This window comes from Paenibacillus sp. MMS18-CY102 (assembly GCF_009789195.1).
GTDB lineage: Bacteria > Bacillota > Bacilli > Paenibacillales > Paenibacillaceae > Paenibacillus_T.
In genome coordinates, this window is record NZ_WSTC01000026.1 from 1 (window position 1) to 57,671 (window position 57,671).

Annotated in this window: 57 protein-coding genes (1 of these 57 running past the window's edge); 16 read left to right on the plus strand and 41 right to left on the minus strand. The window is 52.2% G+C overall.

All coding sequences use genetic code 11. The features are described from left to right. Positions 1-691: 691 nt before the first annotated feature. Positions 692-2,131, minus strand: a complete 1,440-nt coding sequence (locus GON22_RS18385; RefSeq protein WP_160397574.1) for a S41 family peptidase — start codon at positions 2,129-2,131, stop codon at positions 692-694. Further along, positions 2,128-3,129 carry a Gfo/Idh/MocA family protein gene (locus tag GON22_RS18390; protein WP_202113310.1) on the minus strand — a complete coding sequence of 334 codons (1,002 nt, stop codon included), beginning with the start codon at positions 3,127-3,129 and terminating at the stop codon, positions 2,128-2,130. Before GON22_RS18390 ends, GON22_RS18385 begins: the two co-directional genes overlap by 4 nt. A gap of 194 nt (positions 3,130-3,323) precedes the next feature. Between GON22_RS18390 and GON22_RS18395 the strand changes: the two genes are divergently transcribed. Further along, positions 3,324-4,166, plus strand: a complete 843-nt coding sequence (locus tag GON22_RS18395; protein ID WP_160397576.1) for a Cof-type HAD-IIB family hydrolase — start codon at positions 3,324-3,326, stop codon at positions 4,164-4,166. A 47-nt stretch (positions 4,167-4,213) separates the two neighbouring features. Here GON22_RS18395 and GON22_RS18400 read toward each other — a convergent pair whose 3' ends face one another. The 10 genes from GON22_RS18400 to GON22_RS18445 form a co-directional block, all read right to left on the minus strand. After that, positions 4,214-6,667 carry a helicase C-terminal domain-containing protein gene (locus GON22_RS18400; RefSeq protein ID WP_160397577.1) on the minus strand — a complete coding sequence of 818 codons (2,454 nt, stop codon included), beginning with the start codon at positions 6,665-6,667 and terminating at the stop codon, positions 4,214-4,216. Between the two features lie 89 nt (positions 6,668-6,756). After that, the gene (locus tag GON22_RS18405) at positions 6,757-6,984 is read right to left on the minus strand and encodes a DUF2642 domain-containing protein (RefSeq protein ID WP_160397578.1); all 228 of its coding nucleotides are present in this window, start codon (positions 6,982-6,984) and stop codon (positions 6,757-6,759) included. Positions 6,985-7,014: 30 nt separating this feature from the next. Further along, complete coding sequence (locus GON22_RS18410; RefSeq protein WP_160397579.1) at positions 7,015-7,221, minus strand: hypothetical protein; 207 nt, start codon at positions 7,219-7,221, stop codon at positions 7,015-7,017. Between the two features lie 30 nt (positions 7,222-7,251). Beyond that, a complete protein-coding gene (locus tag GON22_RS18415; RefSeq protein ID WP_202113311.1) occupies positions 7,252-7,959 on the minus strand; it encodes a hypothetical protein in 708 nt (235 codons plus the stop codon). Between the two features lie 147 nt (positions 7,960-8,106). After that, a complete protein-coding gene (locus tag GON22_RS18420) occupies positions 8,107-9,189 on the minus strand; it encodes a sulfate ABC transporter substrate-binding protein (protein WP_160397581.1) in 1,083 nt (360 codons plus the stop codon). A 30-nt stretch (positions 9,190-9,219) separates the two neighbouring features. Continuing rightward, on the minus strand, positions 9,220-10,284 hold the full coding sequence (locus GON22_RS18425) for a sulfate/molybdate ABC transporter ATP-binding protein (protein WP_160397582.1): 1,065 nt from the start codon (positions 10,282-10,284) through the stop codon (positions 9,220-9,222). 3 nt (positions 10,285-10,287) lie between these two features. Next, on the minus strand, positions 10,288-11,085 hold the full coding sequence (locus tag GON22_RS18430; RefSeq protein ID WP_160397583.1) for a sulfate ABC transporter permease subunit: 798 nt from the start codon (positions 11,083-11,085) through the stop codon (positions 10,288-10,290). Next, the gene (gene cysT, locus GON22_RS18435) at positions 11,085-11,897 is read right to left on the minus strand and encodes a sulfate ABC transporter permease subunit CysT (protein WP_160397584.1); all 813 of its coding nucleotides are present in this window, start codon (positions 11,895-11,897) and stop codon (positions 11,085-11,087) included. The genes GON22_RS18430 and cysT overlap by 1 nt, the downstream gene beginning before the upstream one ends. A gap of 282 nt (positions 11,898-12,179) precedes the next feature. Further along, complete coding sequence (locus tag GON22_RS18440; RefSeq protein ID WP_160397585.1) at positions 12,180-12,812, minus strand: YigZ family protein; 633 nt, start codon at positions 12,810-12,812, stop codon at positions 12,180-12,182. Further along, a complete protein-coding gene (locus GON22_RS18445) occupies positions 12,812-14,161 on the minus strand; it encodes a glucose-6-phosphate isomerase (RefSeq protein WP_160397586.1) in 1,350 nt (449 codons plus the stop codon). The genes GON22_RS18440 and GON22_RS18445 overlap by 1 nt, the downstream gene beginning before the upstream one ends. A gap of 65 nt (positions 14,162-14,226) precedes the next feature. On the opposite strand from GON22_RS18445, the gene GON22_RS18450 reads away from it, so the two are divergent. After that, the gene (locus GON22_RS18450; protein ID WP_160397587.1) at positions 14,227-15,117 is read left to right on the plus strand and encodes an NAD(P)-dependent oxidoreductase; all 891 of its coding nucleotides are present in this window, start codon (positions 14,227-14,229) and stop codon (positions 15,115-15,117) included. A 73-nt stretch (positions 15,118-15,190) separates the two neighbouring features. Here the strand turns inward: GON22_RS18450 and ppnP are convergent, their stop codons facing one another. Both ppnP and tkt read right to left on the minus strand, forming a co-directional pair. Further along, positions 15,191-15,508, minus strand: coding sequence for a pyrimidine/purine nucleoside phosphorylase (gene ppnP, locus GON22_RS18455; protein ID WP_160397588.1), 318 nt, complete (start codon positions 15,506-15,508; stop codon positions 15,191-15,193). Between the two features lie 122 nt (positions 15,509-15,630). After that, a complete protein-coding gene (tkt, locus tag GON22_RS18460; RefSeq protein WP_160397589.1) occupies positions 15,631-17,649 on the minus strand; it encodes a transketolase in 2,019 nt (672 codons plus the stop codon). Positions 17,650-17,967: 318 nt separating this feature from the next. Here tkt and bioA point away from each other — a divergent pair, with 318 nt between their 5' ends. From bioA to GON22_RS18485, 5 genes are read left to right on the plus strand one after another with little or no spacing between them, the layout of a single operon-like run. Continuing rightward, positions 17,968-19,347: an adenosylmethionine--8-amino-7-oxononanoate transaminase gene (gene bioA, locus GON22_RS18465; protein ID WP_160397590.1), complete on the plus strand. Its 1,380-nt coding sequence runs from the start codon at positions 17,968-17,970 to the stop codon at positions 19,345-19,347. Continuing rightward, on the plus strand, positions 19,344-20,129 hold the full coding sequence (gene bioD / locus GON22_RS18470; RefSeq protein WP_202113312.1) for a dethiobiotin synthase: 786 nt from the start codon (positions 19,344-19,346) through the stop codon (positions 20,127-20,129). The genes bioA and bioD overlap by 4 nt, the downstream gene beginning before the upstream one ends. Beyond that, positions 20,126-21,316 carry an 8-amino-7-oxononanoate synthase gene (bioF, locus tag GON22_RS18475; protein WP_202113313.1) on the plus strand — a complete coding sequence of 397 codons (1,191 nt, stop codon included), beginning with the start codon at positions 20,126-20,128 and terminating at the stop codon, positions 21,314-21,316. Before bioD ends, bioF begins: the two co-directional genes overlap by 4 nt. Next, positions 21,309-22,064 carry an alpha/beta fold hydrolase gene (locus GON22_RS18480; RefSeq protein ID WP_160397591.1) on the plus strand — a complete coding sequence of 252 codons (756 nt, stop codon included), beginning with the start codon at positions 21,309-21,311 and terminating at the stop codon, positions 22,062-22,064. Before bioF ends, GON22_RS18480 begins: the two co-directional genes overlap by 8 nt. After that, positions 22,051-23,043 carry a methyltransferase domain-containing protein gene (locus GON22_RS18485; RefSeq protein WP_160397592.1) on the plus strand — a complete coding sequence of 331 codons (993 nt, stop codon included), beginning with the start codon at positions 22,051-22,053 and terminating at the stop codon, positions 23,041-23,043. Before GON22_RS18480 ends, GON22_RS18485 begins: the two co-directional genes overlap by 14 nt. Positions 23,044-23,088: 45 nt before the next feature. Here the strand turns inward: GON22_RS18485 and purU are convergent, their stop codons facing one another. Together purU and GON22_RS18495 are read right to left on the minus strand one after the other, a co-directional pair. Continuing rightward, positions 23,089-23,988, minus strand: a complete 900-nt coding sequence (gene purU, locus GON22_RS18490) for a formyltetrahydrofolate deformylase (RefSeq protein ID WP_160397593.1) — start codon at positions 23,986-23,988, stop codon at positions 23,089-23,091. 35 nt (positions 23,989-24,023) lie between these two features. Then, positions 24,024-25,151, minus strand: a complete 1,128-nt coding sequence (locus tag GON22_RS18495; RefSeq protein WP_160397594.1) for a deoxyribonuclease IV — start codon at positions 25,149-25,151, stop codon at positions 24,024-24,026. A 619-nt stretch (positions 25,152-25,770) separates the two neighbouring features. Here GON22_RS18495 and GON22_RS18500 point away from each other — a divergent pair. From GON22_RS18500 to GON22_RS18510, 3 genes are all read left to right on the plus strand, one after another. Then, positions 25,771-26,205, plus strand: coding sequence for a DUF2621 domain-containing protein (locus GON22_RS18500; protein ID WP_160397595.1), 435 nt, complete (start codon positions 25,771-25,773; stop codon positions 26,203-26,205). A 62-nt stretch (positions 26,206-26,267) separates the two neighbouring features. Then, positions 26,268-26,846: a hypothetical protein gene (locus GON22_RS18505; protein ID WP_160397596.1), complete on the plus strand. Its 579-nt coding sequence runs from the start codon at positions 26,268-26,270 to the stop codon at positions 26,844-26,846. Positions 26,847-26,892: 46 nt separating this feature from the next. Continuing rightward, positions 26,893-27,789, plus strand: coding sequence for a TIGR01777 family oxidoreductase (locus GON22_RS18510; RefSeq protein WP_160397597.1), 897 nt, complete (start codon positions 26,893-26,895; stop codon positions 27,787-27,789). A gap of 31 nt (positions 27,790-27,820) precedes the next feature. On the opposite strand, the gene GON22_RS18515 is transcribed toward GON22_RS18510, so the two are convergent. From GON22_RS18515 to GON22_RS18585, 15 genes are all read right to left on the minus strand, one after another. Further along, a complete protein-coding gene (locus tag GON22_RS18515) occupies positions 27,821-29,572 on the minus strand; it encodes a DUF6382 domain-containing protein (RefSeq protein ID WP_160397598.1) in 1,752 nt (583 codons plus the stop codon). Between the two features lie 32 nt (positions 29,573-29,604). Further along, complete coding sequence (locus GON22_RS18520) at positions 29,605-30,102, minus strand: A24 family peptidase (protein ID WP_160397599.1); 498 nt, start codon at positions 30,100-30,102, stop codon at positions 29,605-29,607. A gap of 35 nt (positions 30,103-30,137) precedes the next feature. Next, positions 30,138-31,208, minus strand: a complete 1,071-nt coding sequence (locus tag GON22_RS18525; RefSeq protein ID WP_160397600.1) for a hypothetical protein — start codon at positions 31,206-31,208, stop codon at positions 30,138-30,140. Then, a complete protein-coding gene (locus GON22_RS18530) occupies positions 31,165-33,519 on the minus strand; it encodes a hypothetical protein (protein ID WP_160397601.1) in 2,355 nt (784 codons plus the stop codon). The genes GON22_RS18525 and GON22_RS18530 overlap by 44 nt, the downstream gene beginning before the upstream one ends. A 19-nt stretch (positions 33,520-33,538) precedes the next feature. Continuing rightward, complete coding sequence (locus tag GON22_RS18535) at positions 33,539-34,261, minus strand: hypothetical protein (protein ID WP_160397602.1); 723 nt, start codon at positions 34,259-34,261, stop codon at positions 33,539-33,541. Then, positions 34,230-34,439, minus strand: a complete 210-nt coding sequence (locus GON22_RS18540) for a Flp1 family type IVb pilin (protein WP_442954389.1) — start codon at positions 34,437-34,439, stop codon at positions 34,230-34,232. The genes GON22_RS18535 and GON22_RS18540 overlap by 32 nt, the downstream gene beginning before the upstream one ends. 37 nt (positions 34,440-34,476) lie before the next feature. Continuing rightward, complete coding sequence (locus tag GON22_RS18545) at positions 34,477-35,415, minus strand: type II secretion system F family protein (protein WP_160397603.1); 939 nt, start codon at positions 35,413-35,415, stop codon at positions 34,477-34,479. Positions 35,416-35,442: 27 nt separating this feature from the next. Then, complete coding sequence (locus tag GON22_RS18550; RefSeq protein ID WP_160397604.1) at positions 35,443-36,270, minus strand: type II secretion system F family protein; 828 nt, start codon at positions 36,268-36,270, stop codon at positions 35,443-35,445. Next, complete coding sequence (locus GON22_RS18555) at positions 36,254-37,459, minus strand: CpaF family protein (RefSeq protein ID WP_160397637.1); 1,206 nt, start codon at positions 37,457-37,459, stop codon at positions 36,254-36,256. The genes GON22_RS18550 and GON22_RS18555 overlap by 17 nt, the downstream gene beginning before the upstream one ends. 50 nt (positions 37,460-37,509) lie before the next feature. Further along, on the minus strand, positions 37,510-38,709 hold the full coding sequence (locus tag GON22_RS18560) for a hypothetical protein (protein ID WP_160397605.1): 1,200 nt from the start codon (positions 38,707-38,709) through the stop codon (positions 37,510-37,512). A 546-nt stretch (positions 38,710-39,255) separates the two neighbouring features. Beyond that, entirely contained in the window at positions 39,256-39,657 is a 402-nt protein-coding gene (gene ndk, locus GON22_RS18565; RefSeq protein ID WP_160397638.1) for a nucleoside-diphosphate kinase, read from the minus strand. A gap of 67 nt (positions 39,658-39,724) precedes the next feature. After that, positions 39,725-40,687, minus strand: coding sequence for a class II fructose-bisphosphatase (gene glpX, locus GON22_RS18570; protein ID WP_160397606.1), 963 nt, complete (start codon positions 40,685-40,687; stop codon positions 39,725-39,727). A 36-nt stretch (positions 40,688-40,723) separates the two neighbouring features. Beyond that, positions 40,724-41,548: a pyruvate, water dikinase regulatory protein gene (locus GON22_RS18575; protein WP_160397607.1), complete on the minus strand. Its 825-nt coding sequence runs from the start codon at positions 41,546-41,548 to the stop codon at positions 40,724-40,726. A gap of 16 nt (positions 41,549-41,564) precedes the next feature. Further along, positions 41,565-42,176, minus strand: coding sequence for a helix-turn-helix transcriptional regulator (locus GON22_RS18580; protein WP_160397608.1), 612 nt, complete (start codon positions 42,174-42,176; stop codon positions 41,565-41,567). Between the two features lie 278 nt (positions 42,177-42,454). Next, positions 42,455-44,281: a M3 family oligoendopeptidase gene (locus GON22_RS18585; protein ID WP_160397609.1), complete on the minus strand. Its 1,827-nt coding sequence runs from the start codon at positions 44,279-44,281 to the stop codon at positions 42,455-42,457. A 191-nt stretch (positions 44,282-44,472) separates the two neighbouring features. Here GON22_RS18585 and GON22_RS18590 point away from each other — a divergent pair, with 191 nt between their 5' ends. Both GON22_RS18590 and GON22_RS18595 read left to right on the plus strand, forming a co-directional pair. Continuing rightward, positions 44,473-44,646, plus strand: coding sequence for a YycC family protein (locus GON22_RS18590; RefSeq protein ID WP_160397610.1), 174 nt, complete (start codon positions 44,473-44,475; stop codon positions 44,644-44,646). After that, a complete protein-coding gene (locus GON22_RS18595; RefSeq protein WP_160397611.1) occupies positions 44,643-44,876 on the plus strand; it encodes a hypothetical protein in 234 nt (77 codons plus the stop codon). Before GON22_RS18590 ends, GON22_RS18595 begins: the two co-directional genes overlap by 4 nt. A gap of 104 nt (positions 44,877-44,980) precedes the next feature. Here the strand turns inward: GON22_RS18595 and GON22_RS18600 are convergent, their stop codons facing one another. Both GON22_RS18600 and GON22_RS18605 read right to left on the minus strand, forming a co-directional pair. Next, positions 44,981-45,661 (minus strand): DUF2225 domain-containing protein, encoded by a 681-nt coding sequence (locus tag GON22_RS18600; protein WP_160397612.1) that lies wholly within the window; start codon positions 45,659-45,661, stop codon positions 44,981-44,983. Between the two features lie 52 nt (positions 45,662-45,713). Beyond that, positions 45,714-46,097 (minus strand): globin domain-containing protein, encoded by a 384-nt coding sequence (locus GON22_RS18605; RefSeq protein WP_202113314.1) that lies wholly within the window; start codon positions 46,095-46,097, stop codon positions 45,714-45,716. Between the two features lie 523 nt (positions 46,098-46,620). Between GON22_RS18605 and ylbJ the strand changes: the two genes are divergently transcribed. Next, a complete protein-coding gene (gene ylbJ, locus GON22_RS18610; protein ID WP_160397614.1) occupies positions 46,621-47,679 on the plus strand; it encodes a sporulation integral membrane protein YlbJ in 1,059 nt (352 codons plus the stop codon). A 124-nt stretch (positions 47,680-47,803) separates the two neighbouring features. Beyond that, a complete protein-coding gene (locus GON22_RS18615) occupies positions 47,804-48,601 on the plus strand; it encodes an NAD kinase (RefSeq protein WP_160397615.1) in 798 nt (265 codons plus the stop codon). 93 nt (positions 48,602-48,694) lie between these two features. On the opposite strand, the gene GON22_RS26605 is transcribed toward GON22_RS18615, so the two are convergent. Next, entirely contained in the window at positions 48,695-49,783 is a 1,089-nt protein-coding gene (locus tag GON22_RS26605) for a YutD-like domain-containing protein (protein WP_336604332.1), read from the minus strand. A 24-nt stretch (positions 49,784-49,807) separates the two neighbouring features. Next, positions 49,808-50,689 carry a lipoyl synthase gene (lipA, locus tag GON22_RS18625; protein WP_160397616.1) on the minus strand — a complete coding sequence of 294 codons (882 nt, stop codon included), beginning with the start codon at positions 50,687-50,689 and terminating at the stop codon, positions 49,808-49,810. 98 nt (positions 50,690-50,787) lie between these two features. Between lipA and GON22_RS18630 the strand changes: the two genes are divergently transcribed. After that, positions 50,788-51,966: a M23 family metallopeptidase gene (locus GON22_RS18630; protein WP_237179237.1), complete on the plus strand. Its 1,179-nt coding sequence runs from the start codon at positions 50,788-50,790 to the stop codon at positions 51,964-51,966. Between the two features lie 69 nt (positions 51,967-52,035). On the opposite strand, the gene GON22_RS18635 is transcribed toward GON22_RS18630, so the two are convergent. Together GON22_RS18635 and yunB are read right to left on the minus strand one after the other, a co-directional pair. Next, entirely contained in the window at positions 52,036-52,842 is an 807-nt protein-coding gene (locus tag GON22_RS18635) for an aminoglycoside phosphotransferase family protein (RefSeq protein ID WP_336604334.1), read from the minus strand. 122 nt (positions 52,843-52,964) lie between these two features. Further along, complete coding sequence (gene yunB, locus GON22_RS18640) at positions 52,965-54,011, minus strand: sporulation protein YunB (RefSeq protein ID WP_160397617.1); 1,047 nt, start codon at positions 54,009-54,011, stop codon at positions 52,965-52,967. Positions 54,012-54,224: 213 nt separating this feature from the next. On the opposite strand from yunB, the gene GON22_RS18645 reads away from it, so the two are divergent. After that, positions 54,225-54,782 (plus strand): guanylate kinase, encoded by a 558-nt coding sequence (locus GON22_RS18645; protein WP_160397618.1) that lies wholly within the window; start codon positions 54,225-54,227, stop codon positions 54,780-54,782. Positions 54,783-54,892: 110 nt separating this feature from the next. On the opposite strand, the gene GON22_RS25770 is transcribed toward GON22_RS18645, so the two are convergent. The 4 genes from GON22_RS25770 to GON22_RS18660 all read right to left on the minus strand — a co-directional run. Beyond that, the gene (locus tag GON22_RS25770; protein WP_202113315.1) at positions 54,893-55,063 is read right to left on the minus strand and encodes a hypothetical protein; all 171 of its coding nucleotides are present in this window, start codon (positions 55,061-55,063) and stop codon (positions 54,893-54,895) included. 67 nt (positions 55,064-55,130) lie between these two features. Then, positions 55,131-55,838, minus strand: coding sequence for an AAA family ATPase (locus GON22_RS18650; RefSeq protein WP_160397619.1), 708 nt, complete (start codon positions 55,836-55,838; stop codon positions 55,131-55,133). A 40-nt stretch (positions 55,839-55,878) separates the two neighbouring features. After that, positions 55,879-56,229: a VOC family protein gene (locus GON22_RS18655; RefSeq protein WP_160397620.1), complete on the minus strand. Its 351-nt coding sequence runs from the start codon at positions 56,227-56,229 to the stop codon at positions 55,879-55,881. A gap of 154 nt (positions 56,230-56,383) precedes the next feature. Then, a protein-coding gene (locus tag GON22_RS18660; RefSeq protein ID WP_160397621.1) for an RICIN domain-containing protein crosses the window boundary here: on the minus strand, positions 56,384-57,671 show its 3' portion. 869 nt of this gene lie beyond the right edge of the window; 1,288 of the gene's 2,157 nt are visible here — the last part of the coding sequence; its start codon lies beyond the right edge, outside the window — the gene reads right to left on this strand; it ends in the stop codon at positions 56,384-56,386.

Sequence of the window (57,671 nt, forward strand, 5' to 3'; positions counted from 1 at the left end):
GGGGTTAAACAACGTGATGGAACAAGCGTTGATGACCGCTGCGGTACAGAACATGAAGAAGATCGCCCTCCACCTGGAACGGAGGGCGTAAAGCGTTAAACCATACTTTTTTTCCTTTAAATACAGCTCCGATAAAACAAAGAGAAACCCAGCGTTTTGAAAAAACGTGGGTTTCTCTACAATCTGAGGGCAGAGGATTCTGCCCTCTTTGCGTTTCAGCATGTTCCGCAACGGGATGACGTTTCTTCGCTCGTTGCATCTGCATTGGTCCCTCATTGCAGCATGTTCTGTAATGGAAGGTTCCTTTCACACGCGCATTAGCCAGGCGAATAGGGTAAGTTTTTCTACCCTATTCTCGCTCCGGCGCGTTAGCCAGCCGTTTAGGGCAGGTTTTTCTACCCTATTCTCGCTCCGGCGCATTAGCCAGCCGTTTAGGGCAGGTTTTTCTACCCTATTCTCGCTCCGGCGCGTTAGCCAGCCGTTTAGGGTAGGTTTTTCTACCCTATTCTCGCTCCGGCGCGTTAGCCAGCCGTTTAGGGCAGGTTTTTCTGCCCTATTCTCGCTCCGGCGCGTTAGCCAGCCGAATAGGGTAGGTTTTTCTACCCTATTCGCACTCCGGCTCATTAGCCGGCAACAAATGCAAAGCAGCAAAAAGGCGCCTCCACTTGCGAGGCGCCTTTTTCCCTATAGTTTATTTTGAGCCGCTAATTTGCTTTATCAGCAGTTCAACGCCCTTTTGCTCTTGGTAATCTTCCTTCTCCAGTTTATCCCGCAAAAGCTCCATGATGCGCGCCGTCGTGCTTTCACGGACTTGCCCATCAGCCGGTTGAATCGACTCTGCCTGCTGCAGCTGCCTTACAGCAGCATCGGTCGCCGTATCGAACACGCCCGCTGTTGCATCCTTCGCCGCATAACCGAGCGCTTGCAGCATCTGCTGCAACGTTTTCACCGCGTCGCCGTAGTCGCCTTTTTTCAATACGGTATCGGACGGCAGTGCCGCCAGCTCTGTATACGCGGGCAGTTCCACCTTCACGTTGGGCTCGACTCCCTTGCCATTAATCCAGCTTCCCTTTGGCGTACGCCATTGCGCTTCAGTCAAGCTTAGAACCGATTGGTCGGCGAACTGGTTAAACCGCTGCACGACCCCTTTGCCATAGGTGGTTTCTCCTACAACTGTTGCACCTGACGATTCCTTCAGTGCTGCTGTCAGCACCTCTGCCGCACTTGCGGAGTGGCGGTTCGTCAATACGACAATTGGAAGCTTCCAAGGCTCTTTCTGGTCCGAGCGGTAGGTGTGTACGTCCTTCTCATCCTTGGATACAACTTGCAAAATCGTCTTGCCATTAGGCACCAGATGGTTCGCAATGGCAATCGTAGGCACGAGCAGCCCGCCCGGATTGCTCCGTACATCGAGCAGCAGCCCTTTCATCCCTTGCTTGGACAGGTCAGCAATCGCGTCTTCGAATTGCTCTGCCGTTTTCTGTGCAAACCGGGAGATGACGACTTTCCCGACGCCGCCAGGCATCATTTCGTATGTGACCGTCAGCACGGGAATAGCCGCACGGGCCATCGTTACTGTAATCGGTTCAGCACGGCCTGCTCGCTGTACCGCTACGGTTACTTTGGTCCCTTTCTCGCCGCGAAGCAGCTCCACGAGTTTGTCCATGTTAATTCCTTTGGTCGCCTTGCCATCCACAGAAACAAGGGCATCCTCTGCTTTCAGTCCCGCCTTCTCGGCCGGGGAATCCTTAATGACCGAATCGATAATAAACGACTCATTTTCTGTTCGAAGCTGAATGCCGATGCCGACAACTTCACTCTCGTAATTTTGTACATAAGCCTCGCCAGATTCCCCAATCATATAGTGCGAGTACTTGTCCTTAAGCGACTGTACCATGCCTTCCGCTGCCCCATCGATAAGTGCTTTTGGCTCCGCTCCATTCAAGTAATCGCTCATAATCTCGTTGTACGAAGCAGATAAGTTATTGAACGTCGGCTCCTTCAAAATCGGATTGCGTTCCCGCATCCACATCAGGCCGCCAGCGAACCCAACAGCAGCAGATGCAAGCGCACCGATCAAACAAAATACAGCGAAGCGTTGTTTGGCTAACTGGGATGCAAATATTCTCATACGCCCTGCCCTTTCACGAGGACACGGCTGCGTGTGCGCGCAGACAATAAGCATGCATCGACAAGCCGCATGTTCGCAATAGCATCCTCTGCTGGAAATGGATATGCCGCTTCGCCAAATGCCGCGCGTGCGAACTGGTCAGCTTGCGTTACGTAGTTGTTCAAATCGTGGAACAGGCCTTCCTCGCGTTCGCCTTCCTTCGTGTGGACGATGAAAGGTTCAGTATTCGTAAAGGCGCCTTTCAGCTCAATCCGCCCTTCAGTTCCGAGAATTTCGACCCCTTGGCGATAAGCCGCCCACATGCCGCAATCGAAGGTCATGCCTATGCCGCCGCCGAACTCGATCAAGCCTGACGCCATCATATCCACGCCGCCATGCTGCTCCGAGAACAAAGCATGGACCGTCACCGCTTCTGGCTCTGCGCCAATAATCCAGCGTGCTGCGCTAAGCGGATATACGCCAACGTCATAGATCGAGCCTCCGCCCCATTCTTGCCGGTAACGTACATTGCCCGCATCCGCAGCGTTATTAAACGTAAAGCATCCGTTCACCGCACGCAGCTCTCCAATCTCGCCCGATGCAATAATCGATTTCACACGCTCTACGCGCGGATGAAGCCGATACATAAACGCTTCCGCGAAGACGACGCCCGCTTTTCGGCACGCTTCCACCATTTGCTCCGCCTCATCAGCATCCATCGCTGCCGGTTTCTCACAGAGCACATGCTTGCCAGCTTCTGCGGCTTTGATCGTCCATTCCTTATGTAAATGATTGGGCAGCGGAATGTAGACAGCATCGATGCCTGGATCTGCCAGCAGCTCCTCATAGGAGCCATATGCCTTCGGAATGTTCATCTTCGCTGCCGTCTCCTGCGCCTTATCGATACCACGGCTCGCTATGGCAACGAGTTCTCCCCGCTCTGATTTCTGAATCGCTGGCATAACGGAACGTACTGCAATGCCCGCACAGCCTAAAACGCCCCAACGTAACTTCATCATGCTCACAAACCCTTCATTCTAAATTAAGGCCGATCAGCCTTAGCGTATAATAATAATGCCAGCTTGTTTCCCTGCATCTATTATAGTGGACATTCGTCCCAGAATAAAATGAGGGCTATTGCCCTATCTCCCCGTATAAGCTACAATCTCCGTAGTTGAGGTAGCCGATAGATAGAAAGGAAGAAGCTGATCCTATGTACAAATTAATCGCTATTGATGTCGATGACACGTTGCTTAATGATGACCTTATCGTGACCGAGGGTACGAAGCAAGCGTTGGCAGCCGCAATCGAGCAAGGCGTTCTCGTAACGCTCGCTACCGGCCGCATGTACGCTTCGGCTCATCAGATCGCCAAGCAAATTAATTTAAACGTTCCGCTCATTACGTACCAAGGCTCGCTGGTCAAAACATTGCTGGACGGCCAAGTGCTCTATGAACGCAGTGTTCCTACGGATGCAGCGAAGCAATTGGACGCCTATTGCGTAGAGCATGGCCTGCACCTGCAGCTTTACGTCGATGATGTGCTCTACGTTCGCGAGGATAATGACAAAGCAAAAAAATATTCGCGCTTGTCCAACATCCCATACGTCGTTGATCCTGACTTCGATGCGCTGCTCAATAAGCCGCAAACAAAAATGCTCATCATCGACGAGCCAGAACTTCTCGACCGTGTCAAGGAAGAGCTCACACCCCTTCTTGGCGATCGCGTGCATATGACGAAGTCAAAGCCGCATTATTTGGAATTTACCCATATTGAAGGCACCAAGGGGCATGCGCTTCAGTTTCTCGCAGAGCATAACGGTTATACCGTTGAACAAGCTATCGCTATCGGCGATGCTTGGAACGACCGCGAAATGATAGAAGTCGCTGGCCTTGGCGTAGCGATGGGCAATGCCCAGCCTGCGTTGAAGGAAATCGCCAACTATGTGACATTGACCAACAATGAGGAAGGCGTTCGCCATGTGATTGAAAAGTTCGTGCTTAACACAAACGGGCAAACGCCAGCAGGGGCACGCCAGCACGTCGAACAGAACTAAAAGCAAGCGTCCATTAGCTGCCAAAGCTAGTGGACGCTTTTTTATGATTACGGCCCGTTAGACCGCCTCACGGCATAATCCCGCCACTCCTCCGGCAGCAGCCGATTGTACGGCTGGTTAAGGTAGCGGTCATCAACGAGCACCAGCGTTCCCCGGTCATTCTCCGAGCGAATAAGCCGGCCTCCAGCTTGCAGCACCTTATTCATGCCCGGATAAACATAAGCATAATGGAAGCCGTTGCGGCCAGCCTGCTCATAATAATCACGCATGACGTCCCGTTCCATGCCAACCTGCGGAAGCCCCACGCCAACGACAACGACGCCAATCAATCGATCGCCTACGAGATCAATTCCTTCCGAGAAAATGCCGCCCATGACCGCAAAACCCAATAGCGTACCCTCAGGTCCAGCTTGAAAAGCTTGCAGAAACGCCTCACGTTCCTCTTCCCGCATAGCGTTTGCCTGTAGGATAGTTCGGGCTGCTGTTTCCGTGTCACGCATCGCTTCAAACTGCTCATACACTTTATTCATAAAATCATAGGAAGGGAAGAAAGCAAGAAAGTTGCCTCGTCTAGCAGCAGACATCTCATGGAGCATCGCCGCAATTGGCTGTATGCTCTCTTCCCGATCACGGTAACGAATGGACAGCGGCATAACCTGCACGTCCAGTTGCTCCCGCAGGAAAGGAGACGGAATCGACAAGGAGAAGTCCTCCTCCGGCAATCCGCCCAGCATCTCTACATAATACGGCAACGGGGACAGCGTAGCGGAAAAGAAAATATGGGCGCGAAACCCTTTGCCCGCCTGCCGCAGCAGCAGCGACGGGTCTAAGCAAAACAGCTTGACGCGCACTTCGCTTTTAAAACATTCCACCATGGTAATGAAACGCTCATCATATAGCTTAGCGATCCGCAGCATATGCTGTGCGCCATAGTAGGTATCCAACAGCAGCTTTTGTTCCAAATCAGCGCTTCTGCCGTTCACGAATGCAGCGAGCTCCCGCTCTGCCTCAATAACGAAAGATTCCAAAAGCTCCATTAGCGCTTTAGGAAGGGTACGGGAAATGGCTTGTCCGTTGCCAAATGGTTCCCACTTCTCCATCTGCGTTTCGCCTATTGCCTGCGCTGGGTTTAAGTCCCCGAAAGCTAACTCTAGCTCAGCAGCCAAGTTATCGCCGCCCTCGCTCGTTGCTTTTGCCGGCTGCTCTATCTTCTTGCGCAGCGCTAGCAGCCATGCATTCACGGACTTCGCTGCAACAGCCAACGGTGGATTCACCTCTTTATAACTCCGCATCAACTGCAAATAATCGCCCTTATTTAACTCAGCCGAATACATCTCGCGTCCCCGGTCGACCAAGTTATGCGCCTCATCAACAAGAACGGCCGTATGGCGTTTTCGCTCTTCAAACAGCCGTTTTAAGCTGATCCGCGGATCAAATATATAATTGTAGTCGCCAATCAATGCATCAGCCGCATACGCTGCATCCAGCGACATCTCGAAGGGACAGACGCGATGCTTGCGCGCGTAATGCTCGATAACGGTCCTTGACATCCTCGTCTCAGTGCCGAGCATATCGAGCAAAGCTCCATTAATGCGGTCATAATACCCGTCCGCGTACGGGCAATGCTCCTTGGAGCAGCGCACTTCTTCTTGGAAACATATTTTGTCCTTCGCAGTTAACGTAACGCTATGCAGATGCAGCCCGCCTTCCTCCATGAGCGCAAATGCGTCCTCCGCTGCGGTTCGCGTGATCGTCTTCGCCGTCAAATAGACAAGATGGCTTAAGCGCCCCTCGCCCATAGCTTTAACGGCAGGAAAAAGCGTAGAAATCGTCTTCCCAATGCCTGTTGGCGCCTTAGCGAACAGCTTGGACCCATCCGTTATCGCTTGATAAACGGCTCCGGCGAGCTTCCGTTGGCCCGCTCGGTACGCAGCAAACGGAAAAGCGAGCGCCTGGGCACTTGCTATCCTGCGTTGCTCATGGGCATGCATGAGATCAGCGTAAGGGACGTAGGCTTTCATCGCAAATTGCAGCTTAGCTTCCATCTCAACTAACGTCATTGGACGGACAAAAGCCCGGCGTTCCCCTGTCGCTACGCTTACGTAGGTAAGCCGAATGAGCATGCCCTTCAACTCCATCTGCGATGCGTACATGTAGCCATAACAAATCGCCTGAGCCCAATGGACCTCAGGCGATTCCTCTGCTGTATTCGGCAGCATGCCGCTCGTCGATTTAATCTCGTCAATCATCACACCCTGATCCGTCTGGAGCAATCCGTCACAGCGCCCGTCGATAACGAACAGGAAGCCGTCGCAAGCAACCTCTGTTTGCAAATAAAACTCCTTCTCATCCGTCTCGCCATATTCGGCTTGCACGGCTTGATGGATTCTCGTCCCTTCGGTTAATGCAGACGCCCCGCGGAACCCAAAGGTTAGATCACCGCTACGATACGCATATTCAACAAGCTCACGGACAGACAATTGAATCGTTCGCTGCTCCACTATACTCTAACCCCCAACGGCATCTCCCAGAACATTTGTTCCATGATTATACCATGCCGCCAAGCTAGATGGTAATGCCGCAATTAACGTTATGCGACGGGGAACGTCACCGAGACGATATAACCCAATACGACATACTCTGCATCTCCGCCCGCTGTACGAACCGTAACGAATGACGGCTGCACGCCTTCCAACACTCCCGTAATCACCGTAGCCGATGCTGTAGCAATTACCGTCGGCTGTCCAATATGGCTTAACATCATTTTATAAACCGCCGTGTTCGCCACTGCTGCAATATTGTTAGACTCGATACCCATCCTCTAGCCCCCTACACTGTTAGCCAATCGCTATGGATTAGCGTGTACATATGCGATATTTACAAAAGGAATGCGAAGCTCGTAGAACACTTCGTTCTCTTCAAACGATACGAGCGCATAATCGCTTCCGACTCGTGTCAGCGTGCCGACAACGGCGAGTTGGCCGTATGCTGTTGTCACAACGGTCACGTTAGCGCCAATCAATGCGACGAGCTCGCCCGATAAAGTCGATGCCATTCAACTCAGCCCCTCTCCTGCCGCAGCCGCTCATGTTACTCCCCCAACACCTCCGAGAGCCTCAACATTCGTTATAAAATAGTACGGTATTGCCATCACCGTGCCCGCCAACGTATTAAACTGCAGCTGAAATGCTCCTATGCTTCCAATATTTCCGGCCGTGCCCGTCGGTTGCCCCGGCGTCATGATGACGACCGTTACCCCATTGTTTGCGAACTCAGTAAGCAATGCAATCAGCTCCGAATAATCGCGGTCTCCTCCGGTGCCTGATGGTCCCGCAGGTCCCATAGGCCCTTGCACGCCAGGGGCGCCTGCTGCACCTGCCGCCCCAGGCGCTCCAGCTGCGCCAGGCGCTCCTGGTGCTCCCTGCGGTCCTTGAGGTCCCGCATTTCCAGCGGTACCAGCAGCTCCGGCGGCTCCTGCTGCTCCTGCTGCTCCCATTGGCCCCATCGTCCCTGCCGCTTCAGCGGCTCCAGCTAGCCCTGCCGCCCCAGCCGATCCCGCTGCTCCAGCGAGCCCTGTAGCTCCGCCTGCTCCTGCCGCAAAGCGATGACCATCTTTACGGCATATGAGGCGCCTCACCCGCGACTTTAACTGGCGGCGCTTGCAAGGCGGGATAAGGCGGCAAGTCCGTTTAACGCGCGTGCGTTTTGATTTTGCAGCAGCTGCTCCTCGTAGGCGCGGCGTACGATTCCGGCATGTTGATCGCCCGCTCAGCCTTACTCCGGACGTTTTCATCATCCGATTCTCCTTTTTATGCCGAAGCTTTTTGTTTATCGTATGAATCTCTCTGGCAGCGAGCGTAGGTTAATGCAGATAAACGGCAAAAAAAAGCTCTGATACCGGCACAATCGCCTGTATCAGAGCCCCTAATCATTTTATAATTTATATGCCTGCCAACACTTGATACCAGACGCCCTTCTTGGAGTAAAGCGTCTCGCGGACATGCTTCCATCCGCCCAAATATTGAATATCAAACAATTGGGACGGTTGGATGAAATCCGCTTTCGTCTCTTCCGCAATCTTTTTATTAACAGGACGGAAACCATACTCCGCCAACGTACGCTGCGCATCTTCCGATACGAGATAGTCGACGAATGCTTGCGCCACTTCCTTCACGCCATGCTTTTCCGCATTCTGGTCAACCACCGCGACAGGATTCTCGATCAGAATTGTGCTATCAGGCACGATAATCGTGTAGGGCACCCCTTGCTTAATCCGTGCACGAAGCTCATTCTCATAAGTCACGATAACATCACCGACGCCATATTCGAACGCTGCCATCGATGCACGGCCGCTTTTGTCCAACGATTCAATATTGGCATGAATATCCTTCAAAAACTGCTTCGCATACTCAGGGTCCTTCGCGCCTGTCTCTTGTTCCGACTTCTTCAAGCCGGCACCGTAGATAGCGTTTATATCCCATTGTGCGCCGCCGGATGTCTTGGGATTCGGGTAAAGTACTTTCACGCCTTTACGGGCCAAATCCTCCCAGCCATGAATCCCTTTCGGGTTTCCATCCCGTGTGCCTAGCACGACGAGCGAATCCGTCATCATGCCCTTCGTTTCGGTCTTCGACCAATCATAAGTGATGAGGCCGGCTTTCTGGATCTTCTCGATATCAGTCTGCATGGCGAGTGCAGCTACATCAGCTTCAAAACCGCCGACGATTGCACGCGCTTGCGTGCCCGACGCCTCATAAGACTCTTGGAACACAACCTTCTGTCCTGTCTTCTCCAGCCATTGCTTCTGGAACGCTGGCAATAATTCGCCGAATGCATCTTTTACAACGGAATATGCACCAATGACTAGCGTGACTTCCCCATTGTTTGCCTTAACTGGCTGCGTTTCGTTCTGGCTCTGTGCAGCATCGCCGCAGGCGGACAGCATCAGGAGCAAAGCTCCAGTCAACAGGAACGCCGCGCGCGCCCGATGCCGGGTAGCTCGCGTTACTATCCATTTCAGCATGATATTTGCACCTGACCGTTTTCGAGTAATTTAAATATGAATCGGCATTGGATCTTCTTTCAGCTTGTTTTCCATAATCCAGCTATCGGAATCGTTGAACATATAAGCACGATGTACGAGTACGTTTACTTCTTCGCCCGGATGCAACGCATCCTTCTCAAGTGAACGGTAGGTGATTAGCTTAGCTGCGCCAACCTCAATCTCAACCATCCATTCGCTGCCGCGGAAATGCAAATGTTTCACGCGGCCATTCATCGCTGCGGAAGCAAGGCGAATCTCGCCCGGCTTGCCGATCTCGATATATTCCGGACGGATCAGCGCTTTCGTGCCTGCCCAGCCGTTCGCATTCTCAAAGCCGCGAATCTCACCGATGTTCTCAATAATCGTCGATTCCCCGATGAAGCCTGCGACGAATGGTGTTTCCGGGCTTTTATAAATATCCCACGGCGACCCTTTTTGCTCGAGCTGCCCTTTATTAATGATCATAATTTCGTCCGCAACCTCGATCGCTTCCTCTTGGTCATGCGTAACGAAGATCGAAGTAATGCCTACGCGCTCGATCAGCTCCTTAAGCCATGTCCGAAGCTCGCCACGAATCTTGGCATCAATCGCCGCGAACGGCTCATCGAGCAGCAACAGCTGCGGCTCTGGCGCAAGCGCACGAGCGAACGCTACACGCTGGCGTTGGCCGCCCGACAACTGATGCGGATAACGATGCTCGAACCCTTTTAGCCCAGTCAGCTCTACAAGCTCCATTACCCGATTGCGAATTTGGTCCTTCGATTGCTTCTTAATTTTCAAGCCAAAAGCGATGTTGTCGAATACCGTCATATGTTTGAACAACGCGTAGTTTTGGAATACAAACCCGATTCCCCGCTCTTGCGGCGGCAAATCATTTACGCGCTTGCCAAGAAACTCAATATCGCCGGAAGTTGGCGTCTCAAGACCAGCTAGCATCCGAAGAATGGACGTTTTGCCGCCGCCGCTCGGTCCGAGCAAGCCGATGAGATGCCCTTTTTCAATCGTAAAGCTGACATCACGAACCGCATGAAAATCGCCGAACTGCTTATTTAAATTCCGAACCTCAATATGCATGGCCTAATGCACTTCCTTTCGTTTCTTCGCCCATTCCATGAGCAGAAGCAATCCGACGGATACGGCCGCCAATACGAGCGCAACACCGTTCGCCGCAGTTACGTTAAAGTTCTCGACATCTTGATAAACGAGCGTAGTTGCCGTCTGGGTTTTATTAATAATGTTGCCCGATACAACAAGTACTGCGCCGAATTCGCCTAGACATCGCGCAACCGTCAGAACTACGCCATAGATGACGCCCCAACGAATTGCCGGCCAGGTTACTTTCCAAAACGTATACCACGCAAAAGCGCCAAGCGTTGAAGCGGCCTCCTCTTGGGAGGTGCCAATTTCCTGCAGGACCGGCATGATCTCGCGAACCATCATCGGGAAAGTGACGAACAGCGTCGCGATAACCATTCCTGGGAAAGCATAAACGATTTTGACTCCGGCATCATCCAGCAAGGAACCGAGTACCGTGTTGGGCCCGAGCAGCAGGACGATCATGAGCCCGCCAATAATCGGCGAGACAGCGAATGGCAAATCGAGAAGGCTGTTGAGCAGCTGCTTCAGCTTATTGGGGATCCATCCCGCTCGGACGAGGTATAGCGACAGCATAACGCCGAACATCGTATTAATGACCGTCACGACGACGGTAATAAGTCCCGTCATTAGAAGCGCATGCGCCGCTTCTGGGCGGGTTATCGCATGAGAGAATCCTTGCCAGCCGTCACTCCAAGCACCTGTGAAGATGCGAGCCAACGGAATGATAATAAGTATTGTAAAAATAATATAAGTGAGTGGAATCCATAGTTTTTTCATTAGCCGTTCCTCCTCGCCTGGACTTTGCTTACAATCCATAGGATGACGAAGGAGAAGGTTAATAAAATAATCGACACCGCTGCCGCACCTTGCGGGTTATCGCTTTCAATCTCGCCATAGATGTAGACCGACGCGATCAAAGTTTTTCCTGGAATGTTGCCGGCTACTAGAACGACGGCTCCGAATTCAGCAAGCGCTCGCGAGAATGCAAGCATGCCGCCGCTGAGGACACCTGGCAGCATCGATGGGAAAATGATTTGGAAGAACGTCTTCGCTTTAGTAGCGCCTAACGTGTAGGCAGCCTCTTCCTCAGATTTATCCATCTCTTCGAGCAGCGGCTGAATCGCACGAATGACGAATGGGAACGTAACGAACACCATTGCGACCACGATTGCCGGCTCGTGAAACACGATCTCAAACCCGAACCAATTCGCAATGCTGCCCACCGTGCTGTTGGGTCCAAGCAGCAGCAAAATCATAAGCCCGCCTACTGCTGTCGGCAATGCAAACGGCAAATCGACGAGGCTGTTCAGCAGCCTTCTGCCCGGGAATTTGTACTTATTCAACGTCCAACTGATCATCGTGCCGACTACGACATTGATAAGGGCTGCAATGAGTGCGAGCTTGACAGTTAGCAATACTGCTTTCCACGCCAACGGATCAGAAATGCTCTCATAGAATGGCTTCCAGCCTAGCGAGAATGATTGCGAGTAAATGCCGATAATGGGGACGATGATCAATACGACAAAATACAGCATAATCGTGCTTCGGAAACCAAAGCTCCACCATCGGTTGCGGAACATAAAATTCATCTGTGTAATAGACCTCCAGACCATCGGCTCGAGCCGCAGGGCAATGAAAAGCAAATGAAGTACAGCTAATTCCTATTAAAGTACTTGGTATTCTTAATGTAGCAGAAGCATGGTCGCTCCGTCAATCCATTTATTACGAAAATCAATGCTATCGATAAGATTTGGGTATATTCCAACTATTATAACAAAAATAAAGGCTGTTCCAGCATCCGCATCACATGCGTTCTGGAACAGCCTGCCCATATTTTCTTATGATTATTGCCTATTGCTGGCGGAATATCATTATTCGCCTTCTACGCGATAAACCGCTTCGCCCTTCTCGATGACCGCTTGGCCTTGTGTCAAATCCGTCATCCAGGCGATGAAAGCATCGCCCTCTGCCTCCAGCGGCAAGCAAGTGACCGTTACCCGATCGGTAAACGACGTATCCTCAACCCGATATTGCCGGGCATGCAGCTCGTTTTCAAGCTTGCCATACCACGTATAATCGACATCAACGAACACTTCCCGATGCAGAACGTTAACGATTGCTTCGCCTGCTTCCGTTGCAGCGACAGCTCCATCCGTGTAAGCGCGGATAAGCCCGCCAGCGCCTAGCATAATGCCGCCGAAGTAACGCGTCACAACAATTGCAACGTTTTTGAGCCCTTGGTTTTTGATTACCTCAAGTATGGGCTTGCCGGCAGTTCCGCTCGGCTCCCCATCATCGGACGCCTTCTGAATCTCGTCGCGCTCGCCGATCACATAAGCTGAGCAGTTATGCGTCGCTTGGCGGTGCAGCTTCTTGATCCGTTCAATAAACGCGATCGCCTCCTCCTCGGAAGCGACCGGCGTTCCATATCCGATAAACCGCGATTTGCGAATGACGATTTCCTTGTCGCCCTCGCGGCGTAGCGTTTTATATCGATGCTGCATTACAGGCGCGCTTCAAGCTCCGCTTTTTCTTTCTCGTAGCCTGGTTTGCCCAGCAATGCGAACATGTTCTTCTTGTAAGCTTCTACGCCTGGCTGGTCGAATGGATTTACGCCCAGCAGGTAGCCGCTGATGCCGCAAGCTTTTTCGAAGAAGTAGACCAGGTAACCGAATGTGTATGGCGTCATGTCAGCGATGTTCACGATCAGGTTCGGCACTTGGCCGTCCGTATGCGCAAGCAGCGTGCCTTCGAACGCTTTTTTGTTCACGAAGTCCAATGTTTTGCCTGCAAGGAAGTTCAAGCCGTCTAGGTCATCAGCGTCTTGTTGGATCGTGATGTGCTCCGCTACTTCTTTCACTTGGATAACCGTCTCGAAAATGTTCCGGTTGCCCTCTTGAATAAATTGGCCCATGGAGTGCAGGTCCGTCGAGAAGTCAACGGATGCAGGGTAAATGCCTTTATAGTCTTTGCCTTCGCTCTCGCCGAACAGCTGCTTCCACCATTCCGATACGAAGTGAAGCGACGGCTCGTAGTTTACGAGAATTTCCGTTACTTTGCCTTTGCGGTACAGCGCGTTGCGCACAGCTGCATATTGGTAAGCTTCGTTCTCTGCAAGGTTCGGGTTGCTGTAAACTGCGGAAGCATCTGCTGCACCTTTCATCATTGAATCTACATCAATGCCCGCAACTGCGATTGGCAGCAAGCCTACAGCTGTCAGAACGGAATAGCGGCCGCCTACGTCGTCTGGAATAACGAACGTTTCGTAGCCCTCTTCTGTTGCGAGCTTTTTCAGAGCGCCCTTGGAGCTGTCCGTCGTTGCATAAATACGCTTGCGTGCTTCTGCTTTGCCGTATTTTTTCTCCAGTGCATCTTTGAAAATACGGAACGCGATCGCCGGCTCCGTCGTCGTGCCGGACTTGGAAATAACATTGATCGACCAGTTGCGGCCTTCAAGCAATTGCAGCAGGTGCGTCACGTACGTCGAGCTAATGTTGTTGCCCGCGAAGAAAATTTGCGGCGTCTTGCGCTGTGCATCAGGCTGTACATTGTAGAACGAGTTGGACAGCATCTCGATTGCAGCGCGAGCGCCGAGGTACGAGCCGCCGATGCCGATTACGATCAGCACTTCGGAGTCGGATTGCACTTTGGAAGCCGCTTGCTTGATGCGTGCAAACTCTTCTTTGTCATACTCAGTCGGAAGGTTGATCCATCCCAAGTAATCGGAGCCGGCACCTGTGCCGTTATGAAGCTGGTCGTGTGCGGCTTGTACCTGGCTTGCGAAGTACTCCACTTCATGCTGGCCAACGAATTGCAATGCTTTGCTGTAGTCAAACTGAACAGTTTTGCTCATTATAAAGCCTCCCTAATATATGTGATACAATAATGCAAAATCCCAAATCGAAAGCAGGAATACATATGACGGCAAAAGTAGGCTTTATCGGCCTTGGAACGATGGGCTACGCAATGGCAGCGAATCTTCTCAACAAAGGCTTCGACGTTACTGTCTATAACCGAACGCCATCCAAGTCGGAAGAGCTTCGCGCTATCGGTGCCCAGGTTGCGGCTTCGCCAGCTGAAGCATCGCGTGGACGTAAAGTCGTCATTACGATGGTCAGCAATGATGATTCTATTCGTGCCGTATATGATGGCGAGAATGGCGTATTCGCAGGCATTGGCGCTGGAACAATCATTGTAGACAGCAGCACGATTTCGCCTGAGCTCGCGCGCCGTTTGGCTACAGATGCCAAAGCTCGCGGCGCGATCTTCTTGGATGCGCCAGTAACTGGCAGTAAGCCGGCAGCTGAAGCGGGCACTCTCGTCTTTATGGTCGGCGGCGATGCTAAAGCTGCTCAATCCATCGAACCTGTCCTTCTCGCCATGGGCCGCAAAGTTATTCCAATGGGCCCTAGCGGCAGTGGCGCTGTGGCCAAGCTGGCTCACAACACCATCGTCGGCATCAATACTGCTGCGCTTATGGAAGGCTTCGCTATCGCTGCCAAAGGCGGCATCAATGGTGAGTCATTCCTTGAGCTTGTCCAATCCGGCGGCGCAGCTAGCAAAGCAGCAGAGTTGAAAGGCAATAAGCTGCTAGGGCAAGACTATAGCGTCCAATTTGCCCTAGCTTTGATGCTTAAGGACCTGCGCCTGTCCTCGGTTTTATCCGACCAGCTCGGTGTTCCGACCCCGTTGCTGGAAGCTTCCAAAAGCCTTTATCAAGCTGGCGATGCTTCTGGGCTCGGCGATCTTGACCTATCTGCTGTTGCAAAAGTATACGAGCAGTGGATCGGGCGAACGCTTAACGGCTAGCCCGCACGCCCTTATTCAATTGCTGCACAATAAGCTGCCCCTTCGGACAGCTTATTGATGCATGCAGATGTAATTATTCTTTAATGTACGAGCAGATGTAATCCGTTACTGCCGTCACTTGGAGCTTGAATTTTGCATTTGCTGGCACAACGAACTCGCCTTCTCCTTGAATATGTACCCATTCCGTCTCGCCTGGAAGCAGCACTTTCAAGTCGCCTGCTTGAATTTCCATAATTTCTTTCGTATCCGTACCGAACTCATAGTCGCCTGGCAGCATGATGCCAAGCGTTTTTGTCGTGCCGTCTTCGAATACAACAGCACGGCTCGTTACTTTACCGTCAAAATAAACGTTTGCTTTCTTTACAACCGATACGCCTTGAAATTGGGACATAATAGACAGCTCCTCATAAGTAAAATGAATAAAAAAGAATGCGGCTCTTCAGCCGTATAATCAGGCATAGCAAAGGCGCGGCGCAGGGAGCGCAGCGCCTTATGCTAAAGCCGTAAGACTTATTATTTCAGCAGGGCTTTAACCTTACTGACAACATTTTCAACCGTGAAGCCATACTCCGCAATTACGCGGTCGCCAGGTGCAGATGCACCGAACGTGTTGATGCCAAGCACTGCGCCTTGATCACCGACGAAACGGTCCCAACCGAATGGATGAGCCATTTCAACTGCGAGGCGGGCTTTAACGTTAGGAAGCAATACGGAGTCTTTGTACTGTTGCGATTGCTTGTCGAACAGGTCCCAGCTCGGCATGCTGATAACGCGAACTTGAATGCCTTCTGCCGCCAGCGCTTCTTGAGCTGCTACCGCCAGTTGAACTTCCGAACCGGTTGCAAGGATTTGTGCAACTGGTTGTCCGTTTGCTGCATCGGATACAACGTAAGCACCGCGTTTGATGCCTTCGCGAGCGTTGTTGACAGCGCCAGCGAGGATCGGCAAGTTCTGGCGAGTCAGAACGAGTGCTACTGGGTTCGATTTGTTCTCGAGCGCATATGCCCAAGCAGCGGACGTTTCATTGCCGTCAGCCGGACGGATAACCGTCAGGTCCGGAATGATGCGCAGCGAAGCGAGTTGCTCGATTGGTTCATGCGTAGGGCCGTCTTCGCCTACTGCGATGGAGTCATGCGTCAGTACATACGTAACTGGCAACTTCATCAGTGCGGACAGGCGAACTGCTGGACGCAGGTAGTCGGTGAATACGAAGAACGTACCGCCGTATACTTTCAAGCCGTTGTGCAGCATGATACCGTTCATTGCTGCAGCCATAGCGAACTCACGAACGCCGAAGTAAATGTTGCGGCCGTCGTATTGTCCAGCTTTGTACATTGGCAGGCCTTTGAGATGCGTCATTGTCGAACCTTCGAGGTCAGCGGAACCGCCCACGAGGTTTGGCACGTTTTTAGCCAAGCCGTTCAATGCATTGCCGGAAGCAACGCGTGTCGATACTGGCTTGTCTTCTGTCGTGTAAACAGGAAGGTCAGCGTCCCAGCCTTCAGGCAGGTTGCCGGAGCTTGCTGTTTCGAATTGGGCTGCAAGCTCAGGGAAAGCTTTTTTGTATTCAGCAAAGTTAGCTTCCCAAGCTGCATTCGCTTGTTCGCCAGCTTTCTTCAAGTCTGCGAAGTGAGCTGCAACTTCAGCTGGAACCGTGAACGGCTCATGCTCCCAGTTGTAGAATTGTTTCGTCAGAACAGTCTCGTCAGTACCCAGTGGGGAACCGTGCGGGCCAGCATGTCCGCCTTTGCCGCCTTTGTTCGGGCTGCCGTAGCCGATTACTGTTTTTACTTCGATCAGCGTCGGTTTCGACAGGTCTGCTTTCGCTTCTGCGATCGCTTTGTTCAATGCCTCGAGATCATTGCCGTCCGTTACGTGAAGAACTTGCCAGCCGTAGCCCTCGAAACGTTTTTGAACCGTCTCGGAGTAGGACAAGCTCAACTCACCGTCAAGCGTGATGTCGTTGGAATCGTACAGCACGACGAGTTTGCCGAGTTGCAAGTGGCCTGCAAGGGAAGCTGCTTCATGGGAGATGCCTTCCATGAGGTCGCCGTCGCCGCAGATCGCGTACGTGTAGTGATCAACTACTTTGAAACCTTCTTTATTGTACGTCGCGCCGAGCTGTGCTTCAGCCATCGCCATGCCCACAGACATAGCAATGCCCTGGCCGAGCGGTCCAGTCGTAGCATCTACGCCAGCCGTGTGGCCGAACTCTGGATGCCCTGGCGTCTTGGATCCCCATTGGCGGAACGATTTCAGATCATCGATCGTAAGGCCGTAGCCGGACAGGTGAAGAAGGCTGTAAAGCAGCATCGAACCGTGGCCTGCGGACAGGACAAAACGGTCCCGGTTGATCCAAGCCGGGTTGGACGGATTGTGAACCATCGTTTTTGCAAACAATTGATAGCCCATTGGAGCGGCTCCCATCGGCATGCCTGGGTGGCCCGATTTCGCTTTCTCGATCGCATCAATTGCCAGCGTGCGAATCGTATCGATCGAAAGCTGTTCGATGGACTTTTGCGTAACTGTCATTGCGTAATTCCTCCTAATTGCCAAATATAATGCCTGTTATCTCTCTATATCGGATAATGCGCGTTGCTATAGCGTGCGCAATGGCTTTGAAATATTGTACCACTCTCCAAGGGGCATTACCATAACTAAAGTGATTACGAAAACTGATATGAACTATAAAAAAAACTTTTACTTGCTGTTCCACACTCCACTTTACGATACCCACGTTCCGGCATCTTTACACAAATGCACTTGTTTGCTACAATGGCAACGATTTTATATGTTAACCACATAAGGCGATTAAACGGTTAACAAATAACGAAGGAGATGATTGGAACTATGCAATCTCCAACCGTACCGACGGGTACATATGAACAGCTCGCTAAGCTAGACCAATCCCATGTCTGGCATCCATTCACCCAAATGAAACAATATAACGAAGAAGCTCCCCTCATTATCGATCGGGGCGACGGAATTATGCTCTACGATCTTCAAGGCCGTTCCTATTATGACGGATTCTCATCTGTATGGCTCAATGTCCATGGCCATAACGTGCCGGAATTGAATGCCGCTATTACAAGCCAGCTTGAGCGGGTCGCGCATTCGACGCTGCTCGGCATGGCGAACGTCCCTTCGATTCAATTGGCCGCGGAGCTTGCAAGCATCTCCCCTCCGGGCTTGTCCAAAGTATTTTACTCCGATTCCGGTGCAACTGGCGTTGAAATCGGGCTCAAAATGGCTTATCAATATTGGCGGAACCGCGGCATTACGGGCAAAACGTCTTTCGTTACGATGCGCGAAGCGTATCATGGCGACACGATCGGCGCGGTCAGCGTCGGCGCAATTCCGCTCTATCATGAGGTGTTTCGGCCGCTGTTATTCCCCTCATTTACCGTTCCTTACCCGAATAGCTATCGCCATGAAGGCGGCGCCGAGGGCGCACTTGCCGAAACGTTGCAGCAGCTTGAGCAAACGCTGCAAGAGCATGCATCCGAGATCGCGGCACTGATCGTAGAACCGCTCGTGCAAGGCGCAAGCGGCATCATCGTCATGCCGCCCGGATGCCTGGCTGCAATAGCCAAGCTATGCCGGGCGTATGATGTGCTGCTCATCGCCGACGAAGTCGCGACGGGCTTCGGGCGAACAGGGCGCATGTTCGCCTGCGATCACGAGGGCGTATCGCCTGATATTATGGTGGTCGGCAAAGGGCTTACTGGCGGCTATTTGCCCGTTGCCGCAACAATCGCAACCGATGAGGTGTACAACGCGTTTTATGCCGATTATGAAGAGCAGAAAACGTTTTTCCATGGGCATTCCTTCACGGGCAACCCGCTTGGCTGCGCTGTCGCAATTGAGAGCCTCAGGTTAATGCGCGAACGGCGAATCGTAGAATCAGTCGATGAGAAAGCACAATGTGTGGCTAGATGCCTCGCTCCATTGCTCGAACGCCCCTATGTCGGCGATATTCGCCAGCAAGGCCTTATGATCGGCATTGAGCTGGTAGCAGATAAACAATCGAAAGCAGCCTATCATTGGAACGAACGGATCGGGATGCTCGTTTGCCGCCGCGCGCGTGACTTAGGCATGCTGACAAGGCCCCTTGGCAATGTGATCGTGTTCATTCCTCCCCTTGTCAGTACGAATGATGAACTGGAAGCAATGGCCGGCATTTTAATTCAAGCGATTATCGACGTAACCGAAGGCGGGTGGCGGCATTGACCAGCGCCATCGCACCCAATGGCTGCCTTCCCCATCGACGCGGATTATTTATAACAGGGACCGATACCGGCGTTGGCAAAACGATCGTAACCGCTGCGCTCGCCGCCGCTCTGCGCTCTGAAGGGCTGGCTGGGGACGTTGGCGTTTGGAAGCCTGTCCAGTCCGGCGAGCGATTGGGATCAGGGCGGACGGATGCTGAACGGCTTGTCCGGGCAGCAGGGTTAGCAGGCACGCCGAATGAGCTATGCGCCTATACGTTCGATGCGCCGCTGGCACCGGCTGTTGCCGCAAGCCTTGCTGGCGTTCATTTGACAATGGAAGATATCTTGGCATCTGGCGTTCCTTTGTTTCAAAGATACAGTACCATGCTAGTGGAGGGCGCTGGTGGTGCAGCTGTCCCGCTCACGGAGAAGCATCTGGTAGCTGACCTGATCGTAGCATTAGGCTTGCCCGCCCTGATCGTCGCCCGATCTGGCCTTGGCACCGTCAACCATACGCTGCTCACGATTGATAAGCTACAGAGCATGGGCGTTTCAATTGCTGGTGTCGTGCTTAACGACGGCGCAAGCGAAGCACAAAACGCGTACCCTGATCCAAGCATGGATGGCAATGCTGCGTTAATTGAACAATATAGCGGAATTCCAGTATGGGGCACGATGCCGAGGGGATTGCCGGAAGACGCTCCCGAGCAGTTGGCAGAAACAACACGGCTGATGCTTAATATGGCCGCGGTTAAAGCAGCTCTGTCTTCTGTGCCCTTCGTTGGAGGCATGGGTCAATGATGAATCAAGCATGGATGGCAGAGCAGCTAGAAGAGCTTAAGCTCCAATCGCAATTTCGCAAAATCCCAACCGCGCAGCTTGCCAGTGAAGCGTCGGGACAGTTGATTCGTAACGGCCAGGCAATGCTGAATATGTCCTCCAACGACTACCTTGGGCTATCCCATCATTCCGCGATTGCTGCGGCTATGGAAGAGTCGCTTCAGGCGGATGGCGTGGGGGCAGGCGCATCCCGGCTTATTACGGGAAGCAGCGCTCCCTATGCGAAGCTTGAAGCAGCATTAGCTAGCTGGCATGGCTGTGAAGCCGCTCTCGTATTCGGCAATGGCTATATGTGCAATCTCGGAACCATTGCTGCTTTAGCCGGGAGGGGCGATGTCGTATTAAGCGACCGGCTGAACCATGCCAGTATCGTGGACGGCATTCAGCTCAGCCGTGCCGAGCATGTTCGTTACCGCCATCTTGATCTCGGGCATTTGGAAAGCTTACTTATTAAGCATCGTGATGCAAGGCGAATATGGATCGTTACGGACGCGATTTTCTCCATGGACGGTGACGCCGCCCCCCTGCAAGAGCTAGTGGCGCTTAAGCAGCGGTACGGGGCAGGCCTTATTGTCGACGAAGCGCATAGCGGCGGCATCTACGGACCGCAAGGCCAAGGCTTGGCTGCTGAGCTGGGCGTTGCACATGCAATTGACGTCCATATCGGCACGTTCGGCAAAGCATTCGGTGTTTACGGGGCATACGTCGCAGGTTCAGCTACTTTGTGCAATTGGCTTACCAATAAAGCAAGGCCACTCATTTACTCGACCGCGCTCCCTCCTTCTGTCGTTGCAGGAACGCTTAGCGCGCTTGGCATTGTCCAGCGTGAGCGATGGCGCAGCGAACGCGTACGCATGGCCGCGCAGCGATTCCGTTCTTCATTAGCCGAAGCTGAGATCCCAACAATCGGGCGCTCGGATTGCCCAATTGTTCCGGTTATTCTCGGCAGCAGCGAGTCAGCCCTGCGATTCAGCCAGCAGTTGGAGCAGCATCAAATTCTAGCGGCTGCTATTCGGCCGCCTACCGTACCCGGCCATACATCCCGTATTCGATTTTCCTTATCCGCTGCCCATTCCGAGCTGGAGCTGAATCAGGCACTTCAGGCGATCATACAAATGGCGAAGGAAAAGGAGCATACGGATGAATAATGAGCAGCCTTGCGCTTTTGTTTGGCTCCCAGGCTGGAGCTTTACCGTTGAAACCTTCTTGCCGCTTCGCAGTTATTTGCCTGTCCAAGCCTGCCATTACGATGCTCAATTCTCATCGGTTTCAGCAGAGGAGCAGCTCTATGCAGCAGCTACGGAAGCCGTTCGGAAAGCCCGATTAGAGCTGAACGCCCATACAATGCTCATCGCTATTGGGTGGTCGCTTGGCGGAATGCTTGCGCTGCGGCTTGCATCGGAAGGCTTGATCGATGCCGCAGTGCCTATATCTGCATCCGCAAGATTTGTCCGGGATCGCGACAATCGCGAAGACCCGTTATCTGGCGGATGGGACCCACGCCAATTAAAGCGAATGCAAGCTGCATTGGGGAATGATCAAGGGCAAGTGGAAACACGTTTCAGGGCGATCACGTTATCTGATGCAGATCGCGAACTTGCGATTGAGGGGCATTTATCCCCTGCGGGGAAATGGACAGCTAGCGCATTAACAGCGGGGCTTGATTATTTATTGAATGAAAATTTGGCTCCTTTGCTGCCGAAACTCCAGTGTCCCACACTGCTCATTCATGGGACAGCCGATGAAATATGCCCTGCCGCAACATCCCATGCCCTTCATGCCAACATCCAGCAGTCCGAGCTATGTTTGCTGGAAGGAGCGGGGCATGCACCGTTTCTGGCAAATCCCCAGAAGGTTGGCCGAACAATTAAGGAGTGGGTTCATGCGAATTACTGAGAGGCAAATCAAAGCGCAATTTAACCGCAGTGCACACCAGCTCTACGATGCTAATGCAAAAGTCCAGCCGCTAATGGCTGCCGATTTGCTAAAGAGTATTCTTGCCCACCGCCCGCTTACATCGGTTGAGTGGAACGGGTCGCCACTGCAAGTTTTGGAAATCGGGTGTGGAACCGGCGCTTTGACCTTGCAGTTGGCACAGCATTTGCCGCCTGCTAGCCTAATAACAGCAGTCGATCTGGCGCCAAGCATGCTGGAGGCGGCACACAGCAAGCTCAATGCATGCTGCCCGCACACGCTAGATCGCGTTCAATTCGTGGAAGCCGACGCCGAGCAGGAGCAACTGCCAGCTATTTTGCAAACCCAAATGCCTACAATAGTTGGCGGTTCAGCGTATGAAGCTAAACCTACGTTGCCGCCGTTTCAATTAATCGCCTCTAACGCCTGTTTTCAATGGTTTCAACGTCCGGCTGATACGCTGCGTGCCTTTCGCCAGCTGCTTGCTACGAACGGAATGTTAGCTTTCACCACGTTCGGACCGGATACGATGCGGGAGCTGCACGCTTCGTTTCAAGAAGCATACGCACTGGCAGGGCGCCCTTACCGGCATCATGGGCTAACCTTCCGCTCCATTGGACAATGGACAGCGCTGCTGGAGGAGGCAGGGTTTCGTATTCTCCAAGCCTCGGCTCACGAACAAGCAGAAATCCATGCTACACCAGCTGCATTCCTTCATGCGATAAAAGCGCTAGGCGCCGCTGCTTCAGAAGCTGGGACGGACACAGCTTTCCAGCTTCCAATGAACTCCACTGGCCAGCCTGGAGCTGGCGCTCAGCGCCGCTTATTCCGCGAGATGTTCAAGGCGTATGCCCAGCGGTTCGCAACTCCTTCTGGCGAAGGCGTAACCGCTACTTACGAGGCACTAACTTTTATTGCAGCACCCGATGCAGCATTCCAATCCTTTAGCAAAAGAGGGTGAGCTAAGGCATAATTGCCTCGCTCACCCTCTATGTTTTGTCCGTGTTTAGTTAAACACGACCGTTTTATTTTGATGGACAAGCATACGGTCTTCGATATGCCATTTGACGCCGCGGGCGAGCACAACCCGCTCAATCGTCCGCCCGATCCGTTTCAGGTCGTCGACATTGTCTCGATGGCTAACGCGTTGAACGTCCTGCTCGATAATTGGGCCGCCATCCAGTTCTTCGGTCACGTAATGCGCAGTAGCGCCAATAATTTTGACACCGCGGCTATACGCCTGCTGATACGGCTTGCCGCCTACGAATGCAGGCAAGAACGAATGGTGAATGTTGATGATCCGGTTAGGGAACTGCTCGATGAATTTTTGCGGGATGATCTGCATGTACCGTGCCAGCACGATAAGATCAATCTTATCGGCGACAAGCTCCATCTGTTTCTTCTCCGCTTCCGGCTTCGTATCCGGCGTTACTGGGATATGGTGATACGGAATGCCAAACCCTTCCACAAGGCCACGCATATCATTATGGTTGCTCACGACCATCGCGATTTCTGCGTCCAGGTCCCCTGCTTGCCACTGCCATAGCAGCTCCAATAAGCAATGGTCCTCTTTGGATACGAAAATCGCAATCCGCTTCTTGCGGCTCGCACGGAACGTGTGCCATTTCATATCAAAACGGTCCGCAACGCGAACGAAGTCTTCTTGCAATATCGGCAGTTCACGCTCGAGATCATTGAGATCGAATTCAAAACGGATAAAGAACATGCCGCCCTCCGGATCCATCGTATACTGGTCGGATTGGACGATATTCGCCCCATGCTCATGCAAAAAATGAGAAACGGCGGCTACAATGCCCGGACGGTCCGGACATGAGATCAGCATGCGAGCCCGTTTGCTTTTGTCGCCACGATGCTTCGACTGCTGAGGTTGGTATTGTTGTTGCATGGCTTTACGACTTCCTTCCGTCCTCTTAATGTCAACTAAGCGTTGACGAGCGCTTCTTTGCCAGCGAACCAGCCGATGAGGCGATGGTTAATCTGCTCTTCGGTATGGTTCGGGAAAACCGCATGCTCAAGCACGAGGTCATAAAGGCGATCCATCGGCTCGCGCGGATCCGCTTTCTTCGCTTTTGCATCATTTTTAAGCACATCCCATACGTTCAACACGAACGGGCGAGCTTCGATCGATTGCTCCGCGAAAAACCGATGCAGGCGTTCAACATCCTCAAAGTAGGAATCACCGAAACGCTGTGCAGCATCGCCGCGCAGGAGCGCAATCTCAGCTTCATACATCGGGCGTTCTTTCTTGCTATCTTTGCCGATCCATGGCGTCTCTAGAATAAACGGACGGCCTGCGAGCGCCTCATGATGGACCACGCCTCGTATGCCCTCATAGCCAATCCAGCCCGCACCTACTGGCGCATGGCGGTCTTTGCCCGCTCCACGCGGGTTTTTGCTGTCATTCAGATGGACAACCGCGATGCGGTTAAGGCCAACAATGCGATCGAATTCAGCCAATACGCCGTCCAGGTCATTCACAATATCGTAGCCAGCATCATGAATATGGCAGGTGTCCATGCACACGGTGAGACGCTCATTATCGCGTACTTTATCGATAATCGATGCGATCTCGTCGAAGCTCCGGCCAATCTCTGTGCCTTTGCCCGCCATCGTCTCAAGCGCGATATTAACCTTCGTTTCCTTCGTGCCCTCAAGCACTGCATTCAGCCCTTCGGCGATGCGATTAATGCCGTACTCGGCATCTTTATCCGTATACGCGCCAGGATGGAGAACAATGTTTCGAACGCCTAAGTAGTCCGTACGGCGGATTTCCTCTTGCAGGAATCGAACAGCAAGCTCGAAGGTATCTTCTTTATAAGAACCCAGATTTACAATATAAGGAGCGTGAACGACGATCTCGCCAATGTTGGCTTGACGCATCGCTTCGCGCCCTTCTTCAATATATAAAGTTTCAATCGGTTTACGGCGAGTGTTTTGTGGTGCGCCGGTATAGATCATGAATGTACTGGAGCCGTAAGATACAGCTTCCTCCGTCGCTGTCAGTAATCCCTTGTCGGAAAACGAAACGTGGGAGCCTATTTTCAACATGAGCAAACGCCCCTTTCTTTTGATCACCCCTTATTGTACAAGCAATATCGAAATAAATCTAGTAATGCCTAAACTACGCATACCGGTTACACAATACCCCGAAAACCTTGACGTATAGGGATATTCAGTACGCTAACGCAAGCTGGCCAGAGATAAGCGTCCATCGTTCAAAGGCTGGCAGTTCGCATACATCATCATGGTTTCAATACCGGTCAATGAGCAGCTAAGTCTAACCCTCCTATATCGCTATATAAGCTCAATGCTTTTATAAATCACTTCATGTTTTTCCGTATTTTAGTTACATTAGTAAAAACCTGAGCCTCACGTGGTATAATATTCCTTAAGGGGGGGGGGAGTAGTTTGAAGAAAATTGCTTGTACTGTCTTTGTTTTAACACTATCATTTGCTGTTTTCGCTGGATCAGCATTCGCAGAATCTAATGTTTTGAAGACTAGACACGAGACCGCTAAAAATTCCATAGGAAATATTCGATAATTTCTAAGGTTGACTCCTATTGGGTCAACCTTTTTTCGAATTCCTAATACAACTAGGGTTTAAGGAGCAATATCGAAATAAATCATGGAATACGGTATAATTCATACCGAGGTGAATACAATCCATGAATGGACAAAGCTGGTTCATGTATTTCATTATGTTTTGGGTCGTCGTCATGGTCGGATTTATGGCGATTGGCGGCTTCTTCATGTTCCGCAAATTTCTTAAAGTACTGCCGAAGCGCGACGGAAAATCGAAGCTCGATTGGCAAAATTATTGGGTCGAACGCAGCCGTGGCATGTGGACCGACGATTCCAAAGCTTTTTTGGAAGAACTCGTCTCGCCCGTCCCTAGCGCTTTCCGCGATATCGCTAGACATACGATCGCTGCGCGTATCGCGCAGGTTGCCATCGAGCATGGGCAGTCGGAAGTTTCCCGCGACCACTGCATCGAAGGCTATATTCGGGCAACGCCGAAACGCGACTACCGAAGCCTCGTTAGCTTCTTGAACAAACGTGGCATCGACTACAGCCCCTATAATCATCTATTGAACAAATAGCAGCACGTTTGGACAATAGGCCGACAGGGTAAGCATACGTTATACACCAGGAGGTGGAAATAATGAATCCTACTATTCGTAATATAAAGAAACGAAGCCGGACCGTTAAAACAGTTGCCGCATCGCTTCTGCTCGCTGCACTGATGACGACCGCAGCATGCGGCGCGACGGACAAGCCGCTCAATAACGGCTCGGTCGAAACTTCTGGCGCAGGCACTCCCGACACGGGCGCGACAGATAACAACACGGATACGAATGACAAGAATGGATCTGCGAACGAAGGCGATGTAAGCGGAACAGGGGCGTCAGATACAGGTACGGCTACGCCAGAAACGGATTCCGCTAATGAAGAGCAATCTGGCTCTACTAAACAGGATAATGAGCCTTCTTCCCCAACCGATCAAGGGGATGCTGCCGTTACGAAAGCCACTGGCACCTTCAACGGATTAGCTGACTCGCATTCAGCTGAAATTACGACAGCAGATGGTACCGTCGTCTATCAGGTCGACGCGTCTATTGCTGACCAAGTAGCGAACTTGGAAGAAGGCGCAAAGATTCAATTCGAATTTACGGAGAAAGCGCTCGATGGCGACCAGAAGCTGACACAGCTATGGTTAACCAAGGTCGAGGCTTCCAAATAGCGCGAGTCGAGGCAAATCGGGGCAGAAACATAGGGGTGTGCAGAGGATGCGTATTGCGATTACGGGAGGCACTGGGTTTATCGGACAAGCCCTCGTTGAAGCGTTAACCGCTCGTGGTGATGAGGCCATCGTGCTTACACGGTCAATACCGGTCCCTTCAAAGCAGCTTGGACAAGCGAAGTATCTCACATGGGATGAAGCGACCAATCCAGCGAATCTAGGGACGCTCGACGCCATCGTTAACCTCGCTGGAGAAACGATCAGCAGGCGTTGGACAACCGAAGGCAAAAAACAGATCTTGAACTCGCGGCTGCAGGCAGCATCGCGGGTTGCCGATATTACGGCGGCACAGCCCGTGCGGCCGCGTGTCGTCGTTAATGCTTCTGGCATCTCCGTATACGGTTCAACCGAAGATCGAATCGTGGACGAATCCAGCCCGCCCGGGCACGATTTCTTGAGCGATGTTGTCGTACAATGGGAAGCAGCGGCTGACCGCATCCCTGCTGATCGCATCGTCAAGCTCCGAACGGGCGTCGTATTAGACGCAGAAGGCAAAGCCTTCTCGCTTATGGCAATGCCTTATAAGCTCTTCGTCGGCGGCAAGGTAGGAAGCGGCAAGCAATGGTTGTCTTGGATTCATCGCGAAGACATGATCCGGTTAATCTTATTCAGCCTCGATAATGAACAATTATCTGGGCCAATCAACGCCTGTGCGCCCCAGCCCGTAACCAATGATACGTTCGGCAGAGCGCTAGGCAAAGCGTTTCGGCGCCCCCATTGGTTTCCAGTTCCTGCATTTGCTTTCCGAATTCTATTTGGCGAAATGTCTTCGCTCCTGCTGGAGGGCCAGCGAGCCCTACCGAAGCAAGCGGTTCAGGCAGGCTTTGCTTTTCGCCATCCTGATATCAATGAAGCGCTATCCGCTATTGCACAGAAACGCTAATTAGCGAGTGCTGATAACAAGGAAGAAGGGATCATCCCAATAACTGGCGTACCGTATAGGTCGGTCCGCTGCTACCCGCAAGCTGCAGGGCGTCCCCGTCCTGCAGCTTGTATTTTTTATAGGAAATCATTGGGTTACCATTCAATGTTGTGCCATTGCGGGAGCCCATATCCTTGGCCATCCACCCCTCCGCGGTTCGATCTAGCTCAACATGCACGCGCGAAATGCCTGTATGCTCGTCTGCATAATTGACTTTCTCCGCAAACCGGCCAATTTGAAATACTTTCGATTGTTCGTCCGAAAACAAATGAATCGTATCATTACGGCCGTTCGCCCTTCTCTCCAATTGCCATGTGGCTTGCGCTTGCCCCCCATCCTTATCCTTCCCGTTGCTTTCCTCACTTTTCCCCATCCATACCGTAGCATCCGGCACGCTGCTCGCGGATTGCCGCTGCTCCTTGGGAGGTGCCACGGAATTCCCATCACGATTAAGCTGTTCAATCCGTTTCGAGTGGCTGCCGCCATGACGTGAAGCTGCCGCGTTAGTTTGATGGGGGATAGAACGGCTTTCTAGCAGCCTGGAATCCGGCCAGTACATCGATTCATCCTGTGCGCTTTGCCCATTCGGATCGAGCGTTGAATCCCCAAAAATCGTCGTAGTCCCGCCACTCGATTTTCGCAGTTTATTCCGCCAGACACCCAGGCCTCCCGCTATTATGCATAACGTTATCCCCGCACTCATAAAAAGCCTTCCCTCTGAAGGCTTCGAAGCGTATCCATATCGCCACACAAGCGCAGTTGCAATGACACAGGCTGCCAACAACAACCACTTGGAACGCGACATTGCCGCATTCAACTCGATTTCCCCTTCACCTTCCGCGCGCGCATCCTCCTCCCCCCATGCCATTGGATTATCCCATTGCGGCTGCATGAAAGAGGAAGGATCTCGTGGCAGTTGGAATGCGAGTTCATTGCCCTTTGATAGCTGGTGTGGCGCTTGATGCCCCGGCTCATTCTCCTTGGATTGCTGGCGCAGCACTTGATGCGCTGGCTCATTCTCCTTCATTTGCAACTGTGAAATTAGCGCCATTGGGACTGGCGTTAATGATGAAACTCCACTTCGCCGAGCTGAATATTGTAAAGAAGGTTCATCAATATTATCTAGCGTATTTGCCTCTATTGCATGGCCAGAGCTGGCGCATTGGCCGCCCAACAGCAAAAGCAAGGTTCGCTTCAATGCTGGCCGGAAACCATGAGCTTCATTTAGATGCTTCAGTACCAACTGTAGCCCATCCCCATCCAAGTTATGAACATGTGCAGCTAGTCGAAGAACTAGCGAAGCAAAGCCCCCTGCGCCTTCTGCAGCTTGACGCTCCTGGCCATCAGGCTTGCTAAGCGGTACGTACAATAGCGAAACATCCTCCCATTTATCCCCTACAAATAAGTAAGGTTCACGCAGCAAGCAGCATTCTGGCCGCAGCAAATACGATTTGCACTCATCCAGTGCTTCTGCAACTGCAAGCAAAAAAGCATAAAAATCATTCATTCCCATCGGCTGCAGCTGGAGCTGATGCGTTAGCATTCGCCGACCTTCAATCGAGTATCGAAATGATACGAATCCATCAATGTCAGCCCATTCGACTGGCAGCAGAAACGGGATTCGATTTCCCCTTAACATTTGCAGTTCCATAGCGTCCAGCTCGTCCCTCGTAATTGGCTGCTCACGTTCTAAAATTAATTCATGCCCTCTGGTTATAGCAAAATCAACTCGAAATGAATCCATAATTCCCCTTCTCTCTTTTCGTAAAATCAAAACTAAAATAACAACCAGCAGGTAGCAGCAGCAGGCGCAACGGCTAACATGAATGGAAACCGTGTGCCCCCGGCAATCAATCTACTCAATAGCACTTTGGATTTATTAGCAATCCTTTCTTGTGAGGCAGGCTTCAAGCGAATCAGTTTGCGCATGGCTAGAAGAAGGATGCCAATTGCTCCCGCATACCAGATGGAATAAACAAATAATTGGATCACTCCCATTGTTCCGAGCCACGCTCCTAACGCAGCAAATAGCTTCACATCGCCAGCACCTACGCCTTTTATTGCATACATCGCTAATAGAGGCGTAAATCCTACTAAAGCGCCTGCCAATGCGAACTTCAAACCATCCTGCCCATTAGCCGCCACATGGCACAGCAGAGCTCCACCGAATGATAAGCCTGTTAACCAGTTTGGTATCCGCATACTTCTTACATCTGTAACAAGCGCAATCATCACGAGGATGCATGCACCTATGTGCTCGAGGCCTAGCAGCATGCCTCACCTCCTCCATATCAGACTTACGATTCTAATTATGCTGGGGACTTCTCGACTGCAAAGCTTCGAATCGCCGATACGCCATCGGCAGCTTCGACGGACAAGCTCCATATCCCGGGCGTTGTATTGCCCGAAACTAGCCAAGTCCACGTCACATAACCATTCGAATCAGAAACGGCCGTTCCGACATTGCGTGCCTCGCTATACCCACTCTTGTATAAAATGGACAAAGTAAGGGACGTGTTGGGCTTCGTTCTTGCAGTTACAACTGCCTTGCGGCCCGGCCGCAAAGGATCCGGTTCAAGGGCAACGATTTGGACAAACGTATCATTAGCAGCCTCCGAACCATGCTGTGCAGGAAGGGAATCCGGTGCCCACGCCCGCTCTACAGCCTGCTCCCGAAGAGTGATAGAGCGATTTAACAGTGGAATTCGAAGCGGAAAAATGTACTCCGCTTCAAGCTCCAGATAGGCGTCGCCACCGCCAGCTAATGTTGGGAGCACCGCTTTATGAAGCGCAACCCCATCGGCTCGAAGCACCGGTTGATCAGCATACCGCCGCAGCAACGGCGTTAGTGCCTCTCTTCCTGCAGCAGAAGCGCCATAATCGGCAATCGTCCCCCAATCACCACGCAATGCAGCCGAAGAAAGCGTTCCGACTGGATCAGGCAGCCAGCTAGCTGCCTCTGCCGCTACTTCGGACCATTGGGATAGCTTCTGATTCTGGACCGCTGGAACATAGGCAGCAATAGCGCCCATCGATTGTGTCGCCAACACGACAGGATGCCAATGTGCAGCAGTTTGCTTCGCCGTCTGAACGGAAGCAGACTGTAGCGCAATCTGAACAGCTGCAAGCCGAATTACGATAACTAGCACCATAGCGAACAATAAGAAAAATGGCAGGACAATTGACGCTTCCAACACGATGCCGCCATCATCCTTTCGGCGGGGGTCCCTTCCCTGTTGCTTGTCCAAGCTTTCTATTAATTTGCTATCGCAGTGGCAATCACCGTAGCTATTACTATCGCAGAAGCTATCGCAGTTGCCATTGCAAGGCTTCAGCTCAATAGGATAAACCTGCGAGCTTCGTGGTCTCGTATCGGCCATCCACTACCCTCCCTTGCAGCAAGCCGAATCGGCCGAGCAGCTTCATCGCGCCAGGAAGAAACAGCAGCTTCATGGAAACATCTACGGTTCCCGATATGGCCGCGGGCGTACGAGACAGATCCGTGCCAGTATTTGTTTCAATGACGGCTGCAATGCGCGAAAGCCGGTTGTTCCCATTCCCATGCAGCAGCATGAAAACCCGCAAATAATCTTTATAATGCATATCGATATTGGCATATTTGGACAGCTTGGTTGACCCTCGTTCCATAAGCTCCGTCAAATCGGTTAATGTATTTTTCATCGCATAAACCAACGCACCTGACAAAACGAGCAATGGAAACCCAAGCGCTCGGCATTCAATGAGCCCCTCCATAAGTCGGATCGCAAACCGAACACCGAATATTTCCGCATAGGCAGCCGCCACATTGGAAGACGGGTTATGAAGGCCGTACAGTACATACTCTGCTTCTTGCTTGGCAAATGTGATGGCATGAAAGCCAATCGATGCAGTAGCGGGAGTAGAAGCATTAGCGCTTCCATTGCCGTTGCTTGCAACATTAGCTTCAAGTGGCGAATAGGCCTGGAAACGGTTAAGTACATATTCACCGACATACAAGGAATTTCGAGTGCCTTCCATCATATCTGCGACGCCTTCGAACACCCCGCCCATTAGCGAGTTCGAAACGTCCGTTTGCGCTTCCGCAACATCGGCCCATTGCGATGCAGATGCTATCGTTTCATCAGAAGCTTGATTAAATTGCAAATTACGCTCGTAACGCTGCTGCACGAGTGCGAGCAGTTCTCCTTCATTCCCGCCGCTAGCTGTACCGATCAGTTGCTTCGTTTGGCCAAATAGGGCGTTTGCTTCTTTCTCATTTTGTTTGCGTTGCTCATCTGCCGCGCCGTTTACTTGAATCATAGCTTCCCGCTTCGCAAGAACAGTCCCCGGCGCCACATAACGGTTCGTAAATTGGCTGTGCTGAAGCTTCAAGCTATCCGCAGCCGTTGCCAAATTCCCTTCTGAGTTTGCATAGCCCGCTAACGCAGCGCCCGCATTAGCAGCGAACTGTTCAGCAGCCGTTGCCAATGCCGCCAACTCTGAAGCCTGCCCATTGATCTCATTCTCGAAGCCGGTAAACCAGCTATCGGAATAAACGAGCTGGTCTGCCGTTTTTCTAATATCCTGCAGTGCAGCGCCCATCCCTTCCGAGCTTGTCGACGCGGACGCGGACGCTGTGCGTGATTGATTCGCGTTCGTGACACGGTCATAACCATGCGGTACCGCAGCCTCTGCTTGCTCAGCGGCAAGCCGGATTTCCCCGTTTAACCGCTGTGCTTCTGCTAGATGTTTCAAGGCAGATTGCTGCAAAACACTCCCTTTCTCCTTCGCCACGCTAGCAGCATTCGCTAAAGCTGACGCTTCCGCTCGCAGGCTTTGCTCATAACGGCTGATGCTGCCTTGCAGTGAGGCAAGCTTTTCAATATCTGCTTGCTTAGCTTTGCCGCTGCTTGTTGGGGATGCCCCAGAAGCCTTCGCTTTCGCCCCCGCAGCCGTTGCCTTAGAAGCGCCAACTGAAGCTGCTTGCTCAGCCGCAGCGATTGAAGCTGACAATCGCTGCGCTTGTTCCTGGTCGCTTCGATACGAAGCAAAGCCCGTAGCCAAGTTAACTGCGGAGTCGCCTGACAAGCCATTCGCCAGCTTTGCAGCCTCCCTCATGTCTGCTAGCGCTTGGAGCAAATGCTTCTGCCGCTCGTCGTACAACCCGCTCATGCGTGTTAATGCATCTGAAGTGGCTGCCGATTCTTTCATGACCTTAGACAGTGACGCAAATTTATTGCCAATCTCCATCATGAAATCAACGGGCGCTTTGATTTTCATTTCCTCAAGAATCTGTCGCTCCAGTACGTCATAACGCCCGAGGTAGGCTGCGTCCTCGACTTGAAAACGATCTACGCGCGGCGCAACTGGCCGGAACCGTTCATCCTGCCCCCCGTATTCAAGCGTTCCTCGCATGCTACGCTCGAATATCGTTTCATTCGGCGTTCCTCCTCTGCCAAACAACCCGTATCGTTCATACAAAGCCGCATCATAAGCGGAGAGAACCGATCGGACCGACGTTCTGACGGCATGTTCTGCTAATGCATTCAGTGCCGCAACACGCGCGTAGTCGATCAATACCGTTCCGAACAGGACGACGCCTGCCGTTACAATGATAAGGAACGTCGTGACCGCTCCATCTGTGCTGCCCAGTTGAACAAGAAGGCGCGCCAACAGCCTTTCGTTGTTCATCTGCCTTTTTCTTAAAGCCATGAGTGTGGCACACCCCCTCCTACGGCGCGGCAGACGATGCCGTTTTGCTAGCCGCCTGTTGAATTACTTGTCCCGCTTCCTTACGCTTGCCGGCACCGCTAGTGCGGTTGCCAAATTTGCTTGTGTAGTAGCGCAGCAGATCTACACTCCGTATAAACTCAGTTGGCTCTACAATCGCAGATTGTGATAACGCATGTGGCTCCGTCCGGCCAAACCAATTGTTTAGTAAGCCGATATCCATTGGCAGCCTTAAGCCCGTATCTATTTGCCGGCCAACAGCGCTTCGTTTGTAGCGATTTTCCCCGCTTGCTATTGCATTCAAATGTGCCGAGCCACGGGCAAGCTTACGCTCCGCAAGCGAGCCGGCTTCCGGCTGAGGCTGCCCCGCTTGCCCGCCCAGGCCCTCGCCAATGGCAACGGAAGTGCCGCTGCTTGCTTCACCTGTTGCCAGCCCGAACAAGGAATCGAGCATATGGTCTTCGCCTAACCGCCAATATAAGCCGTCGTATGCCCCATCTTCCGCATGCCCCGTCACCGGGTCCCGCTTGCTGTTATCCCATAGAAAAGAAGTACGCTCCGCAGTCACGGAAGCCGCGCCGTAAAGCACAGCCTTCTCATACATGTAGCCCATGAACAGCAGCAAGGCTGCCAAGATAGCGAACAAAACTGGAAAAACAACCGTCGCCTCCAGCGTGTAGGAACCAGAATCGTTAACTATTAAAAATTTGATCCGCTTGATCATCCGCTTGTCCCATAAGCCGATTGACGAGTTCAATAATCCAATCTTTAAACAGCAGCGCAATAATAATAATGACCGCAATAATTAAAATGATTTCGAGCGTGCCAAGGCCTTCTTCCGATTTCCACAATTTCGCCATTCGTTTGTTCCAGTTGTTTGTCCAATTCGTTATCATTTTCATTCCAATCAATCCTCTCTAGTTTTATTTAAGTCATCACTTAAGGCATCATCAACACAGCTGGCGCAGCTACAGCTATTAATAGCAGGAAGAAGATTCCTGCCAGCGGAAACACAAGCTTAGAGGAAGCCTCCTCACCGCGCATGCGTGCCGTAGCTTTCCGTTTCTCCCACAACGAGAATGACAATTCTTTGAGCGCTAGCACAAAACGGTCACCGCCCTTGCGGTAATGCAACAGCACGACTGTTGCGAACATTGAAGCCTCCTGCACGGCACAACGCCGGCTAAACGCTTCAATCGCTTGTGCGAATGACTGCCCATTTTCTAACGATCGAACCATCCGTGTCCACTCTGCATACAGCGGATGCACTAGCTTCGCCTTCTTGCGAGGCTTCTTCCCCTTGATATGTGAATCGCTTGCCGATTCCTCCCGGCCTTCCACGCATCGTATAATCGCGCGCTGCACCGTCTCGCCTGCACCGACTAGCAGCATCAGTTTGCCTAGCACATCAGGCAACGCAAGCACCATATCCTGCCGGCGCCGTTCCATCTGCTGCCCGGATTCCCTGTACTTCGCTACAGGCAACATTATGCCAATAATCGCCCCAAACGCTAACAGCGCCCCTTCATGGGACAGCAAAGCAAGCAAGGCACTGGCCGTCCAAGCCGTCCAGCCTAAGCCCACAGCCTGTGCAACATAACGTTCTGTCTCAACAATCCCCCAACCCTGGCCCTTGAGCACGAGCAGCCGCGCATGAAAACCTGCTAGCGGCAGCTGAAACCGTTCAAGCATGCCCGTTCTCCTCGCTGCTTCGAGTGGTGCACGTATGAGCAGCCACTCCTTCAGCGCTTCTGGCAGCGCATTAGGCTTGAGCTGTCGCTTCCCGCTTTCCTTCTTGTGGCTTTGCCAGGCTAATAGGGCAGCTATTCCCCATAGCAGCAAACTGCCGAAGGCGCATAGGAGCGCCCAAATGGACATGAACATCCCCCCTTTATAAGGTGCAAGCTATAATCGAATGGCCATTATTTTGCGAATCAATGCCCCACAACCTGCGAAGCCCAACAGCAAAATGGTTAGCAGCACATAACCAAGCGGGCTATTATACAATGGTTCGGTATAATCAGGCGCTGCTAGATTTAATCCAGCGATAAACACGAATGGCACTGCGATCAAAATGCGGGACTCGAACCTTTTTTGCGCAAGCATAACCGCTATTTCTTGCTGGATATCCAGCTTCTCTCCAATAACTTGGGATGTCCGCCTTATTACATCTACTAAGTCGCCGCCCGATCGTTTGCAAGTCGAGAACACATCTACAAACTGGGTAATATCTTCGAGCTTCGCACGATCTGCAAGCTGCCGCAGGCCGCTTTCCAGCGTGTCCCCGTTTTCCATGCGATACCGAATCATCGCGAACTCGCGCACGATATCCGCAGAGTGCCCCGGGTACAGCAATTGCAAATCCGCTTCGGCGGCTACAAAAGCATTCTCAACAGATCGGCCAGCAGCAAGCGATGACGTCACGCTGTAGAGTGCCTCCTTAAATTGCAATTGAAGCCGCACTCGCCGCTTATCCAGCAATCCGGCATTCCGCAATCGAGGCGCTACAATCCCAAGAGAAGCGAATCCAACCGCTACACCCAATGATTGATAGAAGGTATAAAATAGGGTAAAAGCCGCTGCTGCGCCAATCGCCGCCGAAAGCATAAATTCGCGAGGGGCCATGCGATATGCCGAATACTCGGCCAATCGCTGCTGCTTATCCAGCTCAGCTGCCGAGCTCCAGCAAAGCCAATCTAACGCCTGTTCCAACCGCTTAACCGGCCGTTTCATCCGCCATCCCTCCCCCGCATATCGGCAGCGGCGCTAATCCTGCCATCTCCCACTTATGCCTGCACCTTAATGCCGCCCCTGTAGGGAGCAGTTCACCCCGTACCTTGCCGTCACGCTCACCGCTCTCAACGAACTGGTATAAGGGCACTAACTCTACCTCACCGCCTTTAATGCCAACAACCTCACAAATTTCCGTCATTCGGCGGGAGCGGTCCCTCAGCCGCGCCAAATGTACGATAATATCGATACCCGAAGCAATCTGCTGGCGGATGACGGCTAGTGGAAGCGCAGCCGCCCCTAGTGCCATCGTCTCCAGACGGGAAAGCATATCCTTCGCGCTGTTTGCATGTCCCGTGGACATGCTCCCATCATGGCCCGTGTTCAAAGCCTGCAGCATATCAAGCGCCTCCGCCCCTCGCACCTCCCCGACGATAATGCGGTTAGGCCGCATACGGAGCGACGCCCGAATTAGCTCGCGAATGGAAATCTCGCCTTTGCCTTCGGTGTTGGCGTTACGCGTCTCCAGCGAGACAAGGTTTGGAACCGTCCGAATTTGCAGCTCTGCCGAGTCCTCGATCGTAATGACCCGCTCATCCGCTGGAATGAAACGAGACATCGCATTTAGCAATGTCGTCTTGCCTGATCCCGTGCCGCCGCTGACGAATACGTTGTACTTGGCTTTCACAAGCTGTTCCAATAATGCCGCTGCATCAGCCGAGGTAGCTCCCATTCGAATCATAGACGCCATATCAAGCGGCTTCTCGGGAAATTTGCGGATCGTTAATGAAGGGCCATGAAGCGCCACCGGCGGCAGTACGGCATGGACGCGAGAGCCATCCTTTAGGCGGGCATCCACGATAGGAGTTGATTCATTCACAGTTCGATTGACGCTCGAGACGATCGATTGAATCAGGTCATGCAGCCGCTCCTCGTTCTCGAATGCTGCTGGCCATCGAGACAGCTGACCCCTTTTTTCAATAAAAATGTGGTCTGGGCCATTGATCATGATTTCCGTCACATCTGGGTCATCAATTAAAGGCTGCAGCACATCTAGCCCTCGAAACGAATAAAACAGCCGCCTAACAAGCGTTGCTTTATCGGATGCAGTAACCGGCTTATCGCTGCACCATTCGAATACAATGCGCTCGGAAGCAGACCAGAGTGACTCATCAGACAATGATCCGTTCATGTCAAGCCGGCGCTTAATCGCTTCACGCAACTCCAACACAACCGATTCGCTTAACACGGCATTTGCCCCTTCGGCCCTGTTTCATCAGATCCAATGCCTGTAGCTTGCAGCAACCGTTCCACCATGCTTCTATACCGCGTGGAGGGAAGCAGCCGGCCATCCCCCCGTGTTCGCCAAGCTTCAATATATGGAATCCCGTGTATCATCGGTTGGCGTACCGGGACCCGTCCAATACCCACAGCATCGTTCCTTAAAGCCCCATCTGCTGCCCCTTTCAACGCAACTGCCGGCATTCGCCGCACCAGCACCATCTTGCGTTCGATCCCCTGAAACACCTCTCCCCATCTGTCCCTGCCGTAGCTTAGGAATCGTTCCGTCTTCCTTATGGATGCCATAGAGCCATCTTCTACGTAAAACAAATGGCTGCACCGCTCGAATACTGCCATATGCAAGGCATCTGCCCCTTCATCCATATCGATCACAATAAGGCCATAAAGCCCGCTCCCTGCTATTGCATCGATGAGTTGGTTGGCCGCCCCCGGCTGTAGCGCCATTCGTTCCTCAGGATTGCGGCATGGCTCAAAATAATCAAACCGCATCACAGCATCACTCCGGCAACATGCTGCCAAGCGCGATGAAGCCTGTTCTGGCGAACTTTGAAGCGTATACAGCAGCTGCGCAAAACCGTCTGGTTGGCCTGCCGTTTCATCGCCCCCTCCAAGCCACACATCCGAAGCGTTCCACGTTTCCAAATTGAGATAAAACGTTCGGATGCCGCTCAGCGCAGATTGATGGGCGAGGTGGACAGCAAGTGTCGTCTTGCCCACTCCCCCGCTAGCCGCGTACACTGCTGCAATAACTGGTCCCGATGCACCGGCAACAGGGCGCCGCATCATGCTGCGCTCCGCGTACAAGCCATATAACGCATGAAACAATTGCGGCAGAGGCTGAAGCCGTTGAACAGCCCTAGCCTCGGGCGGCACGATCTCACCGATGTTCTCGTACAGTGCTGCCACTGGAACCGCTGGCCATTCGCCAGCTGCCTCAAGCTCCACTCGCATCCCCGCATCCGCTGCGACCATATCCACCGGAAAGCCCCCGCGCAAATAGTGGCGAAGCGCCGCTCCATTCGTGAATGCAGTTAATTGCCATCGATCCGCATAAGGGCTGTCCCGCACGTAATCGACGACGCGCCTTACATAGCCGGCATCCGCCGAAGCAAACGCAAGCTGAATTCGTTGATCCTCCATCCTTTCTCCCCTTCCTGACACTGAACGCGCGCGGCCCCATTGGATCGGCAAACGCAAAAAAGCACCGTCAGACGACGCCTAGTGGCGTTATCTGACGGTGCTTCCGTCACGTTCAAATTCATCAAGATTTGACCCTAATTTACCATATCCAACAAACTTCGTCAACAAGCACATATCTAATCAGCTCAGCTTCCTATGCTATCATTTCGATTGAAAACCCACAAAAACTCGCAATTACAATGCATGTTAACCCAATAACTTGCATAAGTTTGCTAAACCACCGCATGTAATCGCTATCTTGGCACAAAGCCCGGTTTCAATCCTCTTCGTTTGGCTTATACTATTAAAACAGTAGAGAGAGCTAAGCATTGTTGTAGGAGGAGATGCCCGTGGAACCTGAACACTCATCATTTCCTAAGGGTTGTTTGTGGGGAGTATTGTTGGCTTTGCCGTTCTGGTCGCTTGTCATCTATGTTTGCATACGATAAAAGCAGCGCCTCGATTGCCCTCAATAGGCAAAGAAGACGCTGCTTTTTTTATAGCCTCTTATTCCCCGAAAAAGTTTCGAATCTCGATACGCGCACTCTCGATAGAATCGGAGCCATGGACGATGTTGCTGGACACATCTAGAGCATAGTCTGCCCGAATCGTTCCTGGCGCTGCTTCCGAAGGATTGGTGCGGCCGATCAAAGCTCTCGCATTTTTAACCGCATCCTGCCCTTCCCAAATCATTGCGAAAACCGGGCCAGACGTAATGAAATCGACCAACTCACCGAAGAAAGCCTTGTCCTTATGCTCCACGTAATGCAATCCCGCCAATTCACGATCAATGTGCATCATTTTGGCATTCGTTAGCTTTAATCCTTTACGTTCGAACCGGGTCATTATGACACCTATTAAATTCCGTGCCACGCCGTCAGGCTTCACCATTACAAATGTACGTTCCATCGTCATCGCTTGTTGCCCCTTTCTACTTGTACACGTTCATGATTCAACAGGAGGGAGACGAATTCCTTTAACGGAGAAGCGGCTTGTTTGGCAAATAATGCAATGACCGCACGAACCGTACCGTCCGTGTCTTCGCCCGCATAACGATCGAATGGGTTTCAGCGCGCTGCCCTTCCGTGTATCGAACACCGCCGAGAAACTCGCCAGGCGTAACGCCCGTAGCGGCAAAAATCACATCGTCCGTTCCGACCATATCGTCAACAGTGAGCAGCTTGTATGGATCGTCTAAGCCCATCGAGATGCAGCGCTGAAACTGTTCATCATCGTCTGGCATGAGCTTGCCTTGAATCTCGCCGCCTAGGCACTTTAGCGCTGCGGCCGCTAACACGCCTTCTGGCGCTCCGCCCGATCCGAGATATAGATCGATGCCCGCTTCTGGAAAAGCTGGCGCAATTGCCCCGGCAACATCGCCATCGCTTAGAAACTTAATGCGGACGCCGGTGCTGCGAAGCTCTTGAATCTTGTCTGCATGCCGCTCCCGGTCCAGAATAACGACGGTTAGGTCCGAGATTGGCTTGCCGAGCGCAAGCGCCGCTTTCTCCACCGTGGTCCGGACAGGATCGTTCAAGCTTAGCTTGCCAGCAAGCGCTGGACCGACCGCGAGCTTCTCCATATACATATCCGGAGCATGAAGGAGCTGCCCTTTGCCCGCTACAGCCAGTACGGACATGGCGTTATTAAGCCCCTTCGCAACGATCTCTGTGCCTTCGAGTGGATCGACCGCAACATCAACCTCATGCCCTTGCATGCTGCCAACCTCTTCGCCAATGTACAGCATCGGCGCTTCATCCATTTCACCTTCACCGATGACGACCGTGCCGCGAATGGATACCGTATCAAACATTGCACGCATCGCTTCGGTTGCAGCGCCATCTGCAGAATTTTTGTCTCCGCGTCCCATCCATGGCGCAGCGGCAAGCGCCGCCAGCTCCGTAACCCTAACCAATTCCAGTGCAAGCTCTCTCTCCATCCGAATCCCTCCGGTGATTTCTATTTGTTTCCATCCTTAATTCATTTCATTCAACATGCCAATAATGATGCCGGCGGTTTCTTCAATTGCGCGATTCGTGACATCGATAACCGGACAGCCAAGCTCTTTCATCAGTTGGCTAGCGTAATCAAGCTCGGTTTGGATGCGGCCCTGCGCCGCATAAGCAGCAGAAGGCGGCAAGCCTAGCGACTTCAATCTTTCCGTTCGCACATCCAGCATCCGCTCCGGCTGCATCTGCAGGCCCACAATAAGCTTGCCAGCCTCCATTCGCAGCTCCGCAGGCGGCTTCACCTCAGGCATGAGCGGCAGATTAGCTACCTTATACCCTTTGTGCGATAAGAAAATGCTAAGCGGTGTCTTCGATGTACGGGAAACACCGATCAAGACGATCTGCGCTTCCACAAGGCCCCGCGCATCCTTCCCATCGTCGTACCGCACGGCAAATTCGATTGCTTCCATCCGGCGGAAATAGTTGTCATCCATCGAATGAAGCAGTCCCGGCTGGCGCTTAGGGAATGAACCGAATGTATCGATATACGCCTGCATCATCGGCCCCATCACATCCACTGCACGCACACCCCGCTTGCTTGCTTCTTCACGCATCATCTCGCGCAGCTCTGGCTGCACAAGGGTGTAGGCAATGAAGCCGCCCCCCTCTGCAGACTCACGGACGATCGCCGCGATCTCATCCTCCGTGCGCAAATGCCCATAGCGCTTAATTCGGATTCCATCTTGCGTAAACTGGCGCAATGTCGCTTTGGCTACTGCTTCTGCAGTCTCGCCTACTGCATCCGAGCATACAATTATCGTTCTGTCCGACTGCCGTTGTGGCTCACTCATTGCCAAACCTATCCTCCTATTCCGTATCCGCCGTCAGCTCAGCGACGATATGAACGATGTTGGATTTCGTAATCCAGCCGGCAATGCCAGGCGCTCCGTTCCCATCAGGCACCACGACAGGCAAGCAGTCTATTTGATGGGCGAGCATTTTGCGTACCGCATCCGCGACCGCATCCTCCGGGCTTGCTGTTACGATATTTGGATAACGGGTCATCACCATGCTGACGGGAATCGTTCCGGCGGACGGGTTTCCCAGCGTCACCTTAAGCAAATCTTTCGGCGTTACAATGCCGACGAATTTCTGATGCTCGTTCACGACCAGCAACGTATCCGCATTCGCCATATACAACGTAACGACGGCATCGTGAACGGAATACGTCTCCGGTACGCTAACAGGCACGCCCTGAACTTGCCCAACCGTCAGCTCGCGAAAGCGGCGAATGGCTGAATTATCTGTACGATAAGCATTTCCGATGGAATAGCCAACCTTCGGCTTGGCATCCAGCATGCCGAGCATCACTAGCAGCGATAAGTCCGAGCGCAGCGTCGGGCGGCTCACGCCCAGCATCTCCGCCAGCTGCTCGCCTGTAATCGGCGCATGCTGCTTAACAAGCTGTACCAGCTCCATCTGTCTAGCTGTGAGATTGATGAAACTCCCCCCCTTCCTACCGATATAGGCGTTCTATTATTTGCCAATTGATGAGATTAATATAGCATATTGATTAAATAGTGTGTAATAAATAATTCTAATAGTACATCACAATTAAACTTATCATCCCAATATGCCCATCAAAAAAGCAAGAGCCGCTCTCGTCAGTACGAAAGCGACCCTTGCTTATCCGTCAATCATCATACAGCATATGCAACAAACCGTTCTTGTGCCAATGCCGGCGGCTGATCGGGCTATTATTCGGTCATGGCAAGAAACTGCTCGATATCGGCCTTCGTCAAAGCGACCGCTTCGCGCCAGAAGTCCGGCTGCTCCAGATCAACGCCGAGATGCTTCTTCGCCAGCTCCTCGACCGTCATGCGGCCCGTATCCCGCAGCAACGCAACATAGCGCTCCGCAAAAGCTTGGCCTTCCCGCTGCGCCCGCGCATAAATCCCACTGCTGAATAGGAAGCCAAACGTATAAGGGAAGTTATAGAATGGCACATCCGTCAGGTAGAAGTGGAGCTTAGATGCCCAGAAGCTCGGGTGCACAGTGCCAAGCTGATCCGAGAAAGCTTCACGCTGCGCCGCAGCCATTAGCTCAGACAGCTCCTCTGCTGTGACGAGCCCCTCTTTGCGTTTCGCATAGAAACGGGTCTCGAACAGGAAGCGTGCATGAATGTTCATGAAGAACGCGACTGCACGCTGGACTTTATCCTCCAGCAGCGCCAGCTTCTCATCTTGATCCTCAGCCAGCTTAACGGCCGCATCGGATACGAGCATCTCTGCGAACGTCGAAGCCGTCTCTGCAACATTCATCGCATAATCCTGCGCAAGCGGCGGCAAATCGTTCATAACATGCTGATGGTAAGCATGGCCCAGCTCATGCGCGAGCGTGGAAACGTTCGAAGCCGTGCCCGAATACGTCATGAAAATCCGCGTTTGCTCCGATTTGGGCAACGACGTACAGAAGCCGCCAGGACGCTTGCCTGCCCGGTCCTCCGCTTCAATCCATCCATCACGGAACGCCATCTCTGAGAAGTCCGCCATATCAGGGCTGAATTGGCGGAACCGATCCACGATAAATGTTGCCGCCTCATCGTAAGGCACCGTCTTCGTCGCATTCCCAATCGGCGCCTCGACATCATGCCAATCCAGCTTCGGAACGCCAAGCAGCTTTGCTTTGCGTTCCATATACCGCACTAGATCCGGCTTGCCTTCCTCGACAGCTGCCCACATCGCATTCAACGTCGCCTCTGACATACGGTTGATCGCTAGCGGCTCCTTAAGGACATTCGTCCAGTTGCGATGCCCATATAGCTTCAGCCGGAAGCCGGCTAACCGGTTGAGCGAATCAACCGTAAGCTCTCCAAGATCGCTCCACTCCCGCTCCCACTCCGCCATCGCCGCTTCACGTACCGCCCGGTCGCTGTCGAACAGCCGGTTGTGCATTTGGCCCGCTGACAACACGCGCGAAGTGCCGTCTGCTTCCGTCACTTGGAACTTCGCACGCGATACAATCGTGTTGTACAGCTCTCCCCAGCCATGATAGCCGTCGACAGCCAGATCGCCTGCCAGCTCCTCCAGCTCTGGAGACAGCTTCTCTTTCGCTGCAGCACGGCGTTCAGCTAACGCGAAAGCAGAAGGGCCCGCAGGGCCCTCGGCAAGCCATGATTGCCATATATCATCTGGCACAGCGACGAGCTGCGCGTCGAATTTGGTTAACGCGCCAAGCATGCGCGCACTAATCGTTTTCACACGGTCGTTAAGCCCGTTCGCAGCCGTATCCTTCATATTCTGGGCCATAAGGCAGCCAACGAAAGAATCTGCCTCACGCAGGCGAAGGGTGATCGACTGGACTGCCTCTGTCCACGCCGTCAGCAGTGCTTGAATTTGAAACTTCGCATCTGGAGATTGTTCAGTTCCGGCACTTGAACCGGTCGCTGCCGCCTCCCCTAAAGATTGAATGAGCGCTTCGATGTCACGTTCTGTCCCGGCCAGCTCTTCTTTGAATGCAGCAGAGCTAGAGCCTCCTGGATAAATCGTATCAAGCTCCCATGTTATCGGATATTTTCCGCTCATCCGTACTCCCGCCTCTCACGCTAAAATAGTCGCCACCACTCTCAGGCACATGCATTTTTGTTTGCGCAATCCCAGCCGTCGGTGTTATAACTTTATTATATCGAAGCAGCGGATGCTGCACAATTTGTGCGAATCGCCGCTTATAGCAGACAGCTTCCGCTTGTCTGTACTACCGTCAGGAGGAATTGCCCATGTCTCAACCTTTGCAAATTTCGGCAGAGACCGCGATCAAGCTGTCCGAGCAGTTGAAAGTTCCTATTGAGCATTTAATGCATATGCCGCGCCATATTTTGCTTCAGAAAATGGCGGAGCTTGCCGCAGCTGCCCCAGCCAAACCAGAGAACGGGGAGCCGGAACAGCCGTGATTCCATTTGATCGCGCATGGCCTTACGAAATTATGATGGGCGATGTTTACGTGTCAGAATGCCCCTTCTGCCATGCCGACAATATCCTTCTCCCGCTCAAGCCATCGGAACTGCCAGATATTCGGGACGGCAAAAAGAAGCTGCTCGTATTCCCTTGCTGTTACGGCAGAGTTTCGGTGATTGATGCCGATGCAGATTATTTGCTGACGGACACACGCCTACGTCGCTAAAACAAAAAGACGGCTACATGTACAGTGGAATTTTCGTTCCACGGCATACATAGAGCCGTCTTTTTATATTGCCGACAGGACAGTTAATGGCAGCTAGAGCCTAGTTAAGCCGTTTCGTCCGAAAGCCCTGTATGTTCAGAGCGAATGAGCTGCCACTGCTCGCGGCAAGCTTTAATCATGCCAGCATCGACAATGCGCTTGTCATTTACGACTCGGGAGAACCAACGAATCGCATCGTTCGGGCGCCCAGTACGCCGATGCAGTTCGCCGATTAAATACATAAGCTTGGCATTGTTAAGTGGCGAGCCCTCAAGCTCATAAACGCGTACATAAGCGTCAAGCGCATGCTGCAGGAAGCGAGTTTCCTGCTCTTGATTGTTTAGCTCGCGATAAAGCCATGCAATATGGTGCAAAATAGCGGCCATCACGCGATCCTTCTCGCCGACAATCTGAGCGCATAGCAGCGCTAACTTATATGTTTCCATCGCTTTAATCGCCGTGCGTTCCCCGCTATAATTACGCCCGTCCCAATGCCGGCCGATTTTCTCAAAATAAAGATCGCGCTGCTTGTCCGACAGCCGATTAATTCCGTTCTCCGTGAACGCAAATCCGCACTCTGGGCAAACCCGCACTACATAATACTCGGGGTTGATCCCATCCTTGTAATGCCCGCAAAAATCGGAGTCCGTTCGCCATTGGCGCTTAAAGCTTGATCGAACACGAGAAGTGCTAAATTCCGTGTCACAACATACGCAGCTCAATTTCGTTAAATATAACGGCTCCACAAGCCTCACATCTCCTCATCAAAAGTTCTATAGCTTCTGCATCCATCGCCGCTTATTCATCAGGCGTATTCACAAAATGATGCGCAGGCCCGCTTAACCGCTCAACGACGATGCCACGCAGCTCCTCAGGCATGCCGATTTCCTCAAGCGCCTCATTCATGCAACCGAGCCAAGCTTGCGCACGCTCAGGCGTGATCGGAAAAGGCATATGCCGTGCCCGCATCATCGGGTGGCCATATTGGTCTGAGTATAACTGCGGCCCGCCAAAAAACTGTGTCAAAAATAAAATTTGCTTCTCCATCACTGGCACGATATTCGCCGGAAAAAGGGGGCCAATCAACGGATTCGCTTGCACTTTAGGATAAAAAGCTTCAACAATCCGGCGGACGCCCTGCTCCTCGCCTACTGCTTCATATATCGTTATATAAGATTTCATCGTCATCCTCCATCTAATTGTTTAGTTCTTTAGCATTATTTCTTTAAGACTATTTTGTTGATGGACTATCACACAATAGTCCTGATTGTGTAGGGTTATGCAACCGAAATGCCCTTTTATTATAACGCATCGATGCGTCCGAAGGAATGAATGCCGCCCTTCCCAGGACAAACAAAAAAATGCCCGCAGCCGCGGGCATTTGGCAAGTGTGAAATTGTGTCCTAGCTTTCGTAATCCTCTTCCCCGGGAGCCAACAAGGACTCGCGGATGACATAGACGAAAGCGCATACAAGGATACCAGCTATAATACTCATCATATTCATCCCTCCAAGCATTCTGGATTACCCTCATTGTAACACATCCATTGGAGAATAACACGTTTTTTTGCAAGCGTTTTCTAAGAAAATTTTGGAATTTTTAATCATAATTCTGGTCTCCCCCGCATAGGATTCAGGAGCGGAAAGGACAGGCCCATTGAGCCTTCGTCCGATCACATGAGGAGGCAAAGGAGGGCGCTTCTGCGATGTTAAAAGCGTGGCTGCGGCCAGATATCACAGTCGCTTGGGCGGCAATTGGATTATGTGTACTATTAATGCTATTTCCTTCTGAAGCACTTCATGCCTCTTCAAGGGGCTTAAGCGTCTGGTGGGAAGTGCTCTTCCCCGCCTTGTTCCCCTTCCTAGTCTTATCTGAGCTAATGCTCGGTTTTGGCATCGTCCATTTTCTAGGCAAGCTGCTGGATCCGCTGATGCGCCCACTGTTTCGCTTGCCGGGAGCAGGCGGCTTCGTCGTTGCGATGGGCTATATTTCTGGGTATCCTGTTGGTGCGAAACTTACCGCCCAGCTGCGTGAACAGCAGTTAGTCACGCGTGCAGAGGGCGAGCGCCTGGTCGCTTTTACGACGACTTCAGATCCGATCTTCTTAATTGGAGCCGTATCGGTCGGTTTTTTTCATAACGTCGCGCTTGCGCCAATTCTCGCCGCAGCCCATTATTCCAGCGGCCTTCTCGTCGGCATTATTATGCGCTTCCATGAACGTGGTGAACAAGGAACCCCGCCCCCCGTGATCCACACGCAAGAAGGCAGCCGATTGAAGCAAGCGTTTCAAGCCATGCACAAAGCAAGAGAGCAAGATGGGCGGGCATTCGGCCGGCTGCTGCAAGATGCCATCCAATCGTCGACCCGGCTTATGATTGTCATTGGCGGGCTAGTTGTCTTTTTCTCCACGATTATGGAAATGTTAAATCAAACGACGGTTCTCCACTCGCTATCTGGAGCATTAAATGCCTTGTTCAGCCTAATCGGCTTGCCAAAGCAGCTTACAGATGCGGCCGTCTTCGGCCTATTCGAGGTTACGCTTGGCGCACGTGCTGCCGGAGCAGCAAACACTGGGCTGCTACATCAGGCCGCGATAGCTGTTTGGGTACTCTCTTGGGCGGGGCTATCCGTTCACGCCCAAATCGCCAGCTTGCTGAGCCAGACCGATATGCGCTATCGCCCATTTCTCATGGCAAGAGCGCTGCATAGCCTGTTAGCCGTAGCACTTGTGTACGCATTGTGGGGTTGGCTCGGGCCACATTAAACGCTTAATTCGCGTGATGACCAACGAGTTGCAGGCTGCCTTATAGCCGACCGTTGTCATGGCGCCTTTTTTTCGATATGATCATAGCAATGAATTGGAATTGTACGGAGGGAGTTAATTGCATTTGAATTATACGGTAATCGATCGGGGGGACGAGCTGTCCCGCTCGCTGGCAGCCAAATTCCATCAACTTGCGGGAGAACGTGGCATGACGCGGAACGATGAGTGCCCTAACTTCGTCATCTCCATCGGGGGCGACGGCACCTTGCTGCAAGCTTTCCATAAGTTCATAGAGCGGATAGACGACATCTCATTCGTCGGCCTGCATACCGGCCATCTCGGCTTTTATGCGGATTGGAATGCAGATGAGCTTGAAGAACTGGTCACACTCATGGCGGAAACCGAACCGCGAATTGCAAGCTATCCGCTTGCTGAGATCGAACTGGAGACAGCAACCGGCAAGACATCCTATATAGCTTTGAATGAGTTCACGCTCAAAGGCGTTGATGGGACGCTCGTTGCCCAAATCAACATTAACGATGAGCTATTTGAAATGTTCCGTGGAGACGGCATCGTTATCTCAACGCCATCAGGAAGTACCGCTTATAACAAGAGTTTGGGAGGCGCCATTGTCCATCCATCGATGGAATCGATCCAGATGGCGGAGATCGCCTCGATCAATAATCGCGTCTATCGTACGCTCGGCTCTTCCGTGCTGCTGCCCAAGCATCATCATGTCGACATTATCTCCAGCAAACAGCAACGAATTACGCTTGCTATCGACCATATTAGCATTTTGCGCGATGATATTCGGGCGATTCGCTGTGCCGTCTCGGAACATAAAATCAGCTTCGCGCGTTACCGCCCCTTCACCTTCTGGAATCGGGTACGCGAAGCGTTCATCGGCTATGATAGCCAGTAATAATCTTTCGTCCATGGTTCACAGCCAGAACACAACAAGCCGTCCGGCAATTGCCCGGACGGCTTTTCCATATAAGCGGGCAGCGTCTGTCCACTATTCGTTCTCTTTGTTGTTGCGGTTCGACTGAGTCGGCTGCGCTTGGTTCGGCTTTCGATCGCTAGGGCCGCCGCCAAGTACAGCTTCAGACGTTGCTGCAACGGTCTGCTCGCGCGGAGGCATTGGCAACCGCTTCTGCCCCTTGCGATGCTTAAACTTCGGGCGGCGGCTCTCGCCGCTGCCTTCGTCACCGCCCTCGCGATGCTCGCCTGCAATGCGGCGTTCCGCTCCGCCTCCACGCGGCTGCTCGCCACCGCGACGCTCCGCACCGCCCGCTTGCTGCTCGCCCGCTCCACGGCGCTCGCTTGCTCCGCGCGATTGCTCGCCCGCTCCGCGGCGCTCACCGCTAACTCGCTGCTGCTCGCTGCGGCGCTCATGGCCGCCTTCGCGGTGCTGCTCGCCCGCACTTCGGCGCTCTGCGCCATTGCCGCGCGCTTGCTGCTCGCCATTGCCGCGCGCTTGCTCGCCTTGGCCGCGGCGCTCGCTGCCGCGCTTGTCGGCGCCTTCGCGTTGTTCAAGCCGGCTGCCTCCGCCGCTGCGCCCTTCTTTGCGTAGCGGACCGCCAGCTTTATCGCTGCGTCCGCCTCCGCTGCCATCCTTGCCGCCAGCATCCTGCGGGCTGCGTTCCGAACGGCCCGCCTGCTCCTTGTTGCGCGACGGATGAGGCTTGCGAATATGCTCGCGCAAAATAATCGGCTCTCCGTCAGCCGTCATCGCGATTGCGCCTTCCTCGTTGCTTTGGTCTGGGGAAATGATCGGCATCGTCAGCAGATCCTGTTCGGCAGACCCTTCTGGCGCGCCTTCGGCGTTCTCAGGCCGATGGATAACGAAGTAGGCGCATCCAAAATTACAATACTCATTAATATAATCAACCAATCCCGAGATAAAGCTTTCTTTATTGCCCTTAGGATGGTTGTCTTTGAAAAAGCCTTTTAGCCGGAGTTGGTTGTATCCCCAGTCCCCTATAATGTAATCGTACCGTTCGAGCACATCGCTGTAGCGGTCTCGGAACGCAGCCGGATTCCAGCCGTTCTTATGATCTACGATTAGTTCATAACGTTTGCCGCCGATAAGAATGGTCCCCACTCCTTCTAGAAGGTCACCCTCGCCTTACGTCGCTGCCTGTGCAGACTGCACCTGCTCATGCGCATGGTAGGAGCTGCGTACGAGCGGGCCTGATTCGACGTGGCTGAAGCCGCGCTTCATGCCTTCTTCTTTTAGCTGCTTAAACTCGTCCGGGTGCACATAACGTTCAATCGCGATATGGCCCGCTGAAGGTTGAAGGTATTGCCCAAGCGTCAAAATGTTACAGTCGACTGCACGCAAATCGTCCATCGCCTGTACCACCTCTTCCAGCGTCTCGCCTAGGCCGAGCATGATGCTCGATTTGGTCGGGATGCTTGGCTGCATTTCCTTCGCCCGCCGCAGCAGTTCAAGCGAACGGTCGTACTTCGCTCTCGCCCGCACGCGGTTCGATAATCGTTTTACTGTTTCGATATTATGGTTTAGAATGTCCGGTTTTGCATCCATTACAATCTTCAACGAATCAGCATTGCCTAGAAAATCCGGAATCAATACCTCAATGCTGCATAGCGGCAACCGGTTACGAATCGCCTTGATCGTCTCCGCGAAAATCATCGCCCCGCCATCGGCAAGGTCATCACGTGCAACAGAAGTTACAACGCAATGGCGAAGCCCCATCTGTTCCGCAGCATCCGCTACGCGCTCTGGCTCAGCCAAATCAAGTTCCGTTGGAAGGCCTGTCTTAACCGCACAGAACCGGCACGCACGCGTGCAAATATCTCCAAGAATCATGAATGTTGCCGTTCGATTCGCCCAACATTCATATATGTTAGGACAGCGCGCTTCTTCGCATACGGTATGCAGCGTCTTCGAGCGCATCATATCCTTAATTTCAGCATAATTTCCATCTGTTGCTAATTTTATTTTGAGCCATTCCGGTTTTTTTTCCGGTGATTTGCTTTTTGCCATGAAGATTCCCTGCTTTCTACGGTCTTCTCCGTTACATTATAGCACGTTTCGCATAAAAACCAATGATTTGCAAACGATATCCACAAGGATTGCCGGGCTTGAACCGGCAACATTTTGAGGTTAAATACGAGTTGGAGGTGGCAGCTCATTCTATGCGATACGCCATTCGCAACGTCCTGCGTACGGCTGCCCTTGTGACCGCAGTCGCTGCAGCGACCCCAAGCGTCCAAGCAGCGGCCGCTTCTTCAATTGATGCACGGTGGAGCGGCAGCTACAAGCATTACGTTTCCAGTCCTGCGAATAACGAAAAACCGCAATCGGCGCAGGCATTAACAGACGCAGATATTTTCAAAGCGCGCAAAGAATTGTATGACCGCATTAGCATGGCAACGTCGATTCCTTGGTTCAGGATTGCAGCGATCGACCAATACGAGCGAACGATATCACGTGTAAGGCCTAAGGCCCGGCCCCAGCTGGGGCAGTTCGTTGGCGTTTACTTGTCTGAGGAAGAATGGACGGGGCCATTAAACCCGAACAAGCAAGAATCCTCCCCCGATGCGATACGGTGGTTCGGAGGCAAAGGAAAGGATGGGGATGGCGACGGCGTTGCCGACAGAACGAATGATACCGATTTGCTATACGCTGCAGCATCCCACTTGTTAAAGTACGGTCCGTCCGAGGACGACTTCTCCATTGGATTATGGGACTACTACCATAGCTCCAGGGCGGTGCAACGGATCACACAATTCTCGAAGATCTATGAAAATTTCGGAAAGCTCGACCTGTTCCAGCACTCCTTCCCTGTTCCCGTTAGCAGCAATTTCTCCTATCGCAGCACTTGGGGAACGGGACGAAGCTGGGGCGGTTATCGGATTCATGAGGGAACCGACATTTTCGCCAATCACGGCGTTCCCGCTCGAAGCACATGCTACGGCATCGTTGAGATAAAGGGCTGGAACCCTTACGGCGGCTGGCGGCTAGGCATTCGTGACCTGAACAATTATTATCATTATTACGCGCACCTGTCCGGTTATGACAAATCGCTCAAGCGCGGGGATATCGTGTCGCCAGGGCAAGTGATCGGCTGGGTAGGCAGTTCCGGCTATGGCAAGCCCGGCACTTCTGGCAAATTCCCGCCGCATTTGCACTACGGCGTTTATCGCGACCGTGGCTTGATTGAGTGGGCATTCGACCCGTACCCATTGCTTCGCAAATGGGAGACCGATGAGCGCCATCGCCTGCGGGCGGCAAGAAAAGCGAACCGATCGAAACAGTAGCAGCAATGCCAGCGGCAGCGTGGGACTTCTTGTAGCGAGAGTCTCAATCTGCCGCTTGTTTTGCTGCCATTAGAAAAACTCGTACAGCCCATTAAAGTACTGGTATTCTTCCTCTGTAACCCGATAGCGGGAATACCCCTCATAAAAAGCATCCAGACAGGCAGGATCTTCACGAAAAGCTCCAATCGCAAGTGATTCATCATAACGTGGATCGCCGTCAATCATGCCAGCCACATCAATAAACATCCGTACTTCGCTATCTATCACGAGAACATTGCCTGTTGTACAATCGCCATGAATCATCGTCTGCTGGACAGTCTTCGGCCTGTTCTCCTCTAAATGTTTCAACAATTGTATTTCTCCACTTGTCAGACCATGATCGACATACCGCTTTGCTATTGCTAGCTGTCTGGCTAACCAATCCGTTTCGCCTTGCGGCAGCTCCTTTCGATGTTTCTCGTGAAGACAATTCAACATGTTCCCGAAGCTTCGAACTAGCTCATGTTTGACTAAAGTTGAAGAAGAGTTGCGAAGCGCAGCAGTCAAAGTAATGCCTGGTTCATCCGACATCATTAAATGGCTGCTGTCCTTTTCTTCAATAAAACCTACGTATTTAGGAAGCGGAATATCCCGCTGTTGATTCATGTTCTCCAACACTTTAGCTTCCGCTTTTAGCCATTCTCTGTATTTCTGCTTAAAAGCGCTTTTGAGAATATACGTTCCATTCGCTGCAACAATTCGTCTTACTTCGGATGTACAGCCCTGTTCCTCTAATGGAACAGCCGAATCGATCGCCCCGACGTATTGCTCTACTTTCTCTTGTAAATGAATGTCCAATTTGACCAAGCCTACCTTTGACTTTGTTATTTCGATCACTGAATCTGTTCTCCGCTTCAGTCTTGTATCCTGCCTTCGATCCACATTACTTGCACAATAACAGCAAAAGCACCTGTACAGCATGGCTGGACAAGTGCTTTATTCGAATTAATAGGCATCATTCATTCTGGAGCTACATCATCGGCTTGCTCCTCATTGCCGTCACCTGATCTGATGGATGATTCGCTAGATGATTCAGCCATCCCCTTTTGATTCGTATCTTGGCTTTCCTCTTGATTCACTGCCCCCGCTCCCATCTCGGCTCCATTGCCTAGCCCTACGCCTGGGAGGGCAATATTAGGCGCATCTGCGGCGGAATCGCCTACAGGGCGTCCCTTGTTGTCGTAATAATACATCGGCACATCGCCGACGACGAGCAGATATGAGATTGGTATGTCCGTCGTAACGACTTCAGGTTTCGTGTCAAACGGAATAATGATCGCAACTTCAGCCTCAATTCGGATAAATACCTCGACCAGAATCATATTAATGCCCGCATCCTGTTGCCTAGTATTCAGGTCGACCTTTACGCTGCCGACAGGCTCAAATTTCACCGGAATGCGTGGCCCATACGAGGAAATAAATGTGCTGCCAAGCGCCTGCCCAAGCGGAACATGCTCCGGGATATCGCCGATTTCATCCAATGTCTTCTGCACGGTATTGATCGTCTCGCTCGTAATGCGCATATGCTCCGCGTAATTAAGCATGAAGCCTGAGATTTTGCCATCCTTATTCATCTTCCAATCGACAAGTTTATCAAAGTCCGATTTGCTCGCCACCTGCTCGGAGATTGACTTATTAATCGCCTGCGTCGCCACTTGCTTCACGCGCAGCATCGCCACATTCATCAATGGAGGCCCCAAATGCCGATCCACGTACGACGCGGTTAAGGCCCCTGATAAAATGAATAATACAAGCAGAATAAGCGCAATCGTCCTTTTGCGTATCCGAAAGCCCGATGGCCGCCCGCTGCCGAGCGACGGCACGCGCTTCGCACCTCCGCTGCTCCAGCGCCTTGGCCTAGCTGCCGGACGGCTCGTGCCTCCGAACAAGGAGCTTTTGCCCCGATACGGCCTGACGGGCTTCGATGGACGCAGCTTTCCGCTTGGCTGAAACCGCACGGTTCGAATTCGTCCGCTCCACAGCCAACGGCGTCCCCATCTCGCCATTGCCCTCCCCCTCTCTGCCGAACACCCCTACACTCGTCACATTCCGTATCAGCATATGCCCAAGCCAAGCAAATCAGAAGGCGTTTTGTCCGATCTGGATTTACGATGCAAACGGATGAAAAAAGGAATTGGTCGAGCTCTGTCGAAATATTCTGTATGCAATAGGTCTGAATATTTCGAATTCATAGAGCCTTTGCGAAGGGAGAGATCACTATGGCGGGTCCGTTTCTATTCATCTTCACGGGTACAGGAGGCTCCGGGCGCAAAACGATTGGCCATCGGATTGGCCAAGAGCTCGGACTGTATTCGATTCAATCTTGCACGACACGGCCGCCGCGTTCGCCAGAACGCGGAACGCCCGACCGTGACTACCGGTTCCTCTCGCGCGAAGCGTTTGAAGCCAAGCAGCACAATGGCGAGTTCATCGAAACCGCCCTTATCGGCCATCATCAATACGGCATTCTGCGCAACCACGTAGAGCGCCCACTACAAGAAAAGCGAAACGCCTATGTGATCGTTAACACAGAAGGCGCAGAAAAACTAAAACAGCATTACGGCAGCTCCGCGATTCGAATTTTTATTTATGTCGATAAGATCACGGTAAGGGAACGGCTGGAGGCAAAAGGCATGCCCTTTGAGGTTGTCGACCGTTATCTTGTTACGTATAGCGAAGAGGTCGTTTATCGGAAGCAGTGCGAGCATGTGATCGAGAACACGGATCTCCTTCGCACGCTGGCGCGCATTCGTGAGGCGATTCAATCTCATTTATGAACAAGGCGTTAACGTAAAAAAGGGCGAAGGTACAGGCCATTTCTGGTCCGCCTTCGCCCTTTTTGTGGCTGCGTTGCGTTAGTCGTTATAAGCTGCATCATTTCAAACCCTTAAATCTCCGCGTTTTTCAACGCATGCTCCCAGCTCGGAAAATAAAACAACGCGTTCCGCATTAGCTCGGGATTGTTCTGTTTAACCTGCTTCTTGCTGACTGCGCCTCCATTAGATTGGAGTTTTCGAATGAGCTGCAATACCTCATCCGCTCCCAATGTAGCATCCATTCTTGTTTTACTCCTTTCTAATTTTAGCATCCCTCCCATTTTTCACTTCATGAATTGGTTCTATACGTTAGTCGGCAAATAACTCGTCCAGCACTTTATTGCGATTTTCAAGAAATCGCTTAGTTACGATATAATGCAACGTTTCTTCGTAGCGGATTTCTTGCACATGCTGTTCATCGAAATTTAAGATCTGGGCATTAGGAAAGCCGAGTATAATCGGCGAATGGGTTGCGATAATAAACTGGGCGACATGCTCTAGATCCTTAATAATCCGCAAAAGCGCAAGCTGCCTTGCCGGAGAAAGCGCTGCCTCGGGCTCATCCAGCAGGTAAATCGCTTTTTTGCCAAACCGATGCTGGAATAAGGAGAGGAACGCTTCGCCATGCGATTGCTCATGCAAGGATCGCCCCCCATAATACGGCAAGCTCTCCGGCACTGTATCCAAATAAGAGGCGAAGTCGTAGAACGTTTCCGCGCGCAAGAAGAAGCCGTTCGTTACCTTAGGCAGCCATGAGAGGCGCAGATGCTCCCCCAGGCTTGACCGTGAAGCGTTCACTTCATAGTGGTTATTTCGCCCGCCGCCTGCGGTATTAAACCCGCATTGGTAAGCAATCCCCTCCAGAAGCGTCGACTTCCCCGATCCATTTTCCCCTACCAAATAAGTGACGTTCTTCGTAAATGCAAGAGATGTGAGGCTCTGAATGACAGGAATGTCAAAAGGGTAGCTATTAGCCACATCCGGCCGGTTTATGATTTCAAGGCTGCGCAAGAACATGTTTTCAACTCCCCTCGTGTGCATATGCGCATCGCATTCGTTATGTATGGGCAACAATGTTAATGAGCTTGCCGAACGGGTCACGAACATAAAATCGCCGAACGCCCCAAGGCTCATCAGCAGGCCCATATTCGATCGGAAATCCCGCTCTCTTCATGCCTTCTAATGCAGCATCGACATCATCAACTTCAATCGATAGATCAGGTAAAGGCGTTTCCGAGCCTCCTTGGGAGGCGAAGCTAATTTGAATGCCCATCTCCTCGCTCAAGCCATACGTTCTAATCCAACCGTGATCCATCATTAAATCAAGGCCGAGCACATCCTGGTAGAAGCATTTAGCTGCCTTGATATCCTTCGTATTTATGTTGGCGACGATTCGTTTGACCTTCATTTCAAAACCTCCAAGCCGTCATCTAATCCCCCGTTTATTTTATTAAAACAAAAAGAAACTACTCTTTTTGTAAAATGGCTTTACTTCCTTCCATTTTAACAGAGAGTAGTTTCAAAGTATCATAATCTTTATCAGAAATTAACTTTCGTAATGCTTAGCTTTCCTGCGAAAGGCGCTTGGTGTCAGTAGTGCTTCCAAAAACCGTTGCGAGTTTAGACGTTGCTTTAATGCCATTTGCTCCGTTGATAATCGCATTGCCCTGCTCCGTATAGCTCGTTCCTGCCCAATCATTGGCCATATCGAGATATTCAAGCCCCGTGCCGTTGCCCTTCCACGACCAGCCGAGATAGCCTACGCCCTTCTGCTCGCTGTAGCTCATGATTGTCGCTTCATCAACATCGCCGTTCGTATGTTTGATGCCGAACTCGCCGATTACTAATGCCAAGTTTTTAGCTAGTACGTTATCAATATTCGATTTTACAGTAGCGGCATTGCCCCCAGCATATTCGTACATATGAATCGAGAACATTGTGTTTCTCAGAGGGTCAGCGTTAAACACTTCCGTGCCATAATCGACGATGGATTGCGGGTATTGGCCCCAGCCTGCTCCGTCTACCATAATTGTATTTTTGATGCCTGCGTTTCTCAGCTTAGGGATGACTGACTTGTAGCCTGCTGCCCAGCCTGCGCCATTCCATGTGCCGTACCATTCATTAGCAATGTTCAGAATAACCGTGCTTTCTTTGCCGATAAGTGCGCTCTTCATTTCGATCCAGTAGTTTGCGATGTTTTCCAACACAGCTGCGCTGTCCGAGCCTGTTCCGTCGTGCACCTCCACGACTGCGACCATTTTATTTTGCTCAGCTAACGAAATTAGCTTCTGGAGGGCAGCTAGGCTGTCCTTCGACCACTGCTGGCCATCCGAGAGCACGATTCTAATCGTATTCGCTCCTGTTTTGGCAATGGCAGGGAACGCCACCTCCTCTTGGCCTTTATACCATGTGTAAGCATGGTTGATCCCTCTCATAATGAACGGATTGCCGTTCGCGTCGTATAGCTTCGTGCCGTTAATGTAAAACCCAGCTGCCGTTGTTGGCTGCGAACTCGTCGTTACGCTCACAGCGTTGCTCACTGCCGATACGTTGCCCGCTGCATCCTTCGCTTTTACCGTAAAGCTGTATGCCGTATTGGCTGTTAAGCCCGTTACTGTATAGCTTGTCGAAGATGCCGTGCCTGCCAGCGCCGTTCCACGGTACACGTCATAAGCGGTTACAGCTACGTTATCCGTAGATGCCGTCCAAACCAAGCTAACTGACGCCGCTGTTTTGGAAGGGCTTACAAGATTGGTTGGCGCTGTTGGCGCTGCCGTGTCTGGCGGCGTTGCTGCCACTTCAGTAAACTTCCACTTTTGTTGGGCGTTCCCGTTATCCGTCCACTGTTGC

What these genes read in the sequence shown, in the direction of transcription:
- bioF (WP_202113313.1), top strand. Translation starts at nt 20,126, where the DNA reads ATGATGAATCAAGCATGGATGGCAGAGCAGCTAGAAGAGCTTAAGCTC.
- GON22_RS18560 (WP_160397605.1), bottom strand. Translation starts at nt 38,709, where the DNA reads ATGGAGGATCAACGAATTCAGCTTGCGTTTGCTTCGGCGGATGCCGGC.
- ndk (WP_160397638.1), bottom strand. Translation starts at nt 39,657, where the DNA reads ATGGAACGTACATTTGTAATGGTGAAGCCTGACGGCGTGGCACGGAAT.
- GON22_RS18540 (WP_442954389.1), bottom strand. Translation starts at nt 34,439, where the DNA reads ATGAAAATGATAACGAATTGGACAAACAACTGGAACAAACGAATGGCG.
- cysT (WP_160397584.1), bottom strand. Translation starts at nt 11,897, where the DNA reads ATGAATTTTATGTTCCGCAACCGATGGTGGAGCTTTGGTTTCCGAAGC.
- GON22_RS18395 (WP_160397576.1), top strand. Translation starts at nt 3,324, where the DNA reads ATGTACAAATTAATCGCTATTGATGTCGATGACACGTTGCTTAATGAT.
- GON22_RS18450 (WP_160397587.1), top strand. Translation starts at nt 14,227, where the DNA reads ATGACGGCAAAAGTAGGCTTTATCGGCCTTGGAACGATGGGCTACGCA.
- bioA (WP_160397590.1), top strand. Translation starts at nt 17,968, where the DNA reads ATGCAATCTCCAACCGTACCGACGGGTACATATGAACAGCTCGCTAAG.
- GON22_RS18440 (WP_160397585.1), bottom strand. Translation starts at nt 12,812, where the DNA reads ATGCAGCATCGATATAAAACGCTACGCCGCGAGGGCGACAAGGAAATC.
- GON22_RS18510 (WP_160397597.1), top strand. Translation starts at nt 26,893, where the DNA reads ATGCGTATTGCGATTACGGGAGGCACTGGGTTTATCGGACAAGCCCTC.
- GON22_RS18415 (WP_202113311.1), bottom strand. Translation starts at nt 7,959, where the DNA reads ATGAAAACGTCCGGAGTAAGGCTGAGCGGGCGATCAACATGCCGGAAT.
- GON22_RS18505 (WP_160397596.1), top strand. Translation starts at nt 26,268, where the DNA reads ATGAATCCTACTATTCGTAATATAAAGAAACGAAGCCGGACCGTTAAA.
- GON22_RS18445 (WP_160397586.1), bottom strand. Translation starts at nt 14,161, where the DNA reads ATGAGCAAAACTGTTCAGTTTGACTACAGCAAAGCATTGCAATTCGTT.
- tkt (WP_160397589.1), bottom strand. Translation starts at nt 17,649, where the DNA reads ATGACAGTTACGCAAAAGTCCATCGAACAGCTTTCGATCGATACGATT.
- GON22_RS18410 (WP_160397579.1), bottom strand. Translation starts at nt 7,221, where the DNA reads ATGGCATCGACTTTATCGGGCGAGCTCGTCGCATTGATTGGCGCTAAC.
- GON22_RS18545 (WP_160397603.1), bottom strand. Translation starts at nt 35,415, where the DNA reads ATGTCCATTTGGGCGCTCCTATGCGCCTTCGGCAGTTTGCTGCTATGG.
- GON22_RS18555 (WP_160397637.1), bottom strand. Translation starts at nt 37,459, where the DNA reads ATGAACGGATCATTGTCTGATGAGTCACTCTGGTCTGCTTCCGAGCGC.
- GON22_RS18425 (WP_160397582.1), bottom strand. Translation starts at nt 10,284, where the DNA reads ATGCATATTGAGGTTCGGAATTTAAATAAGCAGTTCGGCGATTTTCAT.
- GON22_RS18485 (WP_160397592.1), top strand. Translation starts at nt 22,051, where the DNA reads ATGCGAATTACTGAGAGGCAAATCAAAGCGCAATTTAACCGCAGTGCA.
- purU (WP_160397593.1), bottom strand. Translation starts at nt 23,988, where the DNA reads ATGCAACAACAATACCAACCTCAGCAGTCGAAGCATCGTGGCGACAAA.
- GON22_RS18515 (WP_160397598.1), bottom strand. Translation starts at nt 29,572, where the DNA reads ATGGATTCATTTCGAGTTGATTTTGCTATAACCAGAGGGCATGAATTA.
- GON22_RS18650 (WP_160397619.1), bottom strand. Translation starts at nt 55,838, where the DNA reads ATGTTCTTGCGCAGCCTTGAAATCATAAACCGGCCGGATGTGGCTAAT.
- GON22_RS18535 (WP_160397602.1), bottom strand. Translation starts at nt 34,261, where the DNA reads ATGATCAAGCGGATCAAATTTTTAATAGTTAACGATTCTGGTTCCTAC.
- glpX (WP_160397606.1), bottom strand. Translation starts at nt 40,687, where the DNA reads ATGGAGAGAGAGCTTGCACTGGAATTGGTTAGGGTTACGGAGCTGGCG.
- GON22_RS18530 (WP_160397601.1), bottom strand. Translation starts at nt 33,519, where the DNA reads ATGGCTTTAAGAAAAAGGCAGATGAACAACGAAAGGCTGTTGGCGCGC.
- GON22_RS18550 (WP_160397604.1), bottom strand. Translation starts at nt 36,270, where the DNA reads ATGAAACGGCCGGTTAAGCGGTTGGAACAGGCGTTAGATTGGCTTTGC.
- GON22_RS18575 (WP_160397607.1), bottom strand. Translation starts at nt 41,548, where the DNA reads ATGAGTGAGCCACAACGGCAGTCGGACAGAACGATAATTGTATGCTCG.
- GON22_RS18645 (WP_160397618.1), top strand. Translation starts at nt 54,225, where the DNA reads ATGGCGGGTCCGTTTCTATTCATCTTCACGGGTACAGGAGGCTCCGGG.
- GON22_RS18605 (WP_202113314.1), bottom strand. Translation starts at nt 46,097, where the DNA reads ATGAAATCTTATATAACGATATATGAAGCAGTAGGCGAGGAGCAGGGC.
- GON22_RS18655 (WP_160397620.1), bottom strand. Translation starts at nt 56,229, where the DNA reads ATGAAGGTCAAACGAATCGTCGCCAACATAAATACGAAGGATATCAAG.
- ppnP (WP_160397588.1), bottom strand. Translation starts at nt 15,508, where the DNA reads ATGTCCCAATTTCAAGGCGTATCGGTTGTAAAGAAAGCAAACGTTTAT.
- GON22_RS18405 (WP_160397578.1), bottom strand. Translation starts at nt 6,984, where the DNA reads ATGGGTATCGAGTCTAACAATATTGCAGCAGTGGCGAACACGGCGGTT.
- GON22_RS18590 (WP_160397610.1), top strand. Translation starts at nt 44,473, where the DNA reads ATGTCTCAACCTTTGCAAATTTCGGCAGAGACCGCGATCAAGCTGTCC.
- GON22_RS18385 (WP_160397574.1), bottom strand. Translation starts at nt 2,131, where the DNA reads ATGAGAATATTTGCATCCCAGTTAGCCAAACAACGCTTCGCTGTATTT.
- GON22_RS18495 (WP_160397594.1), bottom strand. Translation starts at nt 25,151, where the DNA reads ATGTTGAAAATAGGCTCCCACGTTTCGTTTTCCGACAAGGGATTACTG.
- GON22_RS18580 (WP_160397608.1), bottom strand. Translation starts at nt 42,176, where the DNA reads ATGGAGCTGGTACAGCTTGTTAAGCAGCATGCGCCGATTACAGGCGAG.
- GON22_RS18420 (WP_160397581.1), bottom strand. Translation starts at nt 9,189, where the DNA reads ATGCTGAAATGGATAGTAACGCGAGCTACCCGGCATCGGGCGCGCGCG.
- ylbJ (WP_160397614.1), top strand. Translation starts at nt 46,621, where the DNA reads ATGTTAAAAGCGTGGCTGCGGCCAGATATCACAGTCGCTTGGGCGGCA.
- GON22_RS18520 (WP_160397599.1), bottom strand. Translation starts at nt 30,102, where the DNA reads ATGCTGCTAGGCCTCGAGCACATAGGTGCATGCATCCTCGTGATGATT.
- GON22_RS18390 (WP_202113310.1), bottom strand. Translation starts at nt 3,129, where the DNA reads ATGATGAAGTTACGTTGGGGCGTTTTAGGCTGTGCGGGCATTGCAGTA.
- yunB (WP_160397617.1), bottom strand. Translation starts at nt 54,011, where the DNA reads ATGGCGAGATGGGGACGCCGTTGGCTGTGGAGCGGACGAATTCGAACC.
- GON22_RS18480 (WP_160397591.1), top strand. Translation starts at nt 21,309, where the DNA reads ATGAATAATGAGCAGCCTTGCGCTTTTGTTTGGCTCCCAGGCTGGAGC.
- GON22_RS18525 (WP_160397600.1), bottom strand. Translation starts at nt 31,208, where the DNA reads ATGGCCGATACGAGACCACGAAGCTCGCAGGTTTATCCTATTGAGCTG.
- GON22_RS18585 (WP_160397609.1), bottom strand. Translation starts at nt 44,281, where the DNA reads ATGAGCGGAAAATATCCGATAACATGGGAGCTTGATACGATTTATCCA.
- lipA (WP_160397616.1), bottom strand. Translation starts at nt 50,689, where the DNA reads ATGGCAAAAAGCAAATCACCGGAAAAAAAACCGGAATGGCTCAAAATA.
- GON22_RS18430 (WP_160397583.1), bottom strand. Translation starts at nt 11,085, where the DNA reads ATGAAAAAACTATGGATTCCACTCACTTATATTATTTTTACAATACTT.
- GON22_RS25770 (WP_202113315.1), bottom strand. Translation starts at nt 55,063, where the DNA reads ATGGATGCTACATTGGGAGCGGATGAGGTATTGCAGCTCATTCGAAAA.
- GON22_RS18500 (WP_160397595.1), top strand. Translation starts at nt 25,771, where the DNA reads ATGAATGGACAAAGCTGGTTCATGTATTTCATTATGTTTTGGGTCGTC.